Origin of the sequence: Bartonella sp. TT67HLJMS, from assembly GCF_042193375.1 — a bacterium.
Taxonomy (GTDB): Bacteria; Pseudomonadota; Alphaproteobacteria; order Rhizobiales; family Rhizobiaceae; genus Bartonella; species Bartonella grahamii.
Genome location: NZ_JBHILP010000005.1, coordinates 1 through 57,671, shown reverse-complemented (window position 1 = coordinate 57,671; position 57,671 = coordinate 1). Strand labels below are relative to the sequence as shown.

At 37.2% G+C, this 57,671-nt stretch carries 47 protein-coding genes, 3 tRNA genes and 2 pseudogenes (1 of these 52 running past the window's edge); 43 read left to right on the top strand and 9 right to left on the bottom strand.

The genetic code is table 11. From position 1 onward, the window contains the following. Together bafA and ndk are read left to right on the top strand one after the other, a co-directional pair. Positions 1–450 carry the 3' portion of a BafA family autotransporter gene (gene bafA, locus ACFIJQ_RS04210; RefSeq protein WP_375628684.1) on the top strand. 2,121 nt of this gene lie to the left of the window's left edge, so the window shows 450 of its 2,571 coding nt (coding positions 2,122–2,571); the start codon falls outside the window, past its left edge; it ends in the stop codon at positions 448–450. Between the two features lie 393 nt (positions 451–843). Then, positions 844–1,266 carry a nucleoside-diphosphate kinase gene (gene ndk, locus ACFIJQ_RS04205; RefSeq protein WP_375628682.1) on the top strand — a complete coding sequence of 141 codons (423 nt, stop codon included), beginning with the start codon at positions 844–846 and terminating at the stop codon, positions 1,264–1,266. Between the two features lie 348 nt (positions 1,267–1,614). On the opposite strand, the gene pgsA is transcribed toward ndk, so the two are convergent. The 3 genes from pgsA to ACFIJQ_RS04190 all read right to left on the bottom strand — a co-directional run bounded on the left by pgsA (position 1,615) and on the right by ACFIJQ_RS04190 (position 5,509). Further along, positions 1,615–2,196: a CDP-diacylglycerol--glycerol-3-phosphate 3-phosphatidyltransferase gene (pgsA, locus tag ACFIJQ_RS04200; protein WP_273788363.1), complete on the bottom strand. Its 582-nt coding sequence runs from the start codon at positions 2,194–2,196 to the stop codon at positions 1,615–1,617. A 72-nt stretch (positions 2,197–2,268) separates the two neighbouring features. Next, entirely contained in the window at positions 2,269–4,248 is a 1,980-nt protein-coding gene (uvrC, locus tag ACFIJQ_RS04195) for an excinuclease ABC subunit UvrC (protein ID WP_375628680.1), read from the bottom strand. Between the two features lie 397 nt (positions 4,249–4,645). Continuing rightward, complete coding sequence (locus tag ACFIJQ_RS04190; RefSeq protein WP_273788361.1) at positions 4,646–5,509, bottom strand: 23S rRNA (adenine(2030)-N(6))-methyltransferase RlmJ; 864 nt, start codon at positions 5,507–5,509, stop codon at positions 4,646–4,648. Positions 5,510–7,143: 1,634 nt separating this feature from the next. Here ACFIJQ_RS04190 and tatA point away from each other — a divergent pair. The 9 genes from tatA to ACFIJQ_RS04145 all read left to right on the top strand — a co-directional run bounded on the left by tatA (position 7,144) and on the right by ACFIJQ_RS04145 (position 15,901). Further along, the gene (gene tatA / locus ACFIJQ_RS04185; RefSeq protein ID WP_273788360.1) at positions 7,144–7,455 is read left to right on the top strand and encodes a twin-arginine translocase TatA/TatE family subunit; all 312 of its coding nucleotides are present in this window, start codon (positions 7,144–7,146) and stop codon (positions 7,453–7,455) included. A 55-nt stretch (positions 7,456–7,510) separates the two neighbouring features. Then, complete coding sequence (gene tatB, locus ACFIJQ_RS04180) at positions 7,511–7,915, top strand: Sec-independent protein translocase protein TatB (RefSeq protein WP_273788359.1); 405 nt, start codon at positions 7,511–7,513, stop codon at positions 7,913–7,915. Continuing rightward, positions 7,912–8,694: a twin-arginine translocase subunit TatC gene (gene tatC / locus ACFIJQ_RS04175; RefSeq protein ID WP_273788358.1), complete on the top strand. Its 783-nt coding sequence runs from the start codon at positions 7,912–7,914 to the stop codon at positions 8,692–8,694. Before tatB ends, tatC begins: the two co-directional genes overlap by 4 nt. Positions 8,695–8,772: 78 nt before the next feature. Further along, positions 8,773–10,050 (top strand): serine--tRNA ligase, encoded by a 1,278-nt coding sequence (serS, locus tag ACFIJQ_RS04170; protein WP_273788357.1) that lies wholly within the window; start codon positions 8,773–8,775, stop codon positions 10,048–10,050. Positions 10,051–10,183: 133 nt separating this feature from the next. Next, positions 10,184–10,843 (top strand): protein-L-isoaspartate(D-aspartate) O-methyltransferase, encoded by a 660-nt coding sequence (locus ACFIJQ_RS04165; RefSeq protein WP_012754986.1) that lies wholly within the window; start codon positions 10,184–10,186, stop codon positions 10,841–10,843. 155 nt (positions 10,844–10,998) lie between these two features. Further along, entirely contained in the window at positions 10,999–12,180 is a 1,182-nt protein-coding gene (locus ACFIJQ_RS04160; protein WP_273788356.1) for a M23 family metallopeptidase, read from the top strand. Positions 12,181–12,866: 686 nt separating this feature from the next. Then, the gene (gene yajC, locus ACFIJQ_RS04155) at positions 12,867–13,319 is read left to right on the top strand and encodes a preprotein translocase subunit YajC (RefSeq protein WP_208438545.1); all 453 of its coding nucleotides are present in this window, start codon (positions 12,867–12,869) and stop codon (positions 13,317–13,319) included. A 460-nt stretch (positions 13,320–13,779) separates the two neighbouring features. Continuing rightward, a complete protein-coding gene (locus ACFIJQ_RS04150) occupies positions 13,780–14,166 on the top strand; it encodes an Mth938-like domain-containing protein (protein ID WP_273723333.1) in 387 nt (128 codons plus the stop codon). An 874-nt stretch (positions 14,167–15,040) separates the two neighbouring features. After that, a complete protein-coding gene (locus ACFIJQ_RS04145) occupies positions 15,041–15,901 on the top strand; it encodes a phytoene/squalene synthase family protein (RefSeq protein ID WP_273788355.1) in 861 nt (286 codons plus the stop codon). 728 nt (positions 15,902–16,629) lie between these two features. Here ACFIJQ_RS04145 and ACFIJQ_RS04140 read toward each other — a convergent pair. Next, positions 16,630–18,519 carry a peptidyl-prolyl cis-trans isomerase gene (locus ACFIJQ_RS04140; protein ID WP_375628676.1) on the bottom strand — a complete coding sequence of 630 codons (1,890 nt, stop codon included), beginning with the start codon at positions 18,517–18,519 and terminating at the stop codon, positions 16,630–16,632. Positions 18,520–18,671: 152 nt separating this feature from the next. Between ACFIJQ_RS04140 and tpiA the strand changes: the two genes are divergently transcribed. The 15 genes from tpiA (at position 18,672) to ACFIJQ_RS04065 (ending at position 33,680) form a co-directional block, all read left to right on the top strand. Continuing rightward, positions 18,672–19,436 carry a triose-phosphate isomerase gene (gene tpiA, locus ACFIJQ_RS04135; RefSeq protein ID WP_273788353.1) on the top strand — a complete coding sequence of 255 codons (765 nt, stop codon included), beginning with the start codon at positions 18,672–18,674 and terminating at the stop codon, positions 19,434–19,436. 82 nt (positions 19,437–19,518) lie between these two features. Then, on the top strand, positions 19,519–19,971 hold the full coding sequence (secG, locus tag ACFIJQ_RS04130) for a preprotein translocase subunit SecG (protein ID WP_375628674.1): 453 nt from the start codon (positions 19,519–19,521) through the stop codon (positions 19,969–19,971). 126 nt (positions 19,972–20,097) lie between these two features. Beyond that, positions 20,098–21,726: a CTP synthase gene (locus ACFIJQ_RS04125; RefSeq protein ID WP_026500351.1), complete on the top strand. Its 1,629-nt coding sequence runs from the start codon at positions 20,098–20,100 to the stop codon at positions 21,724–21,726. Between the two features lie 36 nt (positions 21,727–21,762). Beyond that, positions 21,763–22,599 carry a 3-deoxy-8-phosphooctulonate synthase gene (gene kdsA, locus ACFIJQ_RS04120; protein ID WP_273788351.1) on the top strand — a complete coding sequence of 279 codons (837 nt, stop codon included), beginning with the start codon at positions 21,763–21,765 and terminating at the stop codon, positions 22,597–22,599. 71 nt (positions 22,600–22,670) lie between these two features. Continuing rightward, on the top strand, positions 22,671–23,942 hold the full coding sequence (gene eno / locus ACFIJQ_RS04115) for a phosphopyruvate hydratase (RefSeq protein WP_273788350.1): 1,272 nt from the start codon (positions 22,671–22,673) through the stop codon (positions 23,940–23,942). 111 nt (positions 23,943–24,053) lie between these two features. Then, the gene (locus ACFIJQ_RS04110; RefSeq protein WP_273788349.1) at positions 24,054–24,461 is read left to right on the top strand and encodes a TM2 domain-containing protein; all 408 of its coding nucleotides are present in this window, start codon (positions 24,054–24,056) and stop codon (positions 24,459–24,461) included. A gap of 382 nt (positions 24,462–24,843) precedes the next feature. Next, positions 24,844–25,254, top strand: a complete 411-nt coding sequence (locus ACFIJQ_RS04105; protein WP_273788348.1) for a TM2 domain-containing protein — start codon at positions 24,844–24,846, stop codon at positions 25,252–25,254. Between the two features lie 383 nt (positions 25,255–25,637). Then, positions 25,638–26,090, top strand: coding sequence for a TM2 domain-containing protein (locus ACFIJQ_RS04100; protein ID WP_375628670.1), 453 nt, complete (start codon positions 25,638–25,640; stop codon positions 26,088–26,090). Positions 26,091–26,278: 188 nt separating this feature from the next. Next, a complete protein-coding gene (locus ACFIJQ_RS04095; protein WP_012754998.1) occupies positions 26,279–26,590 on the top strand; it encodes a septum formation initiator family protein in 312 nt (103 codons plus the stop codon). 135 nt (positions 26,591–26,725) lie between these two features. Beyond that, positions 26,726–27,766, top strand: coding sequence for a pyruvate dehydrogenase (acetyl-transferring) E1 component subunit alpha (gene pdhA, locus ACFIJQ_RS04090; protein WP_273788346.1), 1,041 nt, complete (start codon positions 26,726–26,728; stop codon positions 27,764–27,766). 16 nt (positions 27,767–27,782) lie between these two features. Continuing rightward, entirely contained in the window at positions 27,783–29,147 is a 1,365-nt protein-coding gene (locus ACFIJQ_RS04085; protein ID WP_273788345.1) for a pyruvate dehydrogenase complex E1 component subunit beta, read from the top strand. Between the two features lie 14 nt (positions 29,148–29,161). After that, complete coding sequence (locus ACFIJQ_RS04080) at positions 29,162–30,505, top strand: pyruvate dehydrogenase complex dihydrolipoamide acetyltransferase (RefSeq protein ID WP_375628667.1); 1,344 nt, start codon at positions 29,162–29,164, stop codon at positions 30,503–30,505. Between the two features lie 220 nt (positions 30,506–30,725). Continuing rightward, a complete protein-coding gene (lpdA, locus tag ACFIJQ_RS04075; protein ID WP_375628665.1) occupies positions 30,726–32,186 on the top strand; it encodes a dihydrolipoyl dehydrogenase in 1,461 nt (486 codons plus the stop codon). Positions 32,187–32,253: 67 nt separating this feature from the next. Next, positions 32,254–33,216, top strand: coding sequence for a lipoyl synthase (gene lipA / locus ACFIJQ_RS04070; RefSeq protein ID WP_273723360.1), 963 nt, complete (start codon positions 32,254–32,256; stop codon positions 33,214–33,216). Positions 33,217–33,218: 2 nt separating this feature from the next. Further along, on the top strand, positions 33,219–33,680 hold the full coding sequence (locus ACFIJQ_RS04065; RefSeq protein ID WP_273788342.1) for a type II toxin-antitoxin system RatA family toxin: 462 nt from the start codon (positions 33,219–33,221) through the stop codon (positions 33,678–33,680). 391 nt (positions 33,681–34,071) lie between these two features. Here the strand turns inward: ACFIJQ_RS04065 and ACFIJQ_RS04060 are convergent, their stop codons facing one another. The 3 genes from ACFIJQ_RS04060 to rirA are packed head-to-tail and all read right to left on the bottom strand — an operon-like array spanning position 34,072 to position 36,214. Next, positions 34,072–34,560, bottom strand: a complete 489-nt coding sequence (locus ACFIJQ_RS04060; protein ID WP_375628663.1) for a CinA family protein — start codon at positions 34,558–34,560, stop codon at positions 34,072–34,074. After that, the gene (locus ACFIJQ_RS04055) at positions 34,557–35,747 is read right to left on the bottom strand and encodes a bifunctional 2-C-methyl-D-erythritol 4-phosphate cytidylyltransferase/2-C-methyl-D-erythritol 2,4-cyclodiphosphate synthase (protein ID WP_375628748.1); all 1,191 of its coding nucleotides are present in this window, start codon (positions 35,745–35,747) and stop codon (positions 34,557–34,559) included. Before ACFIJQ_RS04055 ends, ACFIJQ_RS04060 begins: the two co-directional genes overlap by 4 nt. Before the next feature lie 23 nt (positions 35,748–35,770). After that, positions 35,771–36,214 (bottom strand): iron-responsive transcriptional regulator RirA, encoded by a 444-nt coding sequence (gene rirA / locus ACFIJQ_RS04050; RefSeq protein ID WP_273788340.1) that lies wholly within the window; start codon positions 36,212–36,214, stop codon positions 35,771–35,773. Positions 36,215–36,386: 172 nt separating this feature from the next. On the opposite strand from rirA, the gene ACFIJQ_RS04045 reads away from it, so the two are divergent. The 8 genes and pseudogenes from ACFIJQ_RS04045 (at position 36,387) to ACFIJQ_RS04010 (ending at position 47,561) form a co-directional block, all read left to right on the top strand. Continuing rightward, positions 36,387–38,654 (top strand): ATP-binding protein, encoded by a 2,268-nt coding sequence (locus ACFIJQ_RS04045; RefSeq protein WP_375628662.1) that lies wholly within the window; start codon positions 36,387–36,389, stop codon positions 38,652–38,654. A gap of 1 nt (position 38,655) precedes the next feature. Beyond that, positions 38,656–40,014: a sigma-54 dependent transcriptional regulator gene (locus ACFIJQ_RS04040; protein WP_012755009.1), complete on the top strand. Its 1,359-nt coding sequence runs from the start codon at positions 38,656–38,658 to the stop codon at positions 40,012–40,014. Between the two features lie 4 nt (positions 40,015–40,018). Beyond that, positions 40,019–41,395, top strand: a complete 1,377-nt coding sequence (gene trkA, locus ACFIJQ_RS04035) for a Trk system potassium transporter TrkA (protein ID WP_012755010.1) — start codon at positions 40,019–40,021, stop codon at positions 41,393–41,395. A gap of 10 nt (positions 41,396–41,405) precedes the next feature. After that, positions 41,406–42,204, top strand: a pseudogene (locus tag ACFIJQ_RS04030) (hypothetical protein). Positions 42,205–42,350: 146 nt separating this feature from the next. Continuing rightward, on the top strand, positions 42,351–42,983 hold the full coding sequence (gene clpP / locus ACFIJQ_RS04025) for an ATP-dependent Clp endopeptidase proteolytic subunit ClpP (protein WP_012755012.1): 633 nt from the start codon (positions 42,351–42,353) through the stop codon (positions 42,981–42,983). A gap of 183 nt (positions 42,984–43,166) precedes the next feature. Next, positions 43,167–44,441, top strand: a complete 1,275-nt coding sequence (gene clpX / locus ACFIJQ_RS04020) for an ATP-dependent Clp protease ATP-binding subunit ClpX (protein WP_012755013.1) — start codon at positions 43,167–43,169, stop codon at positions 44,439–44,441. A gap of 183 nt (positions 44,442–44,624) precedes the next feature. Further along, positions 44,625–47,051: an endopeptidase La gene (gene lon, locus ACFIJQ_RS04015; protein WP_273788338.1), complete on the top strand. Its 2,427-nt coding sequence runs from the start codon at positions 44,625–44,627 to the stop codon at positions 47,049–47,051. A 231-nt stretch (positions 47,052–47,282) separates the two neighbouring features. Beyond that, on the top strand, positions 47,283–47,561 hold the full coding sequence (locus ACFIJQ_RS04010; RefSeq protein ID WP_012231443.1) for an HU family DNA-binding protein: 279 nt from the start codon (positions 47,283–47,285) through the stop codon (positions 47,559–47,561). A 1,104-nt stretch (positions 47,562–48,665) separates the two neighbouring features. Here the strand turns inward: ACFIJQ_RS04010 and trmFO are convergent. Further along, complete coding sequence (gene trmFO, locus ACFIJQ_RS04005) at positions 48,666–50,075, bottom strand: methylenetetrahydrofolate--tRNA-(uracil(54)-C(5))-methyltransferase (FADH(2)-oxidizing) TrmFO (RefSeq protein WP_375628659.1); 1,410 nt, start codon at positions 50,073–50,075, stop codon at positions 48,666–48,668. A gap of 134 nt (positions 50,076–50,209) precedes the next feature. Here trmFO and ACFIJQ_RS04000 point away from each other — a divergent pair. From ACFIJQ_RS04000 to ACFIJQ_RS03975, 6 genes are all read left to right on the top strand, one after another. Next, positions 50,210–50,292, top strand: a tRNA-Leu gene (locus tag ACFIJQ_RS04000). Between the two features lie 135 nt (positions 50,293–50,427). Further along, positions 50,428–51,855, top strand: coding sequence for a trigger factor (gene tig / locus ACFIJQ_RS03995; RefSeq protein WP_273788336.1), 1,428 nt, complete (start codon positions 50,428–50,430; stop codon positions 51,853–51,855). A gap of 128 nt (positions 51,856–51,983) precedes the next feature. Next, positions 51,984–53,483 (top strand): Asp-tRNA(Asn)/Glu-tRNA(Gln) amidotransferase subunit GatB, encoded by a 1,500-nt coding sequence (gene gatB / locus ACFIJQ_RS03990; RefSeq protein WP_375628656.1) that lies wholly within the window; start codon positions 51,984–51,986, stop codon positions 53,481–53,483. 181 nt (positions 53,484–53,664) lie between these two features. Then, positions 53,665–54,063, top strand: a complete 399-nt coding sequence (locus ACFIJQ_RS03985; RefSeq protein WP_273788334.1) for an NADH:ubiquinone oxidoreductase subunit NDUFA12 — start codon at positions 53,665–53,667, stop codon at positions 54,061–54,063. 89 nt (positions 54,064–54,152) lie between these two features. Continuing rightward, on the top strand, positions 54,153–54,578 hold the full coding sequence (locus ACFIJQ_RS03980) for a DUF2155 domain-containing protein (RefSeq protein ID WP_012755019.1): 426 nt from the start codon (positions 54,153–54,155) through the stop codon (positions 54,576–54,578). Positions 54,579–55,461: 883 nt separating this feature from the next. Continuing rightward, positions 55,462–56,187, top strand: a complete 726-nt coding sequence (locus ACFIJQ_RS03975) for a rhomboid family intramembrane serine protease (protein WP_375628654.1) — start codon at positions 55,462–55,464, stop codon at positions 56,185–56,187. Positions 56,188–56,190: 3 nt separating this feature from the next. Here the strand turns inward: ACFIJQ_RS03975 and ACFIJQ_RS03970 are convergent, their stop codons facing one another. Then, positions 56,191–57,021 (bottom strand): RNA methyltransferase, encoded by an 831-nt coding sequence (locus ACFIJQ_RS03970; RefSeq protein ID WP_026500346.1) that lies wholly within the window; start codon positions 57,019–57,021, stop codon positions 56,191–56,193. Positions 57,022–57,226: 205 nt separating this feature from the next. Here ACFIJQ_RS03970 and ACFIJQ_RS03965 point away from each other — a divergent pair. The 3 genes and pseudogenes from ACFIJQ_RS03965 to ACFIJQ_RS03955 all read left to right on the top strand — a co-directional run. Beyond that, a tRNA-Tyr gene (locus tag ACFIJQ_RS03965) sits at positions 57,227–57,310 on the top strand. Positions 57,311–57,341: 31 nt separating this feature from the next. Beyond that, positions 57,342–57,415: transfer RNA gene (locus ACFIJQ_RS03960), tRNA-Gly, on the top strand. A 180-nt stretch (positions 57,416–57,595) separates the two neighbouring features. Next, positions 57,596–57,671 (top strand): annotated as a pseudogene (locus ACFIJQ_RS03955) (elongation factor Tu); the annotation flags it as partial.

The window sequence follows — 57,671 nt, the reverse complement described above, 5'->3', positions numbered from 1 at the left end:
GCGGTGGGCACTTCCTTTGAAGCAGGTTATCGACTTAAGACGTCAAAGAGCAGTTGGTTGCAGCCTTATGGACAATTTACATGGTTGCAAGTTGAGGGTAAAGAAATCAAGTTATCGAATGACATGATAGGTAACATGCGTCCATTCACTTCATTACGCAGTGAGGTTGGCATATCTTTAGGATATGAATTTGGTTCTCGTATGGATTCCTCATCACTTGCGTATATTACAGCAGCATGGTTGCGTGAGAATAAAGATGACAACCATACATTGATTAATCAACGGCATTCATTTACCACTGACTTATCGGGTAATGCAGGTAAGTTAGGAATCGGTTTGAGCAGTTTAGTGAGTGAGAAGTTAAAGTTATATGGTGAGGCACATTATGTTAAAGGACGTAAAACAAAACAGTCCTTTCAGGGTATTTTAGGTGTACGCTATAGTTTTTAATTATATGGTTATTTTTTGATTGATCTCAATGTGTGTAGAAGGATTTTCAAACCTAGATCGGAGTATCTAGGTTCATCCTCTTTAAAGGAGAAGGCTTTCAAAAAGGTATATATTTTGCATGTTAGGATTTTCTTATGATTCTTTATTGCTTCAATGATAAATTTGATGAGAGGCATTTAAGATTATGTAAGAAGGTTCAATATTTATTGAGAGTCGGTAGCGCATCTTTATGATGGGATGAGCAATTACAGGTATTTCTATTAAAGTTTTCTTTATAATTCATTCTATATTTTTGAGAATTTGTGTAGATTTTTGTAGAGTCACTTGGCAAAGGGCTTCTTGCTCGCTATAGAAATGGCGAGAGAATGTTATAAATGAAATAAAGGTGGTTAAATGGCTTTAGAGCGTACTTTTTCGATGATTAAACCAGATGCAACCCGTCGTAATTTGACTGGCGCAATTACTAAAATGCTTGAGGATGCGGAGCTACGTGTTATTGCGTCTAAACGTGTCTGGATGAGCAAACGTGAGGCTGAAAATTTTTATGCTGTTCATAAAGAACGCCCTTTTTTTAGTGAATTGGTGGAATTCATGTCTTCTGGTCCAACCGTTGTACAAGTTTTGGAAGGCGAAAATGCAATAGCTAAAAACCGTGAAGTAATGGGAGCTACGAATCCTAGTGATGCAGAAGAAGGGACAATTCGTAAGGTTCATGCTTTATCGATTGGCGAAAATTCTGTCCATGGATCCGATAGCGCTGAAACGGCAAAAACAGAAATCGCCTTTTGGTTTTCTGAGGTAGAAATTGTTGGTTAATCAAGCGTTTATAATAATAAAGCGTTTATAAGAAGCAAAAATCCGAAACACTATATTTCGGTTTTTTGCTTATAAGATTATAGACTTTTTTGAAAGCATAGGGAGCATTCATCGTTTTTTAGCTTTTAATATTGTAACTGCTTTTGCGAGAATATAAAATCTATTTACTCTTTTTTTGAAGAGCTTTTATCTACATGCTACCCTTACTTGTAATGTGCAAAAAAGTGTTTTATTGATTTATCATTAATAGATTTAAAATGAATCAATCTTGTGCTACTCTCATCTCTCATCTCTCATCTCTTATTTAAGTACAAAAAGATAAATTATCATTATAAATCTCCATACTATTCATAGGATAACGTGTTTTAAACCTGCACGAAAATAATCCCATCCTGTCCACAATGTAAGGAGGGCAGCAATCCACAGCATAGTAATGCCAAACTCTATTGTGTAAGGAAAAATTTTATTACCGGCTGGTCCAGCTAAAAGAAATACAATAGCGATCATCTGTACAAAAGTTTTCCATTTTGCAAGACGAGAGACAGGAACACTAACTTTTAACTCAGCCAAATATTCACGTAATCCTGATACAAGAATTTCTCTGCAAAGAATGATAATAGCTGCCCATAGTGTCCACCCAGCGATGGTACTGTCTGCGGCAAGCAAGAGCAAACAAGCAGAGACGAGAAGTTTATCAGCAATTGGATCTAACATGCGACCAATATTGGATGTTTGTTCCCAAATACGAGCAAGGTAACCGTCAAGAAAGTCAGTAATGGATGCAACGATAAAAATGGACACAGCAATCCAGCGAGTGATATCATTTGATTGTAATCGCCCTTCTAAAAAAAAGCATGCAACAACCATTGGGACTGCAACAATTCGTGCATAAGTTAAAATATTTGGAAAAGAAAAAGTATGATTTTTCATGGAGCCATTTTTAATTCTTGTGAAAGAGAATATATTTCCTAAACGTAACAAGGCAAAGGTTATGAAACAAGCCTATTTTTCATGAAAATGGTTATGAATTTTTTGTGCAATTGTCATAGAGATTCCCGTAACTTTTTTTAAATCTTCAAGTGAGGCACTAGCAATAGCCTTGGCACTTCCAAAATGATGAAGCAACGCACGCTTTCTTGTCGGACCGATATTTTCGATTTCATCAAGTGGGTTTTTGAATGTTTCTTTTTTTCGTTTTATCCTATGAGCTCCAATCGCAAAACGGTGTGCTTCATCACGCAGACGTTGCAAAAAATAGAGGATAGGATCACGTGGAGGAAGTGTAAAGGGGGGGATACCTTTTATAAAAAATCGTTCACGTCCCGCATGGCGGTCAATACCTTTGGCGATTCCAACAACTGTGAAGAGGTCATTTAATTGTAATTCAGCAAGTATTGCATGTACGCTGTTGATTTGTCCTTCACCACCATCGATTAAGATAAGATCAGGCCAAATGGGAAAAAGATCATTATCTTTTATGTCATGACTTCTATTTGGCTGATCATGCTCTTTTATAAGGCGTGAAAATCTCCGTTTAATCACTTCTTTCATCATGCCAAAATCATCGCCAGGCGTGATATCTATTGAGCGAATGTTGAATTTGCGATATTGATTTTTAACAAATCCCATTTGACCAGCAACAATCATAGCACCTACAGCATTTGTTCCCATGATATGAGAATTGTCATAGACTTCTATCCGGCGTGGAGGAAAAGGTAGTTGGAATGTTTTAGCAAGACCTTGAAGCAATTTTGTATGAGTGGCTGTTTCAGAAAGCTTATGTTCAAGTGCTTCATGAGCATTGAGATAGGCATGATTAACAAGAGTTTTCCGTTCACCTTGTTTGGGTAAAGAGAGAGACACTTTGTGATTTGCTTTGAGACTCAATGCTTCTGTAAGAAGTGTCTTTTCTTCAATTTCTTCAGATAAAAGGATGCTTTTGGGAAGTGGTTTATCATCGTAAAATTGGGCAAGAAAACTCGCTAAAATTTCAGTACAGGAAAAAGAGGGATCTGCTTTAGGAAAATAGGCACGGTTTCCCCAATTTTGCCCCATGCGAAAAAAGAACACTTGAATACAGGTCATTCCTTCTTTTTGCGCAATTGCAAATACATCCGCTTCTTTTATCGTTTGAGGATTAATACCTTGATGGCTTTGTATATGAGAAAGGGCTGATAAGCGGTCACGATAGGAAGCTGCTTGTTCAAAATCAAGATTTTCTGCGGCTTTATGCATAGCTTGAACCATATTACTTTTAACAGATTGATCTTTTCCCGAAAGGAACGCTTTTGCTCCCCTCAGCAGTTCTTTATAATCATTGTCACTAATTTCATGGGTACAAGGTGCAGAACATCGCTTAATTTGATAAAGCAAACAGGGGCGTGTACGGTTTTCAAAAACTGAATCAGTACAGGTTCGTAATAAGAAGGCGCGTTGTAAAACATGAACTGTTTGTGTCACTGCACCGGCAGAAGCAAAAGGACCAAAATAGTGAGCTTTTCGTGTTCGGGCACCACGATGTTTGTAAAGTCCAGGCACTCGATGATCATCTGTAATCATAATATAAGGGAAACTTTTATCATCACGTAGTAATACATTAAAATGTGGATGCAATCTTTTTATGAGATTGGCTTCTAAAAGGAGTGCTTCTGTTTCTGTATGGGTGACGATAAATTCCATATGATATGTTGCGCGAATCATGCGGGTAATACGATTATTGTGTCCTTGTTCACGCGTATAGTTTGAAACACGTTTTTTGAGATTACGAGCTTTGCCAATATAGAGAATATCACCATTTTTACCAATCATCCGGTAAACCCCTGGCTTATGCGGAAGGTGTCTAACAAACTCTTGTATGAATTTGACACCTTGGAATTGATTTTTCTCATTACTTTGATTGGCATTATTCCATGTAATGTTAGAGAGAAAAGAAAGCTTTTCCCGCTCATTTTTCGGACAATTTGTATTATTTTTCAGGACCATTCCGTTTATTAAGAATATGTTTTTTGTTTAATATATGAAATATTCTTTTTTATTAAATAATGATTATTTATATCCTTATAATTTTTTCTATAAATAATATCTTATAGCATAAGAGTATGATTTTAGAGAGCCGATTTTTCATAAAAAATATGAGAGTTGTTATTCTAAAACAGCTTTATGAATTTGCCCAATTTATTCATTAAAATGAGTGGAATAGGAAATTCATGATGATTAAGAAGATAGACGTTCTAAAAGGGAAAAAATTAATTCACGCTGATCGTTGTTAGCATATCATTATAATATACTGATATTATTCAAAAAATCAAAGAACTTTATCATTTTATGCCTTTGTATCTTACAACATGATATTTGATTTAGGAAAAATATAGAGAAAGATCTAATATAATAGATGTTCTTTTTGAAGCCACTTATGCGTTATTTGGGCGTTTTCATCTTGTCCCAGACGGTTGATAAGAAAGGGGCTGAGTTTTTTCATTTCTTCTTCCAAAAGGTAGGGAGGGTTAATAATAATCATACCACTTCCATTCATTGTCGGTGGACTTGAACTTTTTCGGATACGCATTTCAAGCTGTAGAATCTTAGGAATTCCTGTTTGATAAAGCGCGTGAAGAAAACTTTCAATTTCTTTGTCATATTTAACAGGATACCATAAAGCGTAGATCCCTCCAGAAAAGCGACGATAGGCTTTCATTAATCCCTCAATAAGGCGGGAAAATTCTCCAGTTTTTTCAAAGGGAGGATCAACAAGGATAAACCCACGTTTTTCTTTTGGTGGTACATGAGCATTTAAGGAAAGCCAACCATCTAAATGCAGAACTTTTGTCTGATAATCTCCGGCAAAGTTTTTTGCTAAAATATGATAATCTTCGTTGTGCAATTCTATTGCGGTGAGGCGATCTTGTTTCCGTAATAATTGACGAATAAGAACAGGAGATCCAGGATAAAATACAATTTCTTTTTCCCCTTTATTGAGGGCATCAATGATATCACACCATGGACAAAGGAGTGCTCTTAAATCTTCTGGGATAGGAGTTGAAAAAAGCCGTTGGACACCTTCGCGCCACTCTCCTGTTTTATGTGCTTCTAAAGAAGAAAGGTCATAAATACCGATTCCAGCATGCGTATCTATAACGCGAAAAGCTTTTTCTTTGCGTTTGAGATATTCTACAATGCGAGTGACAATAATGTGTTTAAAAACATCAGCAAAATTGCCAGCATGATAAATATGCCGATAATTCATGGAATAAACTCTATCATATGTATAACTGTACCGGATTATTAGCATAGAATATTAGAATTGATATCCATAAAAATACTCTTATAGAAATCAAATAATACCCTCACTCCCAAATAATACCCTACAGAAAAATATTAATGTCATGGGAGCATTTATTCACTGGGCTATTTTTATATTATGAGATTCATCGTTAAGATCTTAAATTTTTTTATATGAAAAATAGATAGGAAGAGGGCGAACATTTCAATAGAGATAGTTATGTTGTAAGAGAAGTTTCTTATGATCGCGGACTCTTTCAGGAAAACTATAAAAGACAAGCAATTAACGAGAATATTAGTGAAGTTTGTTAAAAAATTTAAGGTTATCTTTCAAATTCATTCATAAATTTACTTGTTTAAAGATTAAAGAATTTAAAATGTTTGATAAAAACATTGTTACATTTATCAGTTTTTTAGCGAGCGTAAAATTATGGATAGAGCAATAAAGTGCTGGTATTATAGTGATAGATTTTTATAAAAGTGTGGATGAATCTCATTGGTTTAAGCGGAGCCCAAGCTTTACATTATATACGCTAAATGGCTAGATTATTGTGTGTGGTGCTAAAACAAAACTTTTAAAAAGTGATATGTTCTCTGCAAGCGATCTCAATAAAATGAGGGATTTTTAACTAAAGTAAATAGGTTTATCTATCTCTAACACTGTATTATCTAGCGGCTTTATGAGATAATCTTATAAAAAGACTAGGATAAGAAATTCTTTTACATGGATTGTACTTCGATTCCATGCTTTTAATTGAATGTAATTTTCTATTAATGCCCATTCTGTTTTCAATACTGAGATAAGTTAAGCACATGATATTATGAGAACGCATGCCCAGAATCCGGAGACTTGTAATAGTTAGGGCATGCAGCGGTTCAAAGAGCTGGTTATATGGAGGTATTTTACTGAATAAAGGCGCAAGCTGGTACCATTTTTATTTTTTAGTATTGCCATACCTCTTGGCACTTGACCTGATTCATAAAGTGCATTTTTACTCTTTCTGCGAATAGTTTTTATCCACACGTCAGATATTTAATTGAATGCGATGATGGCTTATATTTCGTATTGTATATGGAATAATGATGATAAAATTCCCACCAACGCAAAGAATAAATATTATGCGTAAGATGATAGCTTTTAAAGAGACTGATGATGTGTCAAGAAAGTTTTTTAGAGATTGTTCTTTCTGAATTTTTTAATTGAATACGTAAAATTTTTTACAACATGGTATGATTTTTATCAGTAACGGATAATTTGGAGGAAATGTTTGTAATGATACGTACAACTTTGTTTAAAAGGAAAGACATGAGCTATAGTATTTACAGGAAGATGAGTAACTAAGAGATCAGATGAAGTTATTTTAGAAAAGTTTTTAAGCCTTTTGAATTTTCTATGAAGCGGTTTATCATTTTGGAATGGTTTGTGTTATAGTACGCTAAGAAGGGATGAGAGGATAAAAAGTTCTTTTGCAATAAAAGCGTGTGATTGTTTTTAAGTTAAGAAGAAAATATATAATTAAGATATTATATTTGATACATTCTTCAGAAGAAGCATGAATAAATGAAATCAAATTTAAAAGCATAAAGTTAGAGAGAGTAATGGGTAATATTTTTTCACCAACGCATTTAATTATAATTTTACTGATTATCTTTGTGCTTTTCGGTCGCGGTAAGATTTCTGAATTAATGGGCGATGTTGCTAAGGGAATTAAAGCCTTCAAAAAAAATATGAAGGAAGAAGATGATGGCATTGAGGATAAAGTTGAAATGGCTACTACTTCCCAAATAATTGATGTAGAATCTCAACAATCTCAGCCGCTATCGGTAAAACATGTAACAGCGCGCAGAAAGGCTTCTTCTGCTTCTAAAAGAAGCAAAACATCTGTTGCTAAAAAACAGCGTGTCAAATAACAAAAACGTAATCATCATTGTGCGTTATTTTTTGATGAGGAAGTCGAATTAAGAGATGTTTGGGATTGATGGACCAGAGTTTGTCGTAATCTTACTTGTTCTCATCATTGTTGTTGGACCGAAAGATTTACCTAAAATATTAAAGACAATAGCAAAGGTAAGAGCTCAGATGTGTTTAATGGCAAATGAACTTCGTCATCAGTTTGATGATGCAATAAAACAAATCGAGCTCGATGATTTGCAAAAAACATATTCGGATATTAGCGATACAAGCAAGAAGTTGACAGAGACTTTTGATCCCATTCAAAATACATTAGAAGATATCCACGATAATTTGGATGTTAAGGCAACACACCATAAATCAGAAAAAGGTAAAGAATTTTTGGAATGCGATCACAACGTAACCAATAAAGATATGACAGGATCTATAGCTTCTAAAGATAAAGAAGATGTGTCATGAATGTTAAGAAAGATGAAGTTGATGCCCATATGGCACCACTTTTAGAACATTTAATTGAACTTCGTCAGCGAATTATTGCTGCCCTAGTTGCATTTATGATCGCTTTTATGATGTGTTTTCTTGTTAAAGATTATATCTTAAATTTTTTACTATGGCCATATCAGTGGGCAATGAAAATAGCAGGGGGTAATCCTGAGGGTATTCGTTTGCAATCAACGCAAGTATGGGAAACTTTTTTAACGAAGATGAAGCTTTCTGCTTTTGGGGGAATTATTTTATCTTTTCCCTATACGGCTTTTCAGTTTTATAGTTTTATTGCACCAGGGCTTTATAAAAATGAGCGTATGGCTTTTTTACCATTTCTCATTGGGGGGCCTATTTTATTTTGTATTGGGGGAGCGTTTGTTTATGGTCTATTAGCGCCAATAATACTATGGTTTAGCCTTTCTCAACAATTTCTTCCAGATGTTCATTTAAAAATAGAGTTTATAGTGCGTATTTCTGATTATTTGGGCTTTATGACATCATTTATCCTAATTTTTGGTTTGATTTTTCAATTACCTCTTGTCATCAGTCTTTTAACAAAAGTTGGATTTTTAACGTCTCATGATTTGGCGTCTAAACGAAAATGGGCTATTTTACTTTCTTTTATCATTGCGGCAATCATAACGCCGTCGGATTTTTTTACGATGTTTGCAGTGGCTTTACCAACGATAGCACTTTACGAGATTTCAATTTTAATTGCTTACAGTATAGAAAAGAGAAGAAAATCCGCTTAAGAAAAGTGTATAATCTTATGCGATAAGAAATGAATAAAAACAATATAAATGAATAAAAAATATAAATGAGGAATTTTTATGCTTGATATTAAGTGGATTCGTGACAATCCTGAGAAATTAGATAAAGCACTCGTAAGTAGAGGTCTTGAGCCACAAGCTGAGAGGTTAATACAACTTGATCTTGCACGTCGGTCGCATATTGCTAAGGTGCAATTGGCGCAGGAACGTCGCAATGCGGTTTCAAAGGAAATAGGACAGGCTTTAGCGGTATCTGATCAGCAAAAGGCTGAAAGCTTTAGAGCTGAAGGTGAAGAGATTAAAATCTTTCTTTCCTCTGCAACAGCGGAAGAAAAACAGCTGACGGAGAGTCTTGAAAAAATTCTTTCAGCACTTCCAAATATTCCATTAGATGATGTTCCAGAAGGTAAAGATGAAAGTGATAATGTCGTCATTCGACATTTTGGTACACCTCCAACATTTAATTTTACACCAAAGGAACATTTTGATCTTGGTCAAGATCTCAAGCAGATGAATTTTGAACGAGCTAGTCGTTTGTCTGGAACACGTTTTACAATACTTTCAGGGGCGTTAGCACGGCTAGAACGAGCATTAGGCCAATTTATGCTTGATGTGCATGTCAATGAGCATGGTTATACAGAAGTCTCAATACCTTTTCTTGTTCGTGATGAGATTGTTTACGGAGCAGCACAATTGCCGAAATTTGCTGAAGACCTTTTTCGTACAACAGATGGTCGATGGCTTATTTCTACGGCAGAAGTGCCATTAACCAATTTGGTCAACGATGAAATTCTTGAAATATCAGATTTACCACTGCGATTTTCTTCTTTATCTCCCTGTTTTCGTTCAGAGGCGGGAGCAGCCGGTCGTGATACGCGCGGTATGTTGCGTCAGCATCAATTTTGGAAAGTTGAAATGGTCTCAATTACCAGTGAAGAGCAGTCTTTAATTGAATTAGAACGTATGACGGAATGTGCAGAAGATATATTAAAACGACTTGGTTTGCCTTTTCGCACAGTGGTTCTTTCTACGGGTGATATGGGGTTTGCAGCACGTAAAACCTATGACATCGAGGTTTGGCTTCCTGGTCAAGAATGTTATCGTGAAATTTCCAGCTGTTCAGTTTGTGGAGATTTTCAAGGTCGTCGTATGAATGCACGTTATCGTACAGAAGGCGATAAAAAATTACATTTTGTTCATAGCCTTAATGGTTCTGGTACAGCTGTTGGACGTTGTCTTATTGCCGTGCTTGAAAATTATCAACAGGCTGATGGATCAATTATTATTCCAGATGTTTTACAACCTTATATGGGAGGCATGCGTTGTATTACTGCTTAATTTTACGAAAGGAGAGACAATATGCGTTTATTGCCAAGAGGTGATAATATGCAAACGCAAGTTTTTGCCATTTTAAAAGAAGCAGTTTGTCAGTATAATAAAAGTGCACCTCCATTGGAGATTGAATGATACTATGGGGCAAAAGGGTATTTTACAATTTCGTGAGGAGTTAGCCGCTCTTGTACTGAAAATGCGTAGCAAAGGCATTGATGACGTGCGATTTTTTTCGGCATTAGAGAAAATTCCGCGTCAACAGTTTGTTTCTGCTCCTTGGTTTAATAGTGCTTATGATAATAAGGTTATTCCCCTTGAGTGTGGTGAATATATGGAACGTTTGGAAGAACAACTCTTAATTCTTTCGGCATTATCGTTGAAAAAAAGGCATCGCGTTTTAGAAATCGGTACAGGATCTGGTTTTTGTACTGCGCTTATGGCGTGTCTGAGTGACCGTGTGACAACGATTGATCGTTATAAAACGCTTGTTGATTTGGCGCGCCAAAAATTTCAAACTTTAGGAATTGAAAATATTATTATACGGCAGATTGATGGAAGTCATAGTGTGACAGGCTTGGGATCATTTGATCGCATTCTTATTTGGCCATCACGTTTTGATGAACCCAAGGAATTTTTAGAACTTTTAGCTGAAAACGGAATTCTCATTCAGGCGATAGGACCTGACGAAGGGGTACAAACGGTGACGCGCTATACAAAAATTGGTAGTCGATTTGAGTGTTTAGAACTGTTTCAAGTGCGTTACCAACCTTTTATTAAAGGCATTGCGGAGATACTTTAATTTTTGAAAGTTAAGAAAGTGCTGCAAATTGTCTACGTTAAATTCATTTTGATCTTATATAAAGATATTTATGAATAAAACATCTCATTTTAACTCTTCGGTAATTTAAAAAAGCTTTAATGGAGTGAGTTGATTATTGATGAGTGAGCAAAACGATGTGTTTAAAAGCTTTGGATAACATTTTCCAGCATAATTTTCAGAGAATAACTTTTTTAGCGGTGGTAACTATTGTTGCTGGTTGTAGTTCTGGTACACAGCGTTTTTCTAACATTGTCTCTCATCGTACGGTATCATCTCAATCAAATATATCGAGCACTATGTCTACAGATCCGCGAATGCTATCGTACGGTAGTGGTATGATACAAAGCACTGAATTGCCACCTGTGGAATCAAGCGATGATTCGTGGGGAGATGACAATTCTCCCTATAATTCTCCACATCAAGGTAGGATAACTTCTTCTGATGGTCGCGTTATGGGAGTCCCTCCACGTAATCTTGGAACACTTTCCCGTTCACAAATGGATAAATCTCCTATTTTTCGGCGGAACTCTTATATTGTCCAGAGTGGAGATACACTGCTCAGTATTTCACGACAAATAGGGGTTAGTGTTGAGGCATTAAAATTAGCAAATGGTATAAACAGCAATTCCATTTATATCGGTCAGGTACTTGTTGTTCCAAGCAGGCGTACATTAGCAGCTTCAAATGCACACAATAATAACGATTGGGCAGCGTCAACAACAGACTCTGCATTCCAATCTCAAGTGATGTCTTCTATAAAAAACAAGAAGTCCTCTCCTATATATAAAACTCCTGTAAAAACGCCACCTTCTGCAAAGATGAACAAATCAAGTTCTGAGAAAAATTTTTCTAAACAGATGACGCAATTGAATCATGAGACTGGTTTATCAAGTACTGTTACGAATACCGATAATATGACGACTCCGCAAGCCACAGGAATTTCTAAGATGCGTTGGCCAGTACGAGGGCGTTTATTAAGCCAGTTCGGTCAAAAAAAGGGAACAGTAATGAATCGAGGAATAGATATTGCAGTGCCGGAAGGATCTTCGGTAAAGGCGGCAGAAAATGGTGTTGTTATTTACGCGGGAGATGGATTAAAAGAGCTTGGTAATGTTGTGATGATTCGACATGAAAATAATATTATCACTATTTATGGATGTAACAGTAAACTTGTTGTTAACAAAGGACAAAGGATAAGACGCGGTGATGAGATTGCTAAATCTGGTGTTTCAGGAAATGTTAAAACGCCACGTGTCTATTTTGAGATGCGTAAGAATTCATTACCTGTTGATCCCCTTAAATATTTAGAAAACTAATTTATTGATGACTTTTAAATTTGAATAGTCTTACAGTTTATAGAAACTTCATGAAAAACAATTGATTTTCTTAAATCAATAACACTGCAGCAAAAAATCATTGGTTTAAGGAGAGCTGTTCGTTGGGGGCGTTAGATATTACCATCTTTGTGTTTATGAAAGTGTAAGACAATAGCATCATACTATTTGTCAGCTTTCAGTGTTCCAACTGCTCTTGCATTTGAGAGAAGCATGAAAAGAGATATTTCACGCCTTTCTTAAAAAGTTTTTATCTACAGGCTCATTTCATATGTGAGACGTGCAAGAAAATCGTTTTGATTAATTCAGAGGGTTTGAAATGAGAGTATTTTACTGTACTTAGATCTGTCATTCGATATCAAAAACGATAAATTATCTATATAAATTAAAGTTTTTTCATTAGAAAAATTATCTTGTATCATTTATTGAGTTAGTGAAAAGATTTATATTTTAGGATATATAATAGGGGAAAATGAATCTATTTTTAAAGATTTTTCTCATTGTATTTTGGTATTCTGTCTCTTAAGGATTTATTGTATTTTTGTAAAGCTGTGATTAGATTATGTAGTTATTGCTTTTTATGATAAATTCTTTAGAAATTTTTTCTGTATCGGAATTTCATTTTAATAGAGTGGGAAATACCTGAGGTTTAACTATAGGAGATGAAAATGTTTATTACGAACGCTTATGCTCAAGTTGCAGGCGATGTTTCCGGTGGAATTTCATTTGCTAGCGCTGTCCCTCTCATTTTAATTTTTGCAATTATGTATTTTTTTATCATTCGTCCACAGCGTGCCCAAATGAAAAAACGCCAAGAAATGCTTAATGCAGTACGTCGTGGTGATACAGTTATAACGGGTGGTGGTATTATCGGCAAAGTTACGAAGGTTCACGACGAGAGTGGTGAATTAGAGGTTGAAATTGGTGAGAGTATGAATATTCGTGTTATTCGCTCAACATTAGCTGATGTGCGCGTTAAAGGCGAGCCGATTGCAGAAAAAAAATCAAAGCTTAATGCTAAAACAAAAACACCACAAAAGTCTAAATCTAAAACGACAACGAAAGAAAATATGAGTGTCTCTAAAGAGAAAAAAGCTATATCAAAAGAAAATGCATCTTAAGGTGTAATGCCAGTTTATTACATTTTTTCAGCATTTTTATAAAAAGCTTGGCAAGATCAGGACAATTTCATTGGAAAAATAGCTTTTATAGTGGCTACAGAAAATGGAGTTTTTGTTTCCTTGAGATTATTAAAATAGTTGCTTTATTTATAGAATATTACGCAATTTTTTTCTGTTTTTTAAACAAGATCATTGTTTCTATAAAAAGAGACTTGCGAGTAAATAAGCTGAGAAAACTTTTTAAAAGATAGATTTATTTAAGCAGGTATAGCTTTTGATTGCGGTTTATTATCAAATTTTCATATACTTGTTGTATGAGAAGAGTAGGGTTTTATATAAAATTTCCACTTCAATACTAGGCTATGGTTAAGATATCAATGTTTGTATCAGCCTTCCTTTAATTTTATGGTGAGAAGTAGCAAAGACAATTGGATTATTCAAAAATAAAGGGTGCTTGTTCATGTTCGATGCAATTCAAATTCGTGAAGCACATTTTCCAAGTCGCGCACCTATTGATGCTTATGGAAATGGTGGATTTCGTTTTGCTGATATGTCTCATAGAGGTTCTATTATTTGTGTACCATCAGGTATTTATGGCATTGACATGGCAGGGCCTATTCCCACTCAAGAGGATATATCTCGTATTTTAGAAGAAGCTTCTGAAATCGAAGTTTTATTAATAGGTACTGGAATTGAATTATTGCGATTACCTGAAGAGTTACGGGTGCTTTTATGGGAAAAACGTATTTCCTCAGATACAATGAGTACGGGAGCGGCGGTGCGTACATTTAATGTTTTATTGGCTGAAGATCGCGCTGTTGCGGCATTATTATTTGCGGTAGAATAGAGTATTGTTTAATAAAACAAATGCTCTCGTCTAGTATGAAAGACTTGTGTGATTACTTTACTGCGCCGTAAAATACCGTCGTTTAAAGTGGTGATATAAGGGAATAAAATATACATAACTTAACACATTAAGTGTTTTTTTATACAGCAGCAAGTATTCAGGGTAGAGCTTGTTCGTAGTTCAATGAATCACATGAGTGGTCAACTCTTGGCACTTGAGACAGTTCATAAGAGGCATTTTTAATTCTTTCTTATACAATTTTTACCTACAAGCCAGCCCAGCTTGTGATGTGCAAGGGAATAGTTTTGATTGATTCAACATGGAATTGGTTTGAAATGCAAGCATTCTACGATATTTGAGATTCTAATTTAACATATAAAACAATGAATTATCATTATAAATAAATGCGTTGATAGTAATAGGAACTCACCGAGAGCAATTGGATTTTTTACAAATTGGTATTGGTAAGAATCTTTGTTCTTTAGTATGGGGAGGAGGTCAATGATTTGATGAAGTTTTTGTGATCAGGGCATTTTTATAAATAACATTGTCATCTATTCGGTGAAAAAGTGTTTTGCGTTTTTTGTTATTCTAAGTTTCACTATGCATGTTACGATTAGTTTTTAGCTTTTTTTTACTGCAAATGAAAACTTGAAGTCCGATAAGATAAGTTTTATCAGAAAAGTTATTTATTTAATTTTTTTCTTTCTAAAACGAAAAGTGACTAGAAAAGAAATTTTAATTCATAATACAGTTTAGAGACACATTTAAAAATCTTATTTTCTGAACTGTATTTGCTTATCCCTCATTTTTTAATATGAATAAAAAGAGGATATTAATTTCATTACTAAAAAAGGGACGTTAATAGGTTCAAATGATAGGCTCTCTTCCTTATTGTCTTGATATTTTACGTACCATAGATCGTGATCGCTATATATCGGTTTTATTTGCGCCTAAAAAAAAGCGCCAAGCATTGGCTGCTCTTTATGTATTTAATGCTGAAGTTTCTCGTATTCGCGAAAGTGTACATGATCCACTCATAGGAGAAATACGGTTACGTTGGTGGTATGATTCTATTGCTCATGGTGAAATGCAAACGAGTGGAAATAATCCGATTTTGAGTGATTTATTGAAAGCAATGACTCTTTTTAATTTACCTAAGACAGCTTTTTTACGTTATTGTAATGCACAAATTTTAGATCTTTATCACAATCCAATAGAAACGCTTCATGATCTAGAGCATTATTGTGGTGAGACAGCAAGCATAATTTTACAGCTTTCTTGTCAGATATTAGATCCTGATACTGCACAAGAGTTTACAGATATCTATGAACATGGAGGGATATCTCAAGGATTAAGCGGTGTATTGCGTCTTTTATCATTCATGCAATCACGATATCAATATTATTTACCTACTGATATATTAAAGGCTGTAGGAGTGAATAGGGAAGATTTGGAATCTCATCGTCTCAGTGATCAACAAAAGGATCGTATTGTTGAAGCTATGGTAGCATTATCGCGCGATCATTATACCAAATTTTACGAGTATTCTTGTGCTTTACCTAGAGTTCTTAAGCCAGCTTTTCTTCCATTGGTCATTGTCCCAGCTTCTCTTCAAAAAGCTATACAGCTGGGTGCTGCAATTTTTCAAGAGAGTGCAACGTTGCCATTAATATATCGCTATTGGTTGATAACAAGGGCAGCAATAAGCGGCAATTTTCCAAAGATATTGTAAAAGAATATTACCACGTTGGAATACGTAACATATAGACTGATTTTCTCATATGAAGATAAAAGGAGCTATGGTGTTTCCAAACCATTTTTTGTTATAAAAAATGTTGATGTTTTGGTTGCTATGAGCGCAAAAGAATAAGAAATTTTATGAGAGAAGTTGTCTTGGCAGTCTATGAGTTTATAAAAAACTCTTATTTTTGAGAAATCATAATTGATGACTGTTATGATTTATGAATATATTGATTTATAATGATAATTCGTTTTTTCTCATATTGAATGAGAGTCTTGAATAGAAAAAGATTTCTTCATTTTTATAATGAATTTTAAAAATAGTTTTTTGTATACTATAAGTTGGGTGTGTAAATGAAATCATTTAAAGAAAAAGCAATACGCTCCTTATGAATGAGTATTAAGAGTAGCAATATGATAAGCTATAAATGAATGACGATAGGGATGACATTTATAGCTTAATGGGTATAGCTTAGTGTGCGACAAATTTTACAACCTTTGGATGGATAATATTTTTTAATGCGTTGCAAAAACGACTCTACATTCCATTGACTATTTTCTCGCAAATCCATACATGCACTGATTTGCGAGAGAATTAGTCATTATACAAATGTTGATCCTAAGATATGCAAACAAGAGACCTATCTTACCTCTTCAACTATAGACGAAGAGCTGATGGAAACTTTATCAAATAAGTTCTTTAAATTATGCACGACCTTTTTATTGGAGAGCGTTAAAGATCTGATTATAATTTGTGCTATTAATTTCCAAAGGATGTTCTTTATTGGCAATTTGTAGCATTTCTAGCTTGAGATCTTCTCTTATCATCATATCTATATTGGCGCGGACCTCAGTTGAAAGAGTATGAGGCGTGATATCTTTAGGCATGGTGACAGTCTTTATTTGATAAATGATACGGTTTGTTGCAACTGGACCTTTTATGATGCCATAATGACCTTTGGGAGCAGAAAATAATGCTTTAATCCCTTCAACGCCAAGAGGGGCAGATGAGTCTCGACGCCGGAGGGCTGGTGTTGTTTGTTTTGTAACACCAAGGGTACGAGCAAGAGCAACAAGACTTTTTCCTTCCGTGAGCTGTTTGAGAGCATTTTGGGCTTTTTCATCAAGAAGACGTTGGATTTCCTCACTTTTCCATTGAGAAAGAACATCTAGCTTAGCCTCTTCAAGTGTTTTATCGCGGGCAGGAATAATTTTATCGACCTTATACCAGAGATATCCACCATTTTGAAAAGAGAGAGGATCAAGATCGACTCCTTCATTTGATTGATAGATGGCATTCAGTAAAATATCTTTTTGAGGTAAATCCGTGAGTGCTGCACCTTCAAGCGTTTTTCCCGTTTTATCAATGGTAATTGTGCGCAAAGATAATTTGTATTGGTCAGCTAGCTCTTTGAGAGAAGCACCCTCAAAACGAGCATTTTCAATGGCTACATAATTGTTACGGATATCATCAGTAGCACGATTTTTGGCAAGTGTTTGGCGAATATTTTCTTCGACCTTTTCAAAAGGAAGAGAGCTTGAGGGTTCAATATGCGTGACGCGAATGATAATAGGTCCCTGTAAGTCATTTATCACAGTACTGACTTGGCCTTGTTGAAGTTCAAAAATTTCAGAGGCTAGATGACTAGGAAGTTCATTTTCTGCGAGAGGACCTTTTTTTATGTCATTAAGAGTCTTGTTTTCAGCTTTTACCAGTTCATCAAAACTCAATCCATCAGCTATTTTTTTTGCTGCATTATCGGCTTCTTCACGTGAGGGGAATTGCAGTTCCTCGAATGTACGCTTTTCAGGCGTTACAAAACGTGAAGCATTTTGTGTATAATAGGCTTTTGCCTCATCTGTTGAGATATCTTTAGGTTTTACAAAATCATTAAGTTCCATAGATAGCAAAGAGACAGTGCGGTATTCTGGAGCACGAAATTGACTTTGATGTGTTTTAAACCATTTTTGTAGTGTTTCGTCATCAGGATCAGCAATTGTTTCCTTTTCTTTTAGATCAATAACGAGATAATCAGCAATACGCATTTCTCCTTGATAAAGAGCAAGTGCTTTATAAAAGAGATTTGGTGCTTTCATATCAGAGAGTAAAGCTGAAATAAGTTGGTTACGCTTTTCTTGTTTGGTGTAATAATTAAGAAAAGCACTTTCACTAATACGTAAATGCTGAAGATAGTTATAAAACAAATTTTTATCAAAAGTGCCATTTACTTGGAACATCTTATCAGAACCAATCGTATGAGCTATCGTATCTTTTGAAAGACTTATTTTCATTTTACGTACTTGTTCATCAAGCAATACATTTTGTTGTAATTGATTAAATACAAAAGCAGGAATTTGGTATTGCTGCATTTCATTTGCTGTAAACATTCGTCCAAGATGAGCAGCATATGCTAAACGAGCGCTTTGATCGGCAAGTGCAAGACGATAATCATCGACAGTTACTGTGGACTTTCCAGAAGTAATAAGATCTCTTTCACTTTTTTTGTGTAATTGCGGTATTCCCCATAGAAGAATGAAGCATAAGAGTAAAATAGCAAGGAAAATTCTAGAAATCCAAGAATTTGTAGCATTTCTTATGATGTCAAGCATTGTTCAAGTCCATTTTTAATGTGAATTATTATCAAAGCTAATGGAATTTGCAATAAAGAGATGAAAGATGCAAGCTTTAAAGACTTGCTTTCATGTTATAATTTGGTAACTACAGATAAACAATGTATTGTAAGAGCTCTTGAGGTGAAAATATGTCTCCAAATACTCGGCCTTTTCTTGCTGGAAATTGGAAAATGAATGGAACGAGTGAATCGCTTGGAGAGTTGCGTGCTATTGCTACAGGCGTTAGCTCTGATCTCAATCATCTTTTTGAGGCGCTTATTTGCGTCCCAGCAACGCTTTTATCTCGTGCTTCTGATATGCTGGATGGGGAAAATCTCCTTTTGGGAGGACAAAATTGTCATTTTGATGATCATGGTCCCTATACTGGAGATATTTCAGCTTTTATGCTTAAAGAAGCAGGAGCAAGTCATGTCATTATTGGGCATTCAGAACGTCGTACAGTGTATCAGGAAAATGATGCGATTGTCTGTGCCAAAGTGCAAGCTGCGTGGCGAGCAGGTCTTGTGGCCCTTGTGTGTATTGGTGAAACATTGGAGGAGCGTAATGATAATAAAGTGCTGGATATTCTCACGCAGCAGCTTGAAGAATCTTTACCAGATGATGCAACAGCAGAGAATACCATTATCGCTTATGAACCTGTTTGGGCGATAGGCACCGGCAATACAGCGACTCCAGAAGATATTGCAAAAGTACATCATTTCATTCGTGATAAGGTGCGTTCTCGTTTTAGTGATGAAGGCAATAAGATACGTCTGCTTTATGGTGGGTCCGTAAAGCCATCCAATGCATTTGAGCTTTTAAGCATTCCTCATGTTAATGGTGCTTTGATAGGTGGAGCAAGCTTAAAAGCGATTGATTTTTTAACTATTTGCGATGTTTGTCGTAAACTATAGTAGAGAAATTTGAGTTTCCCCTTGGATTGTGTATTATTTATGTGTAAATAGCTATGAAAGAGTTATTTGAAGAGCAGGGTTTATGCAAACAGTACTTATAATTATTCATTTGTTGATTGTGATTACTTTGGTTGGTGTTATATTAATCCAACCTTCAGAAGGTGGTGGGCTAGGTGTGAGTAATAGCTCAGGGTTGATGAAAACTCGTGGATCTCGAAACCCTTTAACACGTTTGACTGCTATTTTAGCCTGTTGTTTTTTTGTTGTGTCTATTGGGCTTACCGTGGTGGGTAATATATCAAATTCTAGTTCTGATATTTTAAAGCGTATACCGGTTAATTCAGAGCAGAATTCTACCAATAAAGCCTCAGAATCAGTCCCATCATCAGATGGTGAGTCTTCCCCTTCTATTCTTGAACAGCTAGGAGGCAATTCGAATTCTCCGCAGGAACAGAAACAGTCCACAAATCCTGAAGCAGAAAGCCCAGTTCCACGGGTTCTTGAAAACACAGTTCCGGATAACAGTACGAAATAGTTTTTTAAGAAAATATAGACTTTTTAAAAGGTGATTTTTTCACCTTTTTTATTTTAGAAGAAAAATTGTTTCTTTTTGCATTTTTTGCTGGAAAAATCATTATAAATTGCTTATCACCATAAGCCCATGGCACGTTATGTTTTTATTACTGGTGGTGTGGTTTCTTCCCTTGGAAAAGGCATCGCAGCGGCGGCGTTAGCAGCGTTATTACAGGCTCGTGGCTACCGTGTACGTCTTCGCAAACTTGATCCTTATTTAAATGTTGATCCAGGTACGATGTCACCTTATCAACATGGTGAAGTATTTGTGACCGATGATGGTGCAGAAACGGATCTTGACCTTGGTCATTATGAGCGTTTTACTGGGCGGTCTGCAAATAGCCAAGATAATATCACAACAGGGCGTATTTATCGCAATATCATTGAACGAGAGCGGCGTGGTGATTATTTGGGGGCAACAGTTCAAGTTATTCCTCATGTTACGGATGAAATTAAGAGATTCATTACGATGGGAAATGAAGAGTTTGATTTTGTTTTGTGTGAGATAGGGGGAACGGTTGGTGATATTGAAGCAATGCCTTTTCTAGAAGCGATTCGTCAGCTTCGCAATGAGCTACCAAGACAAAGTGTCGTTTATGTCCATCTCACATTAATGCCTTATATACCTTCGGCAGGTGAATTAAAAACGAAACCAACACAACATTCTGTCAAAGAATTGCAAGCAATTGGTATTTCTCCTGATATTTTGCTTGTACGTGCAGATCGATCTATTCCAGAAACAGAACGGTGCAAATTATCACTTTTTTGTAATGTTCGCTCCAATGCAGTCATTCAGGCATTAGATATGCCAACAATTTATGATGTTCCTATGGCATATCATAAGGAGGGTTTGGACTCTGAAGTTCTTTGCGCTTTTGGAATCGATTCGGCACCTTCCCCTCAGATGGATCGTTGGGAAGATATTACGCATCGTATTCATCATCCTGAAGGAGAAGTTACGATTGCTGTTGTAGGAAAATATACGGGTTTAAAGGATGCTTATAAATCTCTTATTGAAGCGATTGCGCATGGTGGTTTAGCGAATAAAGTAAAAGTTAATATTGAGTGGATTGATTCGGAACTTTTTGAAAAAGAAGATTCTGTTTCAGCTTTACAAAAAGCCCATGGAATTTTGGTTCCAGGTGCTTTTGGGGCACGAGGGGCAGAAGGAAAGATTCGAGCAATTCAATTTGCACGAGAGCGTAAAGTTCCATTTTTAGGGATTTGTTTTGGGATGCAATTAGCTTGTATAGAGGCTGCGCGCAATATTGCACAGATTAAGAATGCTTCATCAAGTGAGTTTTGCGAAACAGAAAATCCAATTGTAGGTTTAATGACAGAATGGCTTAAAGGAGACGTTCTTGAAAAACGTACAAGAAATGGTGATCTCGGCGGATCAATGCGTCTTGGTGCTTTTGCTGCTGAATTAAAAGAAGAGAGTCATATTGCTCAAATTTATGGGATGACCAAGATTGTCGAGCGACATCGTCATCGGTATGAGGTCAATATTGATTATAAGGATAAGTTAGAACAGTGTGGTTTGATTTTTTCTGGGATGTCTCCTGATGGTATTTTACCAGAAACTATAGAATATGCAGATCATCCATGGTTTATTGGTGTTCAATATCATCCAGAATTAAAATCCCGTCCTTTTGATCCACATCCGCTTTTTTCTTCTTTTATTGAAGCCGCTGTAGAACAAAGTCGATTGGTTTAATGCATAAATTGGGTTACTTTGCTTTTGAGGGATAAAATGACTAAACCAAATGCCCGTGTGAAAGTTGGAAATATTATTTTTTCAAATGAAATGCCTCTTTCATTAATTGCAGGGCCGTGTCAGATGGAAAGTCGCGATCATGCTTTTGAAATGGCTGGTCGTATTAAAACAATTACCGATCAGCTTGGTATCGGGTTTGTTTATAAATCGAGTTACGATAAAGCTAACCGAACTTCTTTAGGGGCGACACGTGGTATTGGTCTTGAAAAAGCAATGGCTGTTTTTTCTGATTTAAAAAAGGAGTTTGATTGTCCCATATTAACTGATGTGCATACAGAAGAGCAATGTACAATTGTTTCTTCTACGGTTGATATTTTACAAATACCGGCTTTTTTATGTCGTCAAACAGATCTTTTGGTAGCAGCCGCCAAAACAGACTGTGTTATTAACATTAAAAAAGGTCAGTTTTTAGCGCCGTGGGACATGGAGAATGTTTTAAAAAAGGTTGTTTACAGTGGTAATCCGAATGTTATGCTTTGTGAGCGAGGCACATCATTTGGTTACAACCGACTTATTTCTGATATGCGTTCATTGCCTATTTTACGTTCATTTGGTGCACCTGTTATTTTTGATGCAACGCATTCTGTTCAAGAACCTGGGGGACAGGGTGCTTCATCTGGTGGACAGCGCCAATTTGTTGAAGTTTTAGCACGTGCGGCTGTTTCTGTTGGGGTAGCAGGTATTTTTTTAGAAACGCATCAAGATCCAGATAATGCACCTTCTGATGGACCCAACATGGTTAAACTTGATAATTTAAAAAGATTGCTTGAGACTTTAATGGAGTTTGATTATCTGTCAAAGAAGTTGAATTAAGAAGAGAAAAAATATTTTATTAATAGGGCATTAGAAATGAATCGAGACTTTTATTGGATAAGGAAACACATATGACTATAATTGTCGATATCATTGGACGTGAGGTTCTTGATAGCCGTGGTAATCCAACGGTAGAAGTTGATGTTCATTTGGAGAATGGAGCTTTTGGTCGTGCTCTGGTTCCATCGGGAGCTTCAACAGGAGCACACGAGGCTATAGAGCTTCGTGATGGTGGTTTGCGCTATCAAGGGAAAGGTGTTGAAAAAGCGATTGCTGCAGTTAATGGCGAAATTCTTGAAGAACTTGGTGGGCGGGATGCAACAAATCAAATCGCTATCGATCAAGCAATGATTGCTTTGGATGGAACGCCAAACAAAGCCCGTCTTGGTGCCAATGCACTTCTTGGTGTTTCATTAGCTGTTGCGAAAGCAGCTGCGGATTCATTAAATTTACCTTTGTATCGTTATATTGGTGGTACACAAGCGCATATTCTTCCAACCCCTATGATGAATATTATTAATGGTGGCGTTCATGCTGATAATTTGATTGATTTTCAGGAGTTTATGATTATTCCTATAGGAGCCCCTACTGTAAGAGAAGCTATCCGTTATGGCGCTGAAATTTTCCATGCGTTGAAAAAGCGTTTAAAAGATGCGGGTTATAATACCAATGTTGGTGATGAAGGTGGTTTTGCACCTCAATTTAAAAGTGCTGATCAAGCAATTGATTTTATTATGGAATCTATTACAACATGTGGCTACAAACCAGGGGAACAAATTGCCATTGGTTTAGACTGTGCTTCAACCGAATTTTATAAAAATGGTTCGTATTTTTATAAAGGTGAGGGGAAATGCCGTGACATCCAAGAGCAGGTAGATTATTTAGCGCAGCTTGTGAAAAATTATCCTATTATTACAATTGAAGATGGAATGGCTGAGGATGATTGGGAAGGTTGGAAGTTACTCACTGACACAATTGGAGAAAAATGTCAGCTTGTTGGCGATGATTTGTTTGTAACGAATTCAGCACGTTTGCGTGATGGCATCAAAATGGGGGTAGGCAATTCTATTCTCATAAAAGTTAATCAAATTGGTACATTGAGTGAAACACTTGATGCTGTAGAAGTAGCACATAAAGCAGGTTATCGTGCCATTATATCTCATCGTTCAGGCGAAACAGAGGATTCTTTTATTGCAGATCTTGCTGTTGCAACGAATTGTGGACAAATTAAAACAGGTTCTCTTGCACGTTCGGATAGATTAGCAAAATACAATCAACTTATTCGTATTGAAGAAATGCTAGGGGCCCAAGCGCGTTATGCTGGTGATTTATATCGTGTATAGTTGTGAGCACAAAATATGAAAGTATAAGATCATTTAGACTATGAAATTGAGATTTCTTATCAAAGGCATATACGCAATAATTTTTAAGTGTTTAAATTTATAGGGATTAAGATGAGAGGTATAATTATTAGTCAAGATCAAGGAACTTATCTCGTTTCGGGTGATGATGGTAAACGTTATCAGTTTGCGACTTGGGATTGGATGGGAAAGAATCCGCCAAGGATCGGTTATACTGTTGATTTTGTCTGTGAGGGGGGTGTTGTCAGTTCTGTTTTTCCATTGTTGAGACCAGGTACAGAGAATTCAAAGATAATGTTCGCACTCCTTTGTTGGTGTTCAGGTATCTTTGGTGTTCATCGCTTTATGGTTGGTAAAGTTCGGACTGGTGCTTTAATGCTGATTCTATCGTTATCATTGTTTGGATTGATAATTACCGGTATTTGGGCAATTGTTGATTTTATACTCATTCTTGGTGGAAGATTTACGGATAAAGACGGGAATCAGATTACAGATTTTTAAAAATTTATAATAAAAAGAAAATAATTAAGTTTACTTTTTATTTTGATCAATATAGTAAGCTGCATAATGCAAGATTGTTGTACTCTATTTCTTTAATGTGAGATATTAAGAGAAATATGCACAGTTGAATAAAAGTATTGAAAAAGGCTGTGCTATTTTATGTGGGTAAAACAACGGCGTAAATCCACTAAGGTGTGTTTTGTATTGCTGCTTATAGCAGCAGAAAACATTAGCTCATTGGGGGGATCAAAACTATTTTAATTTCACGTTTATCACGGCTGCTACAAATTTTATTTACACCGTGAGGTTAATCAGCATATTATAAAAAGAAATAATCTCTTTATGAATAACACATGAGGAGAAGCTTTATAGGTGGTCGAGGATGAAAGGTAAGATTATTGGTCAGGATCAAGGAGATTATTTTGTTTCTGGGGCTGATGGTAAGCGTTATCAATTTACGAGTTGGGATTGGTTAGGAAAAAAACCACCAAAAGTGGGTGATACCGTTGATTTTGTATATGAAGATAATGTTGTTAAATCTGTTCTCCCTCTTTTGAGTAAATCGCAGTCAGAAAAATCAAGATTGGCGATAGCACTTGTTTGTTGGTTTTTTGGATGGTTGGGAATTCATCGCTTTATGGCTGGTAAAGTTGGAACGGGCATTGCAATGCTTCTTATAACGATAACAGGTATAGGGCTGTTAGTTACTATACCGTGGTCGTTTATCGATTTTATAGTTATTTTATCCGGATATTTTAGGGATGAAAATGGGGATAAAATTATAAATTGGTAGAAATTTTAGAATAATATAAAATGTAAAGAACTAAGAATTTTCTTTACTTTTAATGTTGTCAATATATTAATTTAATAATGTAAATTATTTTAGTCTATGTCTTTAAATGTGAAATATTAAAGAAAATTATGAATATTTAAATAAAACTATTGAAAAAGACTGTACTATTTCATATGAAAAAAGCAAAGGTGCAAATCGAACAGCGTGCTTTGTATTACCACTTGTAATTGCGGGAATTTTAAGTTGTTGGGGGATTTTTAGCTTTTTAAATTGTCATATATCACGGTGAATACAGACTGTATTCATGCTGTGAGGTTTATTCAACATATTATCATATTAGAAGAAAAGCTTCTTTATGAATAACAATTTTATAGGTGGTGAAGATGAAAGGTAAGATTATTGGTCATGATCAAGGAGATTATTTCATTTCAGGGGCTGATGGTAAGCGCTATCAGTTTGCGAATTGGGATTGGTCAGGAAAAACGCCGCCGAAAGTTGGTGACGTCGTTGATTTTGTGTGTGAAGGGGATACCATTAAATCTATTTTCCCTATCTTGACTGAAGGTCAGTCACAGCAATCAAAAGTGACGTTAGCGGTCGTTTGTTTTTTTCTAGGTGGACTAGGAATTCATCGTTTTATGGTTGGTAAAGTTGGAACGGGCATTGCAATGCTTCTTATAAATATAATAAGTGTAATACTTATAATAAGTGTAATATTTATGCCGGTAGGGCTTATAGGAGTTTTTTTGATAATTACACCTTGGGTATTGATTGATTTTATAGTCATTTTAACAGGAAATTTTAAAGACAAAGATGGGTGTAAAATCACAAGTTAGTGGGATATCCAATATTTGTAATACAAAAAGTGGGGCATTCAGCTTACTTTGATTGTATTTAAGGGGGGGGATAAATTGGTGATAACAAATTGTTTGAGTGTATAGATTTGGTAATGAGGTATTAATCAAAATCGTGCATAGTTGGGCAAAATATTAAAAAATTTGTGCTGTAAAGACTGTGCTATTTTATGTGGACAAAGCAGAAACGTCGATCAATCAAAGTGCGCTTTGTACTACCTCTTATGACGGTGGGAGTCTTAAGCTATTTCAGTTATCACATTTATCATGGTGAGTATGGATTGTATTCACGCAGTGAAGTTAATCAGCATATTAGCGAATTAGAAAAGGAGCTTCATAAAATAGAAGCTGAGCGGATATTCATGGAAAAGCGTATTTCTCTTTTACGCAATGGACATATAGAAAAAGATATGCTGGATGAGTATGTCCGAAAGAATTTGAACTTTTCTAAGCCAAATGAACTGACAATCTTAATACCTTGAAATGATACCAAAGGTAAATGAAAAATCGCTTAATTTAAACAACAATCAGCAATGATATTGTTTAAGCCGATTGATAAGGCTTGTAACTTTTGTTCGTAAAGGTTATTCCTAAATAATCATAAAAGGGAGTTTAATATGGCAGAACGACTTAAAAAAAATTCTGCGTCGGTGGCGCGCACTGCATTATCAAGCACCACAAAGAAAGCACCAATAGCAGACTTTACAAAAGAAGAAGAAATTGATGCTTATCGTGAAATGCTTTTAATTCGCCGTTTTGAAGAAAAAGCAGGACAACTTTATGGTATGGGGCTTATTGGGGGATTTTGTCACCTTTATATTGGTCAGGAAGCCGTTGTTATAGGAACATTGAAAGCGGCAAAAGAAGGTGATCAGGTTATTACGTCTTACCGTGATCATGGTCATATGTTAGCCGTTGGGATGAGCCCACGTGGTGTCATGGCAGAATTAACGGGACGTCAAGGTGGCTTTTCCAAAGGGAAAGGTGGCTCGATGCATATGTTCTCTAAAGAAAAGAACTTTTATGGAGGACATGGTATTGTTGGTGCGCAGGTTCCAATTGGTTCAGGTTTGGCATTTTCGAATCAGTACCTTGGTAAAGATAATGTGACATTGGTTTATTTTGGTGATGGTGCCGCAAATCAGGGGCAGGTTTACGAAAGTTTTAATATGGCTTCACTTTGGAAGCTTCCTGTTGTTTATATTATTGAAAATAATCAGTATGCTATGGGAACGTCAGTTTCACGTGCATCTGCAGAAACTGATTTTTCCCGACGTGGTCTTTCTTTTGAAATTCCAGGTATTGTTGTTGACGGTATGGATGTTCGATCAGTAAAAGGAGCTGCTGATGAAGCGATTTCTTGGGCACGCTCAGGTAAAGGACCGATCATTCTTGATATGCAGACCTATCGCTATCGTGGTCATTCCATGTCTGATCCAGCAAAATATCGTTCAAAGGAAGAAGTCCAAAAAATAAAAGAGGAACACGATCCGATTGATCAAGTAAAAAGTCGGATTCTTAAGAAAAATTGGGCGAACGAAGATGATTTAAAGTCTATTGAGAAAGAGGTTCGTGCAATTGTTGCTGATGCGGCAGATTTTGCACAAAGTGATCAAGAGCCAGATGCTTCTGAGCTCTATACTGATATTTTAGTTTGATGCGAGGGAAGCAAGTATGTCTATTGATATTTTGATGCCGGCGCTTTCACCAACTATGGAAGAAGGTAAACTGTCTAAATGGCTCAAGAGAGAAGGTGATAAGGTTAGCTCTGGCGATGTTATTGCTGAAATTGAAACGGATAAGGCTACAATGGAAGTAGAGGCCGTTGATGAAGGTACTCTTGGTAAAATTTTTGTGCCTGAAGGTTCTGAAGGTGTAAAGGTTAACACTGTTATTGCGATTTTGTTAGAAGAAGGTGAGCGTGCTGAGGATATTTCGCAACCTACGGACACAGCACAAAAAACTAAGGGATCTCCTCTTTCTCTGCCTTCCTCAGTTCCGCAGGTTCCTACTTTTGATACGTCTCCTGATTTTGATATTCCAGCGGGAACACAAATGGTTACAATGACAGTTCGTGAAGCGCTTAATCAGGCTTTGGCTGAAGAAATGCGGCGTGATGAAAAGGTTTTTCTCATGGGGGAAGAAGTCGCGCAATATCAAGGTGCCTATAAGGTTAGTCAGGGTTTATTGGAAGAATTTGGAGAGCGCCGAGTTATTGATACCCCAATTACAGAGCACGGCTTTGCTGGGTTGGCTGTTGGGGCTGCTTTTGGAGGGTTACGTCCCATTGTTGAGTTTATGACCTTTAATTTTGCGATGCAGGCGATGGATCAAATTATTAACTCAGCAGCAAAAACACGTTATATGTCTGGTGGACAAATGACCGCTCCTATGGTTTTCCGAGGTCCCAATGGTGCGGCTGCCCGTGTTGGTGCTCAACATTCTCAATGTTATGCTGCATGGTATAGTCATGTACCAGGTCTGAAAGTTGTCATGCCTTATAGTGCTGCAGATGCAAAAGGTTTGCTGAAAGCTGCTATTCGTGATGATAATCCTGTTATTTTTCTTGAAAATGAGATTTTGTATGGGCATCAATTTGATGTCCCTCAACTGGATGATTTTGTTTTGCCTATTGGTAAGGCGCGCATTCATAAGTCTGGACAAGATGTGACGATTGTCACGTGTGGAATTGGGATGCATTATGCCGTTCAAGCGTTGCCGGAAATTGAACAACTTGGTATCGATGTTGAATTGATTGATTTACGAACCATTCGCCCGATGGATCTTCCAACAATTCTTTCTTCAGTTAAAAAAACAGGTCGTTTGGTAACGATTGAAGAGGGATTTCCTCAGTCATCCGTGGGAACTGAAATAGCAACGCGTGTTATGCAGCAGGCTTTTGATTATCTTGATGCGCCAATTGCTACGATTTCTGGCAAAGATGTTCCGATGCCTTATGCTGCTAATCTTGAGAAGTTGGCTTTGCCTAATACTGCTGAGATTATTGAGGCCGTTAAGGCTGTGACATACAGAGCATAACGGAGGAAAGCATAATGCCCATTAAAATTACAATGCCAGCACTTTCCCCTACGATGGAAGAGGGAAATTTAACAAAATGGAATATTAAGGAGGGAGATAAGGTCTCTTCTGGTGATGTTATTGCTGAAATTGAGACGGATAAAGCGACAATGGAAGTCGAAGCCGTTGATGAAGGTAGGGTTGCCAAAATTGTTGTTCCTGCTGGAACACAAGGCGTTAAAGTAAATGCTTTAATTGTTGTTTTAGCAGAAGAAGGTGAAGATTTAGCTGAAGCTGCAAAAGTTTCAGAAGAAATCTCTTCTTCTACAAGACAAGAACCAGAGGGCGTAAAACAGACAGATACTCTGAAACAGACGGACTCAAAGGGTACAAAAATGTCTCATGAATCATCAGCTCAGCAATTAATACAGCAAGATAAAAAGGAAACGCGTCTTTTTGCCTCTCCCTTAGCGCGGCGATTAGCATCTCAGGAAGGCCTTGATTTATCCCTTATTTCTGGAAGTGGTCCGCATGGGCGTATTATCAAGCGCGATGTAGAAAAAGCTGTGAGTAGTGATATGTCTAAAGTGTCATATTCATCACAAATAGGGGAGCTAGTAGCTACAGGTGCTTCTGACAAACAGATACTGAAACTCTTTAAAGAGGATGAATACACCTTCGCACCCCATAATAATATGCGTAAAACAATCGCAACACGTTTGATGGAATCAAAACAGAGAGTTCCACATTTCTATGTAACGGTAGATTGTGAACTTGATGCGCTATTAGCACTGCGTACACAACTGAATGCTGCTGCACCAATGATTAAGGGGCAGGAAGAAACTCAGCCTACTTATAAGCTTTCTGTTAATGATATGGTGATCAAAGCTGTCGCACTTTCTTTGAAAGCTGTTCCTGATGCGAATGTCTCTTGGCTTGAAGGCGGAATGCTTCATCATAAACATTGTGATGTTGGGGTTGCTGTTTCTATTCCCAATGGATTAATTACGCCGATTATTCGCCATGCAGAGGAAAAGCCGTTATCACTTATTTCCAAAGAGATGAAGGATTTTGCAAAGCGTGCGCGTGAGGGCAAGTTAAAAATGGAAGAATATCAGGGTGGAACAACAGCTGTATCAAATATGGGGATGTATGGTATAAAAAGTTTTTCGGCTATCCTTAATCCACCGCATGCGACGATTTTTGCGATTGGTGCAGGGGAGCAACGTGCCGTTGTTAAAAATGGTGCATTAGTTGTTGCGACAGTTATGTCAGTTACAATTTCTGCGGATCATCGTGCTGTCGATGGCGCTTTAGCAGCAGAGCTCGCGCGGGCTTTTAAGAAGATGATTGAAAATCCATTAGCAATGTTGGTTTGAACTGTTTAACAGTTATTCACGTAAATTGTGAGAGAGTGTGTTAAGAGAATAAAAACAAATTTAAGAGTTTGAAGAGCAATGTTATTGCTATTTCTGGTTTGGGTAAAGCATTTACGTGGAGCTTAAAGAAAAAGACATAAGATAATTCTGTGATGTTGTTTTGCAGTCTTAAGTTCAAAAAATGCATATCCATTTTATATATATCCATGGAGGAATTACTGTGGCAAATCTTTATGATGTAATTGTGATTGGATCAGGTCCAGGCGGATATGTAACCGCAATTCGTGCAGCACAATGTGGCTTTAAGACTGCGATTGTTGAACGTGAACATTTGGGAGGGATCTGTTTAAATTGGGGATGTATTCCAACAAAGGCCCTTCTACGTTCAGCGGAAATGAAACATTTTGCTGAGCATGCAAAAAAATATGGACTAAAAATTAATGGTTCAATTGAGGCAAACATCAAAGATGTTGTAGCACGTTCACGCGGTGTTTCAGCACGTTTAAATGCTGGCGTTGATTTTTTAATGAAAAAAAACAAAATTGATATTATCTGGGGTGAAGCAAAGCTTACCAAAGAAGCGAAGGGAAGCCATCCTGCGGAAATTATGGTTTCTTCATCCTCCAAACCGATTATGCAACCGCAAAATCCAGTCCCTAAAAGGACGTTAGGGGAGGGAACTTATCAAGCAAAGTATATCATTATTGCAACGGGCGCACGTCCTCGTGTCCTTCCTGGTATTGAGCCAGATGGAAAACTCATTTGGACTTATTTTGAAGCTATGATACCGCCAGCAATGCCAAAATCGCTTTTGGTTATAGGGTCTGGGGCTATTGGCATTGAATTTGCCTCTTTTTATCGTGATATGGGAGCTGAGGTAACTGTTGTTGAAATGATGCCCCACATCATGCCTGCTGAAGATATTGAAATTTCAACGTTTGCTTGTAAACAGTTAGAGAAAAAAGGTTTACGCATTCTTCGTCAAGCAAAAGTAACAAAGGTTGAAAAATCTTCTGATTCTGTGACTGTAGATATTGATGTTCAAGGTAAAATAGAGTCAATGACTGTTGATCGGTTGATTTCGGCTGTTGGGGTGCAAGGTAACATTGAGAATCTTGGTTTAGAAGCTTTGGGAATAAAAACCGATCGCGGGTGCATTGTAACCGATGAATGGAGTTGGACGGGGGTGGAAGGCATTTATGCTATTGGTGATGTAGCAGGTCCTCCTATGTTGGCACATAAAGCAGAAGAAGAAGGTGTGATATGTATTGAGCATCTTGCAGGTTTAAAGAATGCTCATCCGCTTGATAAAAGAAAAATTCCAGGGTGTACATATTGTACACCACAGGTTGCCTCTGTAGGGCTTTCAGAAGCTACAGCAAAAGAAGCAGGTTATGATATACGTATTGGTCGTTATTCTTTTGCTGCGAATGGCAAGGCGATTGCTTTGGGTGAAGATCAGGGGTTAGTAAAAACGATTTTTGATAAAAAAACAGGACAGCTTCTTGGGGCCCATATGGTAGGGGCTGAGGTAACAGAATTGATACAGGGTTTTGTTATTGCCATGAATCTTGAAACAACAGAAGAAGAATTAATGCATACTGTCTTTCCACATCCGACTTTATCGGAAATGATGAAAGAAAGTGTATTGGATGCTTATGGTCAAGTTTTAAACGCTTGATGACTGGATTGTGTGAAAGATTTTATATTTTTGATTGTTACTTCGTATTTATAAGGCAAAGGCTTAAATGGTTACGGTTGTTGATAGAGTTACAAATAGACGTTTGCGTCATCCTGAAAAGGCACATCGTCCTGATACAAGCGTTCAAAAAAAGCCAGATTGGATTCGTGTAAAAGCGCCAACATCACCGATTTATAAGGAAACACATGGTATTGTACGTACGCATAAGTTAGTGACTGTATGTGAAGAAGCTGGTTGCCCTAATATTGGCGAATGTTGGAGCCAGCGGCATGCTAGCTTTATGATTTTAGGTGAAATATGTACGCGTGCTTGTGCTTTTTGTAACGTTGCAACAGGTATTCCACTTGCCGTTGATGATAATGAGCCAGAACGTGTAGCCGATGCTGTTGCACGGATGGAATTAAAACATGTTGTCATTACATCTGTTGATCGTGATGATCTTGCTGATGGTGGTGCTGAGCATTTTGCAAAAGTTATTTATGCGATTCGTCAAAAAACTCCTAAAACAACAATTGAAGTTCTGACACCTGATTTTCGTCATAAGGATGGCGCTTTAGAAGTTGTTGTTGCTGCTAAGCCTGATGTTTTTAATCATAACTTAGAAACAGTTCCTTCTAAATATTTGAAGGTTCGTCCAGGGGCACGTTATTTTCATTCAATTCGTTTATTACAACGCGTTAAAGAACTTGATCCAACAATTTTTACAAAATCGGGAATTATGGTTGGTCTTGGTGAGGAACGAAATGAAATTTTGCAATTGATGGATGATTTGCGCTCTGCTGATGTTGACTTTATGACGATTGGACAATATTTGCAGCCTACACGAAAACATCATCCAGTTGTTCGTTTTGTGCCTCCTGAAGAATTTGAGTCTTTTGCCAAGATTGGTAAAGTAAAAGGATTTTTACATATGGCCTCCAATCCTCTGACGCGTTCATCTCATCATGCTGGAGATGATTTTGCTATTTTGCAAAAAGCGCGTGATGAAAAATTTTCCTTACAGAGATAATTATGCCGATTTTTACAATACATCGGCAGATCACCCATAGTGCCAGTGAAATGTTTGAGCTGGTTTCAGATATTGAGCGTTATCCTGAATTTTTACCAATGTGTGAGTCTTTGATAGTACGTTCTCGAAAAGAGTATGGGAAAAAAATGTTGCTTCTTGCGGATATGACCGTTGGCTATAAGATTATCCGTGAAACTTTTACGACTCAAGTATTTCTTCAGCCGGAAAAAAATCTTATAGAAGTTAAATATATTGATGGTCCATTCAAATATCTTGAAAATCGTTGGTCCTTTCATGATATTGAAAATACCAATGCATGTAATGTAGAGTTTTTTATTGATTATGAATTTAAAAGTAAAACGCTTGGATTAGTAATGGGCTCAATGTTTGATATTGCGTTTCGTAAATTCACCGACGCTTTTGAGAAGCGTGCGCATCAGATTTATGGCTCTACGATAACATAGTCTATTCTGTTATTTTTTAACAATACGTATTGCTTATAACAGCGTGAAGGTGAAAACTGGTTTTCATCTTTACTATTTGTTTTAATTCATCTTTTTCAGCTTTGAAAAGCATATTAAAGGAATATCATTTTAAATGATGAAGATGATGCACAGCTTCACGCTTTTGTTTCTCTTTTTTAATAGAGGCATATCCAAACAAAACGCCCAAATAGGACATGCTTGCGTCATACCCATTTCATAATAAATAGTATAGATACTCGTAAAAGTATATAAATCAACATCTTTACACTTATGAAAAAGTCAGCCTGCACCATTTATTTGCCATCTCTCAAGATGTTGACGATTATAGACTCAATGTGGAATAGAGAGCTTTGAAATTAGTACGGGGAATTCAGTGAAGCAATTCCAGAATCATTTTAAAAACATTTTCAACAGTTGCATGTCGGATAGCATTGCGGTTAAGATGACCAAAGTGCATTTCTTTGTGCAGAGTTTTATGATTTTTGTAAGCAACTGCGCAATGCACAAGTCCTACAGGTTTATCAAGACTTGCTCCTCCTGGACCAGCAATTCCTGTTACAGAGATTGCAATGTCAGCTTGTGAATGTTTTAATCCACCCTCAGCCATTGCAAGAGCAACTTCTTTTGAAACGGCGCCATAGGTTCTTATAAGTTCAGCACAAACGCCAACAAGGCGTGTTTTAGATTCATTTGAATAAACAACAAATCCACAATCGAGAACATCTGACGAACCTGCAATATTTGTGAGGCTTGCAGCAATGAGTCCTCCTGTACAAGACTCTACAGTTGTTAACAGCAAACCTTTTTGGCGAAAGATATTAAGGATTTCATGTGCTTGTTTTTCACAAAGATATGTCATTGGGGAAGTTCTCCTGAATAAAGAATGCTCGCTGTTGCAAGAGCAGCAATTCCTTCACCACGACCAATAAATCCAAGCCTTTCATTTGTTGTTGCTTTGATAGAGATTCGATCAGGTGTTATTGAAAGTATTGTCATAAGATTTTCTGTCATGGCATGACGATAGGGACCAATTTTAGGATTTTCAGCAATAATTGTGATATCAACATTGGCGATACGACCACCTGCTTGTTTTAGAATATCAAGAGCATGACGGAGAAAAATTTCTGATGATGCATTTTTCCATTGAGGATCAGAGGGAGGAAAATGTGTGCCAATATCTCCAGCACCTCGCGTAGCGAGCAGGGCATCTGTTAGCGCATGAAGAGCAACATCCGCATCGGAGTGTCCATTTAATTTTTTATGAAAAGGGATTTTTATACCACATAAAATAAGAAAATCACCATCCTCGAAAGAGTGAACATCATAACCATTGCCGGTGCGGATATCAGGAAACATTTGCATTTTCTTTTGGAGATATAAATGTGCGGTATTAAAATCTTCATGCCATGTAATTTTTATGTTGTTAGGATCCCCAGGAACGGTACGCATAGGAATTCCAAACCATTCGGCAATCGCAGAATCGTCAGTGAATTCTTTTTTGCAAGCTTGTTTTGCTTGCTTATGGGCCGCTAAGATATGTTCAAAGGGAAAACACTGTGGAGTTTGTGCACTATAAAGATGGGTACGGGGAATTGTTTCTAAAACATGCTGATTATTTACACGTTTAAGGGTATCAGAGATGGGAAGAACAGGAAGAACACCTTCTTGAGGCGTGATTGTATTGTGAATGTTATCAAGAAGCTTGTTTTCGATAAAGGGGCGTGCACCATCATGAATATGCACATATTGGAGATTGAATTTTTTGAGTGCCTGAAGTCCATTTAAGGTAGAGATTTGACGTGTATTGCCTCCTTCAACGATAATAAGGCGCTCTTTAAAATCACCAATAGCTTGTTCACAGATTTGACGATCTTCTGGATGAATAACAAGGATAATTGTTGTGATAGCTGGATGCTGCAAAAAACAATGCACGGTATGATAAATAACCGGCTTTTGTCCTAGAAGCCGATATTGTTTTGGAATTTCATGGGGAGATCCTGCTCTTTCACCACGTCCAGCGGCTAATATTATTGCTGCAATAGAAATACCTAATCTCCTTGTATTATAATTTAGTTTGCCTTTTTGTCATTAATTTTAAAATGATTTTGAAAGGATGGTTGTTGTAGATCAGCAAGGGATATCACGGATAACACCTCAAAAAAAGCATTTAATGCTTTTTGAAGTGCGGTATTTAAACCACAAAAATCGATCAAGGGGCAAGTTGGTTCTGCAGTATCGAAACATTCTGCTAGGGAAAAGTTGTCTTCTGTTACTTTCACAACATCAGCGACTGAAATCTCTGCTGCAGGTTTCGCCAATCTAACTCCACCATTGCGTCCACGCACTGTTTGTATAAAACCTGCTTGAACAAGCAGCTGAAGGATTTTAAATAAAAAAAGTTCTGAAACGGCATATGCTTTAGCAATTTCTGGAACACGACTGAGAGTTCCCTGATTATCTGCACAATACATGAGCATTCGAAGAGCATAATTTGTTTGTTTTGTTAATCGCATCTCATTTCCTTCGTAAAGTATCGTCGAATACAGTTTATTTTAAGATATTTTGCAAAATGTAGAAGTTCTTTCTCATTGACTATATTTGCCCTATTTTAAATGTAGTATTAGTATTGTCAATTTTTGCTACAAAAGGTTATATGAGAATAATGGGATAAGGGTATGTAAGCTCATGACGAATATAACATCTGTGACGAATCTTCAAGACATAGATAAAAATACTTATAACGATGAGTTGTATCGTTTAAGTAAGGTATATATTTTTTTAGGGATTACAATTATTGTATTGGCTTTACTTACGGCCTCTGTTTCATTTATTATTCTTATTGGATTAACCTCTGTTGTTCCCAGTAGAACAGTAACCCTTATTCTTATAGGGATTAATAGTTTTTGGGTTTTAGGGCTTATTGTCATCGTTTTTTATGAGATGATTCCGATCATTCGTGCTTGGCGTTCAAGGCGTGCAGGATCGCGTCTTCATGTGCGCCTTATTTCATTGTTTGCACTTGTTGCGACAATGCCGGCTGTTGCTGTAGCTCTTGTATCGGGTCCAGCACTAAATTTGGGACTTGATCGATGGTTTGATACAACAACGCGGCAAATTGTGGGCTCTTCTATTGATTTAGCAAATGCTTATGCAGATGAAATGCTTCAAAATTTAAAAAATTTATCCTACGCGATGGCATTTGCACTTGATAACAAAAAACTCTTAGAACGTAATCCGGCTGAATATAGGATGCAATTGACGCGTCATGCTATAGGACGCAATTTGCGTGGCGCATTTTTGTTAAGTTCTAGCGGAGCTATTTTTATATCGAGTGCTCTTGGTGATGAAGATAAACTGCCAATTCCTCCTTCCAATCTTATTGAACGTGCAACCAGTGCGAGGCCTTTTTCTTTTCAACCAGGCGTGCATGATTATTTTGGTATTATTTTAAAATTTACCAACATTCCAAACACATTTTTATATTTGGTGCGTGACGTTGATAAAGGTGTTTTATCTGCTTTGCGTTTAACAGAAGTCAATACAGATCGTTATCGTGATTTAAATGAAAATCGCCTGCTGACGCAAATTGCATTTGGTATGCTTTATTTATGTCTTTTTTTTAGTTTATTCTTATCGGCTATTTGGGCTGCTATTGCTGTCGCTGATCGCTTAGTACGTCCTATTCGTCTTCTCATTAGTGCTGCTGATGATGTTGCTACTGGAAATATGGAAATTTTTGTGCCAGTACGCGCGAAGGACGGAGATATTGGGCAATTATCCAAAACTTTTAATTACATGGTCAGTGAATTGAAAAGTCGGCGCAATGAGTTGATTGCAGTGCGTGATCAAATTGATGAGAGACGGCGTTTTTCTGAAGCAGTGTTATCGGGTGTAACAGCAGGAGTAGCAGGTATAGATGATAATGGTGATATTACAATTATTAATCGATCTATTGAAGCGATGTTTGATATTCGCTCTGAACACGTTGTTGGACAAAGTCTTTTATCTTTGAGTGCTGAAATTTGGCAGGTTTTTCAGTTTGCACGTTCATTGGATCGTAAAAATCATCGTGAGCAGGTTACTTTAAACGTTGCAGGAAAAGAGCGTGTCTGTAATGTCCAAGTTACGATGGAAGAGGATGATGGACAGGGGCAATCTTGGGTTCTAACAATTGATGATATTACAGACCTTGTTGCAGCGCAACGTACAGCGGCGTGGGCGGATATTGCACGGCGTATTGCACACGAAATAAAAAATCCCCTCACACCTATTCAGTTATCCGCTGAACGCATTCGTAAACGTTATAACAAAGTTATTACACAAGATAGAGAGGTCTTTGAGCGGTGTATTGAGACAATTATTCGACAGGTTGGAGATATTGGGCGTATGGTTGATGAGTTTTCCTCTTTTGCACGTATGCCCAAACCACAAATGCATATTTTAGATATACGAGAATTGTTGCGCGAAGCATGTTTCTTGATAGAAGTGACACGACATGATATTCATTTTGAGCAAGATTTAGGAAGTCTACCACTTATGGGTGCATTTGATAACCGTCTCATTGTACAAGCTTTTTGCAATGTTATCAAAAACGCGAGCGAATCCATAGATTCAGTTATGCGAGAGGAAAATATTCACGGTCATATTCTTGTCCGTTCTTATCGTCAAGAGGAATGGGTGGTTGTGGATGTTGTTGATAATGGGAAAGGACTTCCTAAAGAGCAAAGACAAAAGTTATTAGAGCCCTATATAACAACGCGGGAAAAAGGAACAGGGCTCGGGTTAGCCATTGTGCGTAAAGTTATTGAGGATCACGGCGGTTCCATGGAGCTTCATGATGCACCGGAAAGTTTTTATGAAGGTCGTGGTGCGATGATCCGTTTGATATTTCCGGCGGATGGGGGTAAGCAGGGTAGTATTATACAAGCCATAAATCATAAGATAGGGGAATAGTATGGTATCAGATATCTTGATTGTTGATGATGAAGCAGATATTCGTGAGCTTGTTGCTGGTATTTTAGATGATGAAGGTTATGAAACGCGTGTTGCTTGTAACTCTGATGAAGCATTGGCTCAAATTAGTGAGCGTATTCCAAAGCTCATTTTTTTGGATATTTGGCTACAGGGTAGTCGTCTTGATGGTTTAGCATTGCTTGATGAAATTAAAACGCAATATCCGGCTCTTCCGGTCGTTATGATCTCTGGTCATGGTAATATTGAGACGGCTGTTTCCGCTATAAAGCGAGGGGCATATGATTTCATTGAAAAACCTTTTAAAGCTGATAGACTTGTATTGGTTGCAGAGAGAACACTTGAAAACTCAAATTTAAAACGTGAGCTTTTAGAATTGCGAAAGCGTTCGAACGAGACATTAGAGTTACTCGGAAAATCGACAGTTGTAAAAAATTTGCGTCAAATCATAGAAAAAGTAGCACCAACCAATAGTCGCGTCATGATAACAGGTCCTTCAGGGGCAGGAAAAGAGACTGTTGCACGAACTATTCATGCGCTCTCAACGCGTTCGAATGGGCCATTTGTTACAATAAATGCTGCAACGATTACTCCGGAAAGAATGGAAATAGAGCTGTTTGGCAGTGAAATGGAAGGAAGAGAGCGCAAGATCGGTGCCTTAGAGGAAGCTCATGGCGGTATATTATATCTTGATGAAATTGCTGACATGCCACGTGAGACTCAAGGTAAGATTCTTCGGGTGTTGACGGGGCAGACATTTGAAAGAGTTGGCGGCACAAAACGTGTTAAGGTGGATGTCCGTATTATTTCTTCGACAGCGCAAAATCTTGAAAACCTCATTTCCGATGGGCGCTTTAGAGAAGATCTTTTCCACCGTCTTTCGGTTGTTCCTATTGCTGTTCCGCCCCTTTCAGCGCGTCGTGAAGATATTCCAGAACTTGTACATCATTTTGTAAAAACAATATCACAGCAGGTTGGGATTAAACCGCGTGCAATCAGTGATGATGTGATTGCTATTTTGCAAACGCATGCTTGGCCGGGTAATGTGCGGCAATTACGTAATAATATTGAGCGTCTTCTTATTCTTGTGCGGGATGGTGATGGTCCTATAACAGCGGACTTTCTTCCCAGTGAAGTAAGTGATTCTTTGCCACGTCTTCAAATGGATTCAGATGAAAGTATAATGGATTTGCCGTTACGTGAAGCACGAGAATTGTTTGAAAAGAGATATTTAGTGGCACAGATTGGGCGTTTGGGTGGAAATATATCACGTACTGCTGAATTTATAGGCATGGAGCGTTCAGCTTTGCACCGTAAACTTAAAGCGCTCGGAGTTTCTTAAAGCGATGCGTGTTATTATTTGCGGAGCAGGACAGGTTGGTTATGGGATAGCAGAGCGTCTTGCTGCTGAAAATCATGATGTTACTGTTATTGATATTGAAACGAGATTAATTGAAAAGATTCGCGATACATTGGATGTGAGAGGTTTTGTTGGTCACGGTTCACGTCCTGAAGTTCTTTTGGCTGCAGATGCAGACAAAGCTGATATGTTGATTGCTGTCACTTTGTTTGATGAAGTCAATATGGTAGCTTGTCAAGTAGCACATTCATTATTTAATGTGCCCACAAAAATTGCTCGTATTCGTTCACAATCTTATTTAGAGCCACGTTATAAGACGCTTTTTTCCAGAGAGAATATTCCCATTGATGTGGTTATTTCGCCAGAAGTTGAAGTTGGGGAAATGGTTTTGCGCCGTATTGCTTTACCTGGTGCAATAGATGTTCTTTATTTTTGTAATGATGATGTTGTTGCGCTAGCCTTGGAATGCATGGAAGATTGTCCAGTTATTAATACACCTTTGCGTCAATTAACAGAGCTTTTTCCAGATCTTCATACGACGGTTACCGCTATTAAACGTGGCGCGGAATTATTGGTTGCACATTCAGAAACGCAATTACGCGTTGGTGATATAACCTATCTTGTTGTTGCTCGTGATCAAATGCGCCGTGCTGTTGGGCTTTTTGGTCATAAAGAACAAGATGCCCACCGCATGATTATTGCAGGAGGCGGTCACATTGGCCTTTATGTTGCACAGGCTATTGAAAAGCGTTTCCATAAATTAAAATTGAAGATTATAGAATCGCATAGAGAAAGAGCTCTCACGATTGCTGATCAGCTTGAAAAAACAACAGTTTTATACGGTAACGTGTTAGATCCAGTGATTCTTCAAGATGCGGGAATTGATCAGTCCGATTTAATGATTACATTGACCAATCAAGATCAGGTTAATCTCTTAAGCGCTATTATTGCTAAAAGATTGGGCTGCAAAGCCAATATGGTATTGATTAATAATGTTGCCTATCAAGAATTTAGTCGTGCTGTTGGTGTGGATGCATATCTTAATCCCCATAGCGTTACAATATCGAGAATTTTGCAACAAATGCGCCGTGGACGTATTCGTTCTGTTCATTCAGTTTTTAATGGCCGAGCAGAAATTATTGAAGCTGAAGTGATGCAAACATCTTCATTGGTTGGTAAGTCATTATCAGAGCTCAATTTATCAGATGGTTTGAGAATTGGTGCAATTTATCGCAATAAGACAATAATACAGCTTTCGGCAGATACGCGCATTTTATCTGGTGATAGAATAGTGATTTTTGCTCTTGCTGATAGGGTTCGTGATGTTGAACAACTCTTTCGCGTAAGTTTAGAATATTTTTGATATATTATCTATGGATATTTGTACTTTTTGGTATAGTGGACAATTAAGATTGGTGGATAGGCTTTGTTTGTCCTCAATGGTTAAAACTGGACAGCGCGTTAAGCTTTTTAGTTATGATAAAAAAATAGATAATCTTCCTGCCGGTGTTGAGTTGCATGAAGCCGAATCAATTTTACCACGCTCAGCAATTTATCGCCTTGATCCCGCTTTTTCTGATGATAAACCAGGGTGTACAATTGTTCAGTTTTCGGATTTTTTTCGTGTTATGCTGATGAAATATCAACAAGGTGTTTGGTTAGATACAGATGTTTACCTTGTTAAACAATTTCATCCAGATGCGGATAAGGTTTGGTTAGCAAGAGAAAATAATACAAGAGTAGGCGTTTCTGCACTTTATTTTCCGCCTAATAACCCTATTATAAAAGTATTTGAAGATTATTGGGCAGGCACAGAAATTATTCCTCATTGGCTTGGGTTTAAGCGTCGTGTTTGGAGACCGTTCTGGTTAAAGAGGAAAAAAATGCCGATTTTGCCGGGAAGTCTTGGCGTTACGATATTTGGCAATGATGGTATTTCGCGATTAGCAAAACGATATGGTTTTTTTCATGAAGCAAAGGAAAAGGAAACTTTTTATTATTGGACTGGGCGAAAAGCTGAACGTATTTTTGAACCAGCTTTTGGCGTAAAGCCGCTTACAGATTCACGCTTGATAGGCTTTCATATTCACAGAAAGACAAAGACCTCGGGAAGGAAGTTTTTACCATTGGGCGGTATCTCGCATTCCTGATGTTCATCATTTGTTTAAGTAGAGTTATTATTGCTATTTTAACTATTGGGATTTTAATCTATCTTAAACAGCTCTTGATTGTAGCTTGCACAAGAGAGTAATGTTAACGTATGGATAAAAACATTGAATGTGTAAAGAGCGGTTGTTATATGAACGGAAAGTAGAAATATGAGTGATCCAATGAAAACAGCATTAAGCCTTGTTCCTATGGTTATTGAACAAACCAATCGTGGTGAACGGGCCTATGATATTTTTTCCCGTCTTTTAAAGGAGCGGATTATTTTTATTAATGGTCCTGTCGAAGATGGTATGGCAATGCTTGTTTGTGCACAATTGCTTTTCTTGGAAGCGGAAAATCCTAAAAAAGAAATTAGTCTTTATATTAATTCTCCAGGTGGTGTCGTAACATCTGGTATGGCTATTTATGATACTATGCAGTTTATTCGCCCTCCTGTTTCTACGCTTTGCATGGGGCAGGCGGCATCTATGGGGTCTTTATTGTTAACAGCTGGAGCAAAAGGTCATCGTTTTACATTGCCAAACGCACGTATTATGGTGCATCAACCATCTGGTGGTTTTCAAGGTCAAGCTTCAGATATTGAGCGACATGCGCAAGACATTATAAAGATGAAACGGCGTTTAAATGAAATTTATGTTCAACATACAGGTCAAGATTATGAGATTATTGAGAGAACTCTCGATCGCGATCATTTTATGACAGCAGAAGAAGCCAAAGCGTTTGGCTTAGTGGATGATGTTATACAATATCGTGCAGAAACTGAAAAAGAAGAAAAAGATTAAGAATTTTTATAGAAAAAACAGCTACTTTAAATCACAGAGTTTTATAAAAAATATCGCAAAATAAGAGAAACACCTAAAAATATTGAGACATGCATGGTTTTCTATATGTCTTTTAGTTTTCATGATGAAAAGCTTCCTTTGGAAAGGCAAAGTATTCATATATCGTGGTGAAAGGAAAGAAAAATGAGCAAAATTAGCAATAGCGGGAACGAATCAAAAAATACTCTCTATTGCTCGTTCTGCGGCAAGAGTCAGCATGAGGTGCGTAAGCTCATTGCGGGGCCTACTGTATTTATCTGTGATGAATGTGTAGAGCTTTGCATGGATATTATTCGGGAAGAAAATAAGTCTTCTGGGGTTAAGGTGCGTGATGGTGTTCCTACGCCACAGGAAATTATAACAGTTCTTGATGATTATGTTATTGGTCAGCAGCATGCAAAGCGTGTTCTTTCTGTTGCTGTTCATAATCATTATAAACGGTTGGCGCATCAGTCTAAAAGCAATGATATTGAGTTGGCTAAATCAAATATTCTTCTTGTTGGTCCAACGGGCTGTGGTAAAACTTATCTTGCACAAACATTAGCACGTATTATTGATGTGCCTTTTACGATGGCGGATGCGACCACTTTGACGGAAGCAGGCTATGTAGGTGAGGATGTAGAAAATATTATTTTGAAACTTCTTCAAGCTGCTGACTATAATGTTGAACGTGCACAACGTGGCATTGTTTATATTGATGAGGTCGATAAGATTTCTCGTAAAGCAGACAATCCTTCTATTACAAGAGATGTTTCGGGGGAAGGAGTTCAGCAAGCGTTATTAAAAATTATGGAAGGAACGATTGCTTCTGTTCCTCCTCAAGGTGGACGTAAGCATCCGCAACAAGAGTTTCTTCAGGTTGACACCACAAACATCTTATTCATTTGTGGGGGAGCTTTTGCTGGTTTAGAACGGATTATTTCAGGGCGTGGTGAAAAAACTTCTATTGGTTTTTCTGCGACCGTTAAGGCTCCTGATGAGCGTTGTGTCGGTGAAATTTTTCGTGATTTAGAGCCTGAAGATCTTATAAAATTTGGTTTAATACCAGAATTTATTGGGCGTCTTCCTATAGTCGCTACCTTAGAGGATTTAGATGTTAACGCCCTTATGCAAATTTTATCACAACCTAAAAATGCTTTAGTAAAGCAATATCAGCGTCTTTTTGAAATGGAGAATGTCGAGTTATCATTTCATGAAGATGCTTTACGTGTTATTGCGAAGAAAGCAATTGAACGTAAAACTGGCGCTCGTGGTTTACGTTCTATTATGGAGAAGATCCTTCTTGAGACGATGTTTGAGCTACCGGCTCTTGAAGGCGTTCAAAAAGTGGTTATTTCGAGTGATGTCGTTGATGGGAAAGCGCGTCCTCTTTATATTTACTCAGAACGTGCAGAAGATAAAGAAAATGTATCAGCATGATATTGTGCTAAGCACAATATGAAAGGTGGTAATAAACAGTATTTGATGGGTGTTTATAATAATATCATTATAATGCTTGATTTATGTATTAGTAATTACCACTTCATGTATTGTGAAGAGCTGAGGTTTTCTAAAGGTGAGCTGGTTGTTGTAGATAGCTCATAGGCTCCAGAAAGGAGAGTTATGCAATATATTGATGAAAAGACAGATGAAGTAAGAGATGGGGTTTATGCTGTTTTACCTCTTCGTGATATTGTTGTCTTCCCCCATATGATTGTTCCACTTTTTGTGGGCCGCGAAAAATCAATTCGTGCTCTTGAAGAAACGATGGCGGTTGACAAGCAAATACTCTTGGTGACACAAAAAAATGCTTCTGATGACGATCCAAAATCAGAGGATATTTATCATATTGGTACATTTGCTAATATTCTTCAACTTTTAAAGCTTCCTGATGGTACTGTAAAGGTTTTGGTTGAAGGAACTGCACGTGCAAAAATTAGTCAATTTGCTTTAAGTGAAGGTTATCATCAGGCATATGCGACTGTTACAGAAGAATCTAGAGAGAGTGATGTTGAGATTGAAGCTCTTTCAAGGTCAGTGATTGCTTATTTTGAAAACTATGTAAAGCTTAATAAAAAAATCTCTCCTGAAGTTGTTAATGCGATTGGTCAGATTGATAATCCTTCTAAGCTTGCCGATACGATTGCTTCTCATTTGATGATTAAACTTGCAGAAAAACAGGAAATACTAGAGCTCTTACCTGTACGGGCCCGTCTTGAACGTGTTCTGTCCTTCATGGAAGGAGAAATTTCTGTTTTGCAGGTTGAAAAACGTATTCGTTCGCATGTTAAACGGCAAATGGAAAAAAACCAACGAGAATATTATCTCAATGAGCAGATGAAGGCTATTCAAAAAGAGTTAGGGGCAGGTGATGATAGCCGAGATGAACTCTCTGAATTAGAAGAACGTATCAAGAATACAAAACTATCCAAGGAAGCACAGGAAAAAGCTGGAGCAGAATTGAGAAAATTACGGAATATGTCTCCTATGTCTGCAGAAGCGACAGTTGTCCGTAACTATCTTGATTGGTTATTAGCAATGCCTTGGGGTAAAAAATCTAAGATTAAAAACAATTTAGATTTTGCTGAAAAGGTCATGAATAATGAACATTTCGGTCTTGAAAAGGTTAAGGAGCGAATTATTGAATATTTGGCTGTACAAAGTCGCGCGTCAAAGATAAAAGGTCCTATTATTTGTTTGTTAGGTCCTCCTGGTGTAGGGAAAACATCATTAGCGCGCTCTATCGCAAAGGCGACGGGGCGTGAGTATGTTCGTATCTCATTGGGAGGCGTGCGGGATGAAGCAGAAATTCGCGGACATCGCCGAACATATATTGGTTCGATGCCTGGAAAAATTATCCAGTCTATGAAAAAAGCAAAAAAATCTAATCCGCTTTTCTTGCTTGATGAAATTGATAAAATGGGACAAGATTTTCGTGGAGATCCTTCATCCGCTTTATTAGAAGTTCTTGATCCTGAACAAAACAGTACATTCATTGATCACTATTTGGAAGTTGAATATGATCTTTCTGATGTCATGTTTATCACAACTGCCAATACGCTTAATATTCCAGGTCCGTTAATGGATCGTATGGAAATTATTCGTATTGCTGGTTATACTGAATGTGAGAAAATGGAAATTGTTAAACAGCATCTTTTACCAAAGGCACTAAAAGATCACTGTTTGTCTAAAAAAGAACTCAGTATTTCTGATGGAGCACTAAGGTCAATTATTCAGTTTTATACACGTGAGGCAGGCGTTCGTAACCTTGAGCGTGAACTCATGAAAATTTCCCGCAAATCTGTTACAAAAATTCTCAAAACGCATCAAAAATCTGTAAAAGTTACAGAAAGTAATATTCATGATTTCTTGGGTGTTAAACGTTATCATTACAATCAGATTGAAGGAGAAAATCAAATTGGTGTTGTGACAGGCCTTGCGTGGACAGAAGTCGGTGGAGAGTTATTGACCATTGAAGGAGTTATGATGCCCGGCAAAGGTAAGATGACTGTAACTGGAAATTTACGTGATATTATGAAGGAATCCATTTCAGCGGCAGCATCTTATGTACGTTCTCGTGCTGTTGATTTTGGTATTGAACCTCCACTTTTTGAAAAACGCGATATCCATGTTCATGTTCCAGAGGGTGCTACGCCAAAAGATGGACCATCTGCTGGGATTGCAATGGTGACAGCAATTGTTTCGGTTCTTACAGGAGTAGCTGTGCATAAAGATATTGCAATGACTGGTGAAATTACTTTACGTGGACGCGTTTTACCAATTGGTGGATTAAAAGAAAAACTCCTAGCAGCTCTTCGAGGAGGGATAAAAAAGGTACTTATTCCTGAAGAAAACGCAAAAGATTTGGTTGATATTCCTGACGATGTCAAAAATAATATGGAAATTATTCCGGTAAATCATGTGAGTGAAGTTTTGAAACACGCTTTGGTTCGTTTTCCAGACACTATTGAATGGAAAGAACCCTCTACGGTGGCTGTCCCAATCCGGTCAGAGGGCAGTGATAGTGAAGGAATACAGATTGCGCACTGATTCACTTATCTCATTTATAACGGCATTTTTTAGGTGGCAGAAGGCGTTGTTGAGATTATTGTTCTGTTTTTTGTTGGAAAAAGTGAAAAATTCCGTGAATAACTGTGATTATTGCTAAAAAAACAATGTTTTGGATAAAAATAAGACTTCTGTTTGCTGTACTTTTCAATAAACTGACCAATAACATGATTAAGTCATGTTGTCAGGTAATATAGGGAAAGGAAATATTTTATGAATAAAAGTGAATTGGTTAGCTCCGTTGCTGAAAAGGCAGGTGTTTCGAAAGCGCAAGCTGGTGCTGTTGTTGATGCTTTTATGGCTTCTGTAACAGAAGCTTTGGCTTCAGGGGGAGATGTTCGTCTTCCAGGTTTTGGCTCTTTTGAAGTTTCTCATCGTGCTGCAACAAAGGGGCGTAATCCTTCAACTGGTGCTGAAATCGATATTCCAGCACGTTCTGTACCTAAATTTTCTGCAGGAAAAAGCCTTAAAGAAGCAGTTAATAAAAAATAATTTAAGCTACATAAAAAAACCCGATTTATTTATAAGCGGGTTTTTTTTAGCACATGTATTATGCCCATTTTTCATATAACACGTTGAGATTTTTGCGGTATTTTTTATTTTCATGTATTACTTGTATTTTTGAAAATAATTTTAAGTGTTGTATAAAATACTGTCAGCTTAAAATATATTTTTTAGCCTTTTCAGTAAAATATTGCACTGTATTAGTGCAGTACCGGTGTGGCTTATAAAATGTAATGTTAACTTTTATTACGCTGAAGTGTTAAGGTATTTATTTCAAAACAAGATCCGTAAATAGTATGAGGCAAAAAACTCTGTAAAGTCTATAAAAGTTATTATATACCACCATTTACGCTTAATAAAAGTGCATGTTGGTGCCACCGTACTGTTTTTCTCAGTTCCTATAATGTTGCGATTAGCCCTCAACATCTGAGATGAGTGCATAAGGAATAGTTTTATTCTTTTACTTATACGCCAACCTTGCTTGTGACGCACCAAGAGGATAAGTTTTATTGATTTATTATAAGAGATTCTGAAATGAAAGAATCTTATGATATTCAGATTTCACTTTCAATATTGTGATTTTTCTTGGCATTTGAGAGGGAAGAGATAGATCCAGCTCTATCCTACAAATATTTTTTCCATATCCCTATTTCACTTGTGATATGCAAGCGAGCGTTTTTTCTTCATCACACAAGAGTTAAAGTGAGAGAATAACACAAATTTTGATGAAGGAAGTTAAAAAACAGAAAAATTACTCTTATAAAATAATGTATATTACGTAATATAAAAAATATTAATAAAGATAATACAGTATTGCTTGTTTATTTTCCATCTATTTAAATTTTTATTATTCATAATATATTGATATAATTATTTTATTTTTAGTCATTAAATCATATTAAATTGTTGATAGCGGTAAAGGTCTTTTATAGCCAAAAGTTATTTTACAAGCACCTAAATAATTAAATAAATGATGAAACGTAGAGTAGTATTTATTGATTGGGGGAGACAGTCTTTAAAAGGCTTTAGAATGATTTTTTCACGAGAGTCATAAAGATCTATTCAGTAGATGAGAGGCGAATCGTGTGTTTTTTATAAGGAACTCTTTGATTCTTTATCTGCTAACCACTGAGTACAATCATTGAGAGCTCTTGCTGTGATGGCTTGTTTTTTTACTAATTTTTTTTCTTTACTTGCTAGGCGTTTTCCTGAATGTCTAATAGAAGCAATAGGGGGAAAGAGTCCGAAATTGATATTCATTGGCTGAAAGGACTGTGTTTCTGCTTTTTCATCTATGATGTGTCCCCCTGTAATATGATTCAAAAGGGCTCCGAATGCTGTCGTTTGTGGGGGTAGGCAAGGGGAAATATGATGATATTCGGCAGCAGCAAAACGTCCAGCAAGAAGCCCTATTGCCGCTGATTCTACATAACCTTCACATCCGGTAATTTGCCCTGCAAAGCGTAGTTGTTTTTTTTGTTTTAAACGAAGGGTTTGATCAAGAATAATTGGCGAGTTGAGGTAGGTATTGCGGTGAAGACCACCAAGACGCGCAAACTCTGCTTTTTCAAGACCGGGAATCATTCTAAAAATGCGAATTTGTTCACCATATTTCAGTTTTGTTTGAAAGCCGACCATATTGTAAAGCGTTCCAAGTTTATTATCTTGGCGTAATTGAACGACAGCATAGGGTTTAACTGTAGGGTTATGGGCATTGGTTAAGCCCATAGGTTTCATAGGACCGTGTCTTAACGTTTCAAGTCCGCGCTCAGCCATAATTTCAATGGGGAGGCATCCATCAAAATAGGGCGTTTTTTCAAAGTCACGAAACTCTGTTTTTTCAGCCTTTTTTAATGCTTCAACGAATGTTTTATATTGTTCTTTGTTGAGGGGACAATTAAGATAATCTTTTCCAGTTCCCTCAGGACCAATTTTATCATAGCGAGACTGATACCAACAAATGTTGATATCAATACTATCGGTATGGATAATAGGTGCAATCGCATCAAAAAAAGAAAGAGCTTTTATACCGGTTATTGCTTGTAATTCTTGAGCAAGTGCAGGTGATGTAAGGGGACCCGTTGCAATGACAACATGTTTCCAAGCTTTAGGAATTTTTTGAACTTCTTCACGTTTGATTGTTATAAGAGGATGGTTTTCGATTGCTGTTGTAACGGTTTTTGAAAATCCATCACGGTCAACAGCAAGGGCACTACCTGCGGGAACTTTGTTGGCATCAGCAGCTTTCATAATTAACGATTTCGCTAATCGCATTTCAGCATGTAAAAGCCCTACGGCATTTGTTAATGAATCATCGCAACGAAATGAATTTGAACAAACCAGTTCTGCCAAATTATCGGTTTTATGGGCATCTGATTTTTTTTCGGGTCGCATTTCATGCAAAACAACAGGAATTCCTGATTGAGCGATTTGCCAGCTTGCTTCACACCCCGCAAGACCGCCACCGATGATATGAATTGGGATATCGAATGTCTTTAACATAATTGACTTTTAGCGTAAGCAGTTATGTATGAAAAGCATAGATTTTGTTTTTTTTAATATATTTGTTTGCTTTTTTCCCGTAATTAATGGTATAGAGACGCCGCTTGTATAAGGTTATTAGCTTGTAAGTTTGAGCGGATGTGGCGAAATTGGTAGACGCACCAGATTTAGGTTCTGGCGGGAGACCGTGGGGGTTCGAGTCCCTCCATCCGCACCAAAGCAATCCCTTAAGTGCTACGGATTTCTACGTGTCTGAAATTCCGCTTCATGGTAAATGTAACACTCGAAGTGTTAGAATGTAATGATTATTAGAGTGGGTTTATCCCTCTCCTTAGGAAAATGAAGGTGTTTAATGCAGGTTACCGAGACGCTTAATGAAGGACTGAAGCGCGAAATTAAGATCGTGGTTCCAGCGAAAGATTTAGAAGAAAAGCTGAATGAAAGATTGGATGATACCAAGGGAAAAATCAAGCTTAATGGTTTTCGTCCCGGTAAAGTGCCTAGTGGGCATTTGCGAAAAATGTATGGTAAATCCTTTATGGCGGAGATTCTCAATGAGATACTCAGTGATGCGCCTCGGTCTATTTTAGCAGATCGCAATGAACGTGCAGCGATGCAGCCGAAAATTGATATAGATGAAGATGAAAAAATTCTAGATGGCAAAGCTGATTTTACTTTTAGTTTAAAGTATGAAGTTTTACCAAAAATTGAAATTAAAGATTTTGAACATATTAAGGTTATCCGTGAAATTGCAACTATTCCTGAACAGGATATTGATGATCAAATCAATCGCGTCCTTTCTTCTACGCGTAATTATTCCCTAAAAGAGGGGGCTTCTGAAGAAGGTGATCGTATTACCATAGATTATCAAGGTAAGCTTGAAGGCGCTCCATTTGAAGGTGGGGCAGATAGTGATGCACAACTGATTCTTGGGTCAAAACAATTTATTCCTGGTTTTGAAGAGCAATTGGTTGGTGTGAAAGCTGGGGATGCAAAAACGATTTTTGTTAAATTTCCTGATAATTACAGTGCAGCACATTTGGCCGGACGGGAAGCAGAGTTTGACATTACTGTCAAAGCTGTCTTTAAACCAGATGAATTAAAAATTGATGATGAAGCAGCACAAAAAGTTGGTTTAGAGTCTCTAGATCGCTTACGTGAGGTCGTTCGTGGGCAGATTGAAAGCCAATACGGTTCAGTGACACGTCAAAAAGTTAAGCGTCAAATTCTTGATGCTTTAGATGCTGATTATAATTTTGAGATTCCTGAGGAACTTTTAGAGATTGAGTTTAACAATATATGGGCTCAGGTTAATGATGATTTGAAAAAGGCTGGGCGCAGTTTTGAAGATGAAGGTATTACAGAAGAAAAGGCACGGGAGGAATATCGTGTCCTTGCGCAACGTCGTGTTCGTCTTGGTTTGGTGCTTTCTGAAATTGGAATGAAGGTTGGTGTTAAAGTTAGTGAGGATGAGCTAAAAGCAGCCGTTTTTGATCAGGTTCGCCAGTATCCTGGACAAGAGAAAGAGATTATGGATTTTTTCCGCAGGACTCCGGAAGCTGTTGAAAATCTACGTGCTCCGATTTTTGAAGAAAAGGTCATTGATCATTTATTAGCACAGATAAAAGTCACAGATAAGGAAGTGACGGTTGAAGAGTTGATGAAAGAATATGACGAATCAGATGTCCCTGAAGAAAAGCCGGCAAAGAAAAAGTCTGCAGTGAAAGAAACGTCTACAGAGAAAACATCAGCTAAGAAAAAAGCTCCTAAAAAAGCTTAATATTTATGCAAACAGAAAAAGCCTGATAGAATCGGGCTTTTTGTAAGATTTATATCCTAAGATTGCACTGAGAGAATGGTTTTAGATAAGCCATGAGTATATTTTAAAATATTGGTAGTGGATTGGCAATGAGCATCATTGATACGCGTACTCCTGATTCTAAGCGTTTTATTTCTGGAGTTACAGGTGATTGGGAAGTCATCATTGGCATGGAAGTTCATGCGCAAATCATATCAAATTCGAAACTTTTTTCAGGAGCATCAACCAAATTTGGTGCAGAGCCGAACAATCATGTATCACTCATTGATGCAGCCATGCCAGGTATGTTGCCTGTTCTTAATCAAGAATGTGTCCGTCAAGCAGTTCGAACGGGGTTAGGATTAAAGGCGCATATTAATTTAAAATCTATTTTTGATCGCAAAAATTATTTTTATCCAGATTTACCGCAGGGGTATCAAATTTCTCAATTTCGCTATCCCATTGTGGGAGAGGGAAAGATTACCATATCTGTTGGTCCAGATTCGAATGGCCAATTTGAAGATATTGAAGTCGGGATTGAAAGATTACACCTTGAACAAGATGCAGGAAAATCGATGCATGATCAGCATCCAACAATGTCTTTTGTTGATCTTAATCGTGCTGGCGTCGCTCTCATGGAAATTGTTTCTAAACCGGATATGCGTTCAGCAGATGAAGCCAAAGCCTATATGACAAAATTACGTACAATTGTTCGTTATTTGGGCACTTGCGATGGCAATATGGATGAAGGTTCTATGCGTGCAGATGTTAATGTATCTGTTCGTCGTCCTGGTGAAAATTTTGGAACGCGCTGTGAAATTAAAAACGTTAACTCTATTCGCTTTATTGGTCAAGCCATTGAGTATGAAGCGCGTCGTCAGATCGCAATTTTAGAAGATGGAGGCGTCATAGATCAAGAGACTCGGCTTTTTGATGCGGCTAAAGGTGAAACGCGCTCTATGCGCTCAAAAGAAGAAGCACATGACTATCGTTATTTTCCTGATCCTGATCTTTTACCATTAGAATTTGATCAAGCATTTGTGGATGCTTTGGCAGCAGACTTACCAGAATTGCCTGACGCTATAAAAGCACGTTTTGTTAAGGAAATGGGATTGACAGTGTATGATGCTTCCATTCTTGTGACAGAAAAGGCTATTGCTGATTATTTTGAAGAAGTAGCGCGTGGGCGTGATGGAAAAATAGTTGCCAATTGGGTGATTAATGACCTTTTAGGGGCTTTAAATAAAGATAATCGTGAGATTGAAGAGTCACCGGTATCGCCAAATCAATTGGGAAGCATTATTGATCTCATAAAAGAAGGAGTTATTTCTGGAAAAATTGCCAAAGATCTTTTTGAGATTATTTGGAATGAGGGGGGAGATGCACGCCAAATTGTAGAAGAGCGAAATATGAAGCAGGTGACAGATACAAAGGCAATTGAAAGAGCCGTTGATGAAATCATTGCTAATAATTCTGATAAAGTTGCGCAAGCAAAACAGAAACCCGCTTTAGCTGGTTGGTTTGTTGGACAGGTAATGAAAGCAACAGGTGGTAAGGCAAACCCTCAAGCTGTTAATGAATTGGTTAAGATGAAACTTGGCATAGATTAAATTTTATGGGGTGGAGAAGAAGCCATACATATGATATCTTCTTGAAATTAAGGGATAGCACGTTATCCTATCAATTGGAATTGTAGCTGAATTTACTAGTAACTTTTTCGGTAATTTCAATCGTTAACAGTTTTATTCCAACGATTAATTTCATGAGCGCACTAAATGAATGGAATAGCAGATGGCTCGTTTTTTTAAGCAAATCTTCACATGGTGGAATGGCAATACCATTGGTACGCGTTTTTTCACATGGCGCAAAGGTAAGCGGATAGGGGAAGATCAATTTGGAAATATATATTATGAAGGGGGACTTCATAAGGATGGTTATCCGCACCGTTGGGTTATCTATAAAGACTATTCTGAGGCCTCTACTATTCCACCAGGTTGGCACGGCTGGATTCATCATCGCTGTGAGTGCCCACCCACACAGGAGGATTATCATCCTTATGAATGGGAAAAGCCTCATGTTGCAAATATGACAGGAACAAGTGAGTACTATCGACCAAAGGGGGCTATCACCTCCAATGGAGAGCGGTCTTGTGTGCATGAAGATTATGATGCGTGGTCACCTAAAAAATAAAAGATTTTAGTGTGCGCGTGTATTTTTGTCTTATTTGACTCTATGTTATGAAAAGAATTATTTTTTAAGATGCGATTGATTTTGATATGATGAGATTTTTTTTATTGTTAGGGGTGAAGCATTTTATATATATTTTTTTAATGGGAGTTTTAGTATTTTTATCCTTAAATAGTGGAGTGCGGGCTGAGCGTATTAGCAATGGAATTGCTGTTTTTGCAGGTCTTGACAAAATCACGGGGCGGACCACACGTTTTGAAGTTACTCTTGGTAAAATTTATCAGTACGGTGCATTACAGGTAACGCCACGTGCGTGTTATACGAGCTCTAAAGATGAACCAACGCGTACAACTGGTTTTGTTGAAGTCAATGAAGTGACATTAGATAAAAAAGTACGGCGTATTTTTACAGGATGGATGTTTGCAGATAGTCCTGGTTTGAACGCTGTTGAGCATCCTATTTATGATGTGTGGTTAAAGGATTGCAAGCAGAATTCTCAAGATCTTCCTCTTCAATGATTAGTGTGTTATCTATTATAATACATTGATTTATAATGGCCCTTTATCATTTTACAACTTAATAAGAGGTTCAATTTCCTATGATTGCCTCATTTAAAATTTTTCTATATTGAATTAATCCAAATTATTCTCTTGCGCATTACAAGTGGCGGATGTGCAGATAAGATTCTCTAAGATAAGGAATAAAAATTTCCTTCATGAACTGTTTAAATTCAAAGATGCATCATTAAAATCAACATATTTTGCAGTGTTTCATAAGAGACAGTTCTTGAATTATATTTGTTAGAGGTTGAAATGAAAGGCTTGTTGATATTTGTTAAAGAGATGAACTGAAGCTTTTGCATTTATGAGGGAAACAGACTATCAAGTGAGTAGTTCATCATGAAACACTAATGAGTATATCTAGAGAAAGCTGTGTTGATAGTTTTTTCTCATAGAGATGTCGTTTTTCATTCAAAGAGTAGAAGAAATACAAGCTATATTAATGGAAAAATTGAGATTTAAGATTATTTAAAGTTTATCAATCGAAGTATAGCTTGGTTAAAAATGCCGTGATCAATATATTTCTAGTAAAAAAACAATGTTTATATATTTTTATTATACACCACTACATAAGTAAGTTTGCCTATTCGTAAGTTCTTGTATATTACATGATAACTTCACATTTTAATAAGCAGGATACCGCTAAGTTTATAAATCATATTCTTGATATCCATGCTTTTTAAAATCTTTTGTATAAAATACACGTGTTTTCATGTAGAGCTATTGAAAATTTAAAAAGGGGCTTCGAAGAGGCGTTGAAAAGATTCTGCATCACTGGGAGTGGTATATTTATTTTGTATAAAGAATAACCCATTCTCTAAAGAATACGAGATTTTATAAAATGAAAGTTTCTAGTCACCAACATAATAATGTTTCTCGATTACCGAAACAATCTAAAGAACCCTTGTTGAATGTTCCATTTATTATAGTTGTTTTGATAGCTTTTTGTTTTTGTCTTTATTGCATTTCGCAGTATTTTTTTTCTCATAAGGTTTATGTTGAAAGTCTTGAATTTTTTTCATTTATACCAGCATTGTTTAAGAGGGATCCTGTAGCACTCTGTTATACCATGGTGAGTTATTCATTTATGCATAGTAGTTTTAAACATGTTGCTCTTAATATGGTTTGGCTTTTGGTTTTTGGCTCTCCTTTAGCAAGGCATTTTGGTGCTTTACGTTTTTTAATTTTTTGGGTGTTAACGGCAGTTATTTCTGTTTTGACTTATTTTACATTTCATCAAGAAAGTACCATATCACTTATTGGGGCGTCAGGTTCCGTATCTGGAATGATGGGTGCTATTGCACGTTACGGTTTTTCTAGTGGTTATCTAGCTGTCAATGCGCAGAACGAAAAACTTTTTGGACCTTTATTGTCCATTAAAAAAGCTCTGTGCTCTAAGGGGGTGCTTGTTTATATGGGTGTATGGCTGATGGCTGATTTTATCATAGGTATTTCTTCTATTTTGTTTGAAGAAAATGGCATCTCAATAGCATGGGAAGCTCATATTGGCGGGTTTCTTGCGGGTTTTTTGTTGGTTGGTTTTTTTGATGTTTCACAAAAAAATTAAAAACTAGAATCTAAGATATTTATGTGCCACATAAAGCGCTATTGTTGCTGCATTTGAAACATTTAATGATTTAATATTTCCAGGCATATCAAGGCGTGTTAAAGCGCAAACTGTTTCACGTGTTTTTTTACGTAAACCTTTACCTTCTGCTCCTAAAACAAGAGCAATTTTATTTCCTGTTAATGCTGTTTCTAGAGGTTTGTCCCCTTCTGAATCGAGACCAAAGCTTGTAAAACCTGTTTGATGAAGTTCTTGAAGAGCTTCAGCGAGGTTTCGTACGGTAATATAATGAATCATTTCCAGAGCTCCAGATGCCGCTTTCGCAAGAACACCGCTTTCGTGGGGAGAGTGACGGCAAGTTGTAATAAGCGCTTTAGCTTTTAATGCAACTGCAGAGCGCATAATAGCGCCAACATTATGCGGATCGGTAATTTGATCCATGACAATGACCAGATCAGTATTGGTTAGTTCCGAAAGTTTGCATGGTTTGAGGGGTAAAGTTTCCAAAACAATACCTTGGTGAACAGCCTCACTTCCAACAAGCGAATCAAGATATTTGGGGGTGCATAATGTAACAGAGCAAGGATAATCTGATTCGGATATATTTAATCGTTTTAAGGCATTTTGTGTAACGTAAAGACATTTTAAAATTCTTTTTGGGTTTTCTAAAGCTGCCTGAACAGAATGAATGCCATAAAGATGGATTATTCCTTGCTGTAAAGAAGCAGCTTTCTTCTTTAGGTGTGTAAAAGATCGAGAAGGAGAGCCTTTTGTATCACGATATCGGCGACGTAAACGAGCATAATGAGAATTTTGTGATGTTTTTTCTTTCATAGCTTCTTTATAGCGTGTTAATAAGAAAAATAGAGAGAAAAAATCTGTGATTTAAAGTTATGAGCAGGAAATTTGTACAGAATTGTATTTATTCTGTTGACAGATACAATAGTAATCGTCATAACCACTTCGCAATCAGATTGAATTGAATGGGTATTCAAGATGGTTTTCGTAATGTCTCATTGCGCGACTTTACCGGTGTAATGGAGGGGTGCCCGAGTGGTTAAAGGGGGCGGACTGTAAATCCGTTGCGTATGCTACGTTGGTTCGAATCCAACCCCCTCCACCATTCATCGAAGGAGAGTTTGTATGTGAGTCATGCGGGTATAGCTCAATGGTAGAGCAGCAGCCTTCCAAGCTGAATATGCGGGTTCGATTCCCGCTACCCGCTCCAAATAGTTGTTGGTGATTGGGCAAATAGGTATGATGGAGGATATTCCATTTATAGATTGGGTGGGGTTTTCCGTCTAAGAGTTGTGGTGATTGAGCTGGTTACAGCCTAGTCGGATTGAGTTTTGCAGGACTGTCCCTAGGTGCTAACAAAAATAGGGAATAAAACAAGAGATTAATAGCGATGGCGAAGAGCAAGTTTGAACGAACAAAACCGCATGTTAATATTGGTACGATTGGTCACGTTGATCATGGGAAGA

Coding starts and splice junctions, on each gene's coding strand:
- ndk (WP_375628682.1), top strand. CDS start 844: ATGGCTTTAGAGCGTACTTTTTCGATGATTAAACCAGATGCAACCCGT.
- pgsA (WP_273788363.1), bottom strand. CDS start 2,196: ATGAAAAATCATACTTTTTCTTTTCCAAATATTTTAACTTATGCACGA.
- uvrC (WP_375628680.1), bottom strand. CDS start 4,248: ATGGTCCTGAAAAATAATACAAATTGTCCGAAAAATGAGCGGGAAAAG.
- ACFIJQ_RS04190 (WP_273788361.1), bottom strand. CDS start 5,509: ATGAATTATCGGCATATTTATCATGCTGGCAATTTTGCTGATGTTTTT.
- tatA (WP_273788360.1), top strand. CDS start 7,144: ATGGGTAATATTTTTTCACCAACGCATTTAATTATAATTTTACTGATT.
- tatB (WP_273788359.1), top strand. CDS start 7,511: ATGTTTGGGATTGATGGACCAGAGTTTGTCGTAATCTTACTTGTTCTC.
- tatC (WP_273788358.1), top strand. CDS start 7,912: ATGAATGTTAAGAAAGATGAAGTTGATGCCCATATGGCACCACTTTTA.
- serS (WP_273788357.1), top strand. CDS start 8,773: ATGCTTGATATTAAGTGGATTCGTGACAATCCTGAGAAATTAGATAAA.
- ACFIJQ_RS04165 (WP_012754986.1), top strand. CDS start 10,184: ATGGGGCAAAAGGGTATTTTACAATTTCGTGAGGAGTTAGCCGCTCTT.
- ACFIJQ_RS04160 (WP_273788356.1), top strand. CDS start 10,999: ATGTGTTTAAAAGCTTTGGATAACATTTTCCAGCATAATTTTCAGAGA.
- yajC (WP_208438545.1), top strand. CDS start 12,867: ATGTTTATTACGAACGCTTATGCTCAAGTTGCAGGCGATGTTTCCGGT.
- ACFIJQ_RS04150 (WP_273723333.1), top strand. CDS start 13,780: ATGTTCGATGCAATTCAAATTCGTGAAGCACATTTTCCAAGTCGCGCA.
- ACFIJQ_RS04145 (WP_273788355.1), top strand. CDS start 15,041: ATGATAGGCTCTCTTCCTTATTGTCTTGATATTTTACGTACCATAGAT.
- ACFIJQ_RS04140 (WP_375628676.1), bottom strand. CDS start 18,519: ATGCTTGACATCATAAGAAATGCTACAAATTCTTGGATTTCTAGAATT.
- tpiA (WP_273788353.1), top strand. CDS start 18,672: ATGTCTCCAAATACTCGGCCTTTTCTTGCTGGAAATTGGAAAATGAAT.
- secG (WP_375628674.1), top strand. CDS start 19,519: ATGCAAACAGTACTTATAATTATTCATTTGTTGATTGTGATTACTTTG.
- ACFIJQ_RS04125 (WP_026500351.1), top strand. CDS start 20,098: ATGGCACGTTATGTTTTTATTACTGGTGGTGTGGTTTCTTCCCTTGGA.
- kdsA (WP_273788351.1), top strand. CDS start 21,763: ATGACTAAACCAAATGCCCGTGTGAAAGTTGGAAATATTATTTTTTCA.
- eno (WP_273788350.1), top strand. CDS start 22,671: ATGACTATAATTGTCGATATCATTGGACGTGAGGTTCTTGATAGCCGT.
- ACFIJQ_RS04110 (WP_273788349.1), top strand. CDS start 24,054: ATGAGAGGTATAATTATTAGTCAAGATCAAGGAACTTATCTCGTTTCG.
- ACFIJQ_RS04105 (WP_273788348.1), top strand. CDS start 24,844: ATGAAAGGTAAGATTATTGGTCAGGATCAAGGAGATTATTTTGTTTCT.
- ACFIJQ_RS04100 (WP_375628670.1), top strand. CDS start 25,638: ATGAAAGGTAAGATTATTGGTCATGATCAAGGAGATTATTTCATTTCA.
- ACFIJQ_RS04095 (WP_012754998.1), top strand. CDS start 26,279: ATGTGGACAAAGCAGAAACGTCGATCAATCAAAGTGCGCTTTGTACTA.
- pdhA (WP_273788346.1), top strand. CDS start 26,726: ATGGCAGAACGACTTAAAAAAAATTCTGCGTCGGTGGCGCGCACTGCA.
- ACFIJQ_RS04085 (WP_273788345.1), top strand. CDS start 27,783: ATGTCTATTGATATTTTGATGCCGGCGCTTTCACCAACTATGGAAGAA.
- ACFIJQ_RS04080 (WP_375628667.1), top strand. CDS start 29,162: ATGCCCATTAAAATTACAATGCCAGCACTTTCCCCTACGATGGAAGAG.
- lipA (WP_273723360.1), top strand. CDS start 32,254: ATGGTTACGGTTGTTGATAGAGTTACAAATAGACGTTTGCGTCATCCT.
- ACFIJQ_RS04065 (WP_273788342.1), top strand. CDS start 33,219: ATGCCGATTTTTACAATACATCGGCAGATCACCCATAGTGCCAGTGAA.
- ACFIJQ_RS04060 (WP_375628663.1), bottom strand. CDS start 34,560: ATGACATATCTTTGTGAAAAACAAGCACATGAAATCCTTAATATCTTT.
- rirA (WP_273788340.1), bottom strand. CDS start 36,214: ATGCGATTAACAAAACAAACAAATTATGCTCTTCGAATGCTCATGTAT.
- ACFIJQ_RS04045 (WP_375628662.1), top strand. CDS start 36,387: ATGACGAATATAACATCTGTGACGAATCTTCAAGACATAGATAAAAAT.
- ACFIJQ_RS04040 (WP_012755009.1), top strand. CDS start 38,656: ATGGTATCAGATATCTTGATTGTTGATGATGAAGCAGATATTCGTGAG.
- trkA (WP_012755010.1), top strand. CDS start 40,019: ATGCGTGTTATTATTTGCGGAGCAGGACAGGTTGGTTATGGGATAGCA.
- clpP (WP_012755012.1), top strand. CDS start 42,351: ATGAGTGATCCAATGAAAACAGCATTAAGCCTTGTTCCTATGGTTATT.
- clpX (WP_012755013.1), top strand. CDS start 43,167: ATGAGCAAAATTAGCAATAGCGGGAACGAATCAAAAAATACTCTCTAT.
- lon (WP_273788338.1), top strand. CDS start 44,625: ATGCAATATATTGATGAAAAGACAGATGAAGTAAGAGATGGGGTTTAT.
- ACFIJQ_RS04010 (WP_012231443.1), top strand. CDS start 47,283: ATGAATAAAAGTGAATTGGTTAGCTCCGTTGCTGAAAAGGCAGGTGTT.
- trmFO (WP_375628659.1), bottom strand. CDS start 50,075: ATGTTAAAGACATTCGATATCCCAATTCATATCATCGGTGGCGGTCTT.
- tig (WP_273788336.1), top strand. CDS start 50,428: ATGCAGGTTACCGAGACGCTTAATGAAGGACTGAAGCGCGAAATTAAG.
- gatB (WP_375628656.1), top strand. CDS start 51,984: ATGAGCATCATTGATACGCGTACTCCTGATTCTAAGCGTTTTATTTCT.
- ACFIJQ_RS03985 (WP_273788334.1), top strand. CDS start 53,665: ATGGCTCGTTTTTTTAAGCAAATCTTCACATGGTGGAATGGCAATACC.
- ACFIJQ_RS03980 (WP_012755019.1), top strand. CDS start 54,153: ATGAGATTTTTTTTATTGTTAGGGGTGAAGCATTTTATATATATTTTT.
- ACFIJQ_RS03975 (WP_375628654.1), top strand. CDS start 55,462: ATGAAAGTTTCTAGTCACCAACATAATAATGTTTCTCGATTACCGAAA.
- ACFIJQ_RS03970 (WP_026500346.1), bottom strand. CDS start 57,021: ATGAAAGAAAAAACATCACAAAATTCTCATTATGCTCGTTTACGTCGC.